This window comes from Mesorhizobium sp. WSM4821 (genome assembly GCF_055901555.1).
Genome location: NZ_CM148371.1, coordinates 3,137,946 through 3,192,828 on the forward strand (window position 1 = coordinate 3,137,946; position 54,883 = coordinate 3,192,828).

Genomic DNA, 54,883 nt, shown 5'->3' on the forward strand with positions numbered 1-54,883 from the left:
CTGCGCTGGCTGGCCAGCCAGATATTGGCGAGCACCACCGCCACAACGCCGAACACGCCGGCGAGCACGATCATGATGACAGTATTTGCGCGCATAGCCCCAAGCCCCATGCCCAGAATGCGGAAATTCGTCCGCTGCGATCGGATTCAGGCCCGGACCTGATGATCCGGGCCTGAGCGTGATCAGGCGATCAGCTTCCTGTGCCCGCAACCGCGTTGCAGGTGCCAACAGTCGTGCTGTCGAGCGCGGTACACAGACCTGCGAAACGACCCGTGACCCAGCCGCCGATCGCGATGACCGTCAGGACGACGGCGACCGCGATGATGCCGAGAAGGATGGAATATTCGACCATGGCAGCGCCGTTTTCGTCGTCGCGGAACTGCCGGGTCATCGTCATGAGCTTCTTCATGCCAATTTCTCCCTTTTGGAGGTTTGAACCCGACGAGACGAGCCAAGGATGAAATCCATACCCAAGCATCCCCCGTCATCTCGATCTAAATCCCGAAGAAAACCAGAGTCAAATGGGTTTAACGGTTCTTTAACTTTCCTATACCTGATTCGGCAAGAATATTTCCGTTCCTTCACTAACCCAAGACATTGATTCAGTTGATTTTTGTGCGCCCCTTAACCATTCGTTCACAATTTGGCCGCGATCTGGCGAAAGTGGGGCCGCATTAGCAATAAGGCATATGGTTGAATATCTAAGGGATTAGATCCGTTCCATGACGCCTTTGTGGCAAAAAAGGCACTTTCACCGAAAAGCGAGTCCCGTGTTCCATTTAGGACAGCGCCGCTGACCAAATAAACGTCACGTTTTCCGACACATGATCTTAACTATGTCTGAAGTATTAATCGCATGGGTGCGCGGTCGGCGCTTGTGCCTTCCGTGGTTAACGATTAGTTTCAGCGCGGGGATTAAACGGGGACGAAGCGTCATGTTGGGCCGATTCACCAAGGGGCTAGGCGAACCGCGGATCGAGCCAAAGCTTGAGCCGATTGCGGTATTGCCTGTTGCGCCGGCGCTTTCCCCCGCTGCCGACATCGAAGCGCATGGCGACGATTTCCTGACGCTCAAGGTCGAGCTCCACCGCCATCTGATCGACCGGTTCAATCTTGCCGCGCTTGAAACCGCGTCGAAGGATGAGATCCTGAATGAGATCCGGCCAATCGTTCGCGAGTTCGTGCGCGGCCGCAACGTGCCGCTGAACGCCCGCGAGCTTGACCGGCTGACCAGTGAAACCGCCGATGAGATGCTGGGGCTGGGGCCGATCGAGCCACTGCTCAAGGATGACTCGATCACCGACATATTGATCAACACACACAAGCGCGTCTTCATCGAGCGGCGCGGCATGATCGAGGAGACGGCGATCCGCTTCCGCGACGAGGCGCATCTTCTGCGCGTCATCAACAAGATCGTCTCGGCCATCGGCAGGCGCGTCGACGAATCGGCGCCGATGGTCGATGCACGGCTGGATGACGGTTCGCGCGTCAACATCGCGGTGCGGCCGATCTCGGTGGATGGGCCGCTGGTGTCGATCCGCAAATTCTCCAAGAATCCCTATTCGCTCGAACGCCTGATGGCGTTTAATTCGATCCGCCAGCCGATGATCGACCTGCTGCGTATCGCCGTGCAGGCGCGCAAGTCGATCCTGGTTTCGGGCGGCACAGGCAGCGGCAAGACGACCTTGCTCAACGCGCTGTCAAGTTACATCCCGGCCAGGGAGCGTTTGATCACCATCGAGGACGCGGCGGAACTGCAACTGCAGCAGCCGCATGTCGGCCGGCTGGAGACGCGGCCGCCCAATGTCGAGGGTAAGGGCGAGGTTCGTCAGCGCGAACTGCTCAAGAACGCGCTTCGCATGCGGCCCGACCGCATCATCGTCGGCGAGGTGCGCGGCGAGGAGGCCTTCGACATGCTGCAGGCGATGAACACCGGCCATGAAGGTTCGATGACCACCATCCATGCCAACACGCCGCGCGACGCGATATCACGGCTTGAGCAAATGGTCGGCATGGCCGGCATGCCGATGACCCACGAGTCAATCCGGGCGCAGATCGCGTCGGCCATCGACATCATCGTGCAGACGCAGCGTCTTGCGGACGGAGGCAGGCGGGTCGTCTCCATATCGGAACTGACCGGCATGGAAGGAAATGTCGTCCAGCTCCAGGAGATCTACAACTTCGTCCGTCGCGAGGTGACGCCGGAAGGCAAGATCATCGGTGATTTTCGCGCCACCGGCATCCGCCCGCGCTTTGCCCCGGAGGCGGCGACGCTTGGCCATAATTTTGCCAAGGATGCCTTCAATCCGCAGGTTGCGCTCTGATGCCCACCGGTCAGACTTTGCTCTACTTCATTTATGTGCTCGCGGCGGCATCGGTTATTCTCGCCGGCGAGGCCATGTATCTTTCCTTTGCCAAAAGCCGGGCACGGATTGGCGCCGTCAACCGCCGGCTGAAACGGCTGTCCGACGACGTTCCGGCCGAACGGACCCTGCAAGGGTTGCTGCGCGAACGCGGGCTGACGGACTCGGGCGACTTTCTCTTTGGTCTGATCGGACTGAACAGGCTCTATACCCAGTCCGGCATTACCGGAAACCCGGTGACTTTTGCCGCGAAATTCCTCCTGACGGGGTTGGCGCTGGCGTTGCTGCTGTCGTTCTTTTTGGGCTTTTCGACCCTGGTGTCGCTCGTTGTTTTTCTGGTGATTGGATTTGTGCTGCCGCTTCTCGTTCTCCGGCGCGCACGGAGCAGGCGAATTCAGAAATTCGCGAAACAACTCCCGGACGCACTCGACATGATCGTTCGTTCGCTGCGCGCCGGACATCCGGCTTCGGTAGCGGTTGGTCTGGTCGCCCGCGAAATGCCCGATCCGCTCGGCACCGAATTCGGCATTGTTTCCGACGAAATTACCTTTGGTCTCAGTATGGAACAAGCCGTGAAAAAATTGTCGCAGCGTGTAGGCTTCGAGGGCCTTCATCTGCTTTCGGTGTCGTTGTCGATTCAAGCAAAGACCGGCGGCAATCTGACCGGGATCCTGTCCAATCTTTCATCGGTGCTGCGCGAAAGGCAGAAACTCAGGATGAAGATCAGGGCGCTTTCGGCCGAGGGCCGTGTATCGGCATGGATCATCTCGCTGTTCCCGATAGTGATGTTCCTGATACTCCAGCTTGTTGCCCCGGCTTACTACGGCACCGTCTGGGGCGATCCGATCATCCTTCCTGTGTTCCTGATTTTCGGGACATGGGCGCTGTTGGGTGATTTCATCATGTATCGAATGGTCAATTTCGACTTCTGACAGGGCGAGACATAATCTTGTTTTCGACTATTCAGGATCTCAGCGTTCTGGTCTCCATTGCCGTCTTCGTGGCGGCGGTGGCACTGTTCCTGTTCGGTTCCCTCGTCTTTTTGCCGGCGCTGCAGACGCGAAAGCTGGTCGCACAAAGCCTGATGGCCGAAGGTATTGCCGATCGCCGTTCGCTCGTTGGACAGGAACAGCTTGCCAGGATCTCGGCGCAGCGGCCAGTGGACGCATATTTTCGATCGATCGAAAAGGAGCGGGACCAGCCCAGCGCCTTGGACGCGAAGCTGTTCCGCGCCGGCTTCTATCAGCCAAGCGCTCCGCTCATCTATACGTTGTCGCGGCTTGGCGCGGTCTGTGCCGGGTTTCTGGCTGTCTATGCGCTCCTGACCCGGGTGCTCCCGCCTTCCTTGCCCGGTTTCATGAGCTTTGCCGGAGCTGGCTTGTTCGGGCTCGCCTGCCTCGTGGTTCCAAGCGTCATGCTCGATCGCTTCGAGAAAGGACAAAAGCAGGTCTACCGCCGCGGTTTTCCCGATTTCATGGACATGATGATAACCTGTGCCGACGCCGGTATGAGCCTGGAGGCTGCGGTCGAGCGCGTGAGCCAGGAACTGGCCGGCACCCACAAATGGCTAGGCATTCAACTGTCAATCATGACGCTGCAATTGCGGGCCGGCAAGCCGTTGCGCGAAGCACTGCGCGAACTCGCTGACCGCGTCGGTCTTGACGAGGCGCGGGCTTTGGCAGTGCTGTTTCGGCAATCGGAAGAACTCGGTACTAGCCTGACCGACGCTTTGCGCGTCTATAGTGACGAGATGCGCAGCCAGAGAATTCTGAGTGCCGAAGAGCGTGCCAATTCTTTGCCGGTCAAAATGATGATCCCATTGGGCCTTTGCATTTTCCCGGTGGTGATGATGGTGCTCATGTTACCGGTGATCATTCGCATGAGGGGCGTTTTCTTCTAGACGATCATGTGCTTTGGTCGAAATAGAGAGTCGGAGGACTCTTGGGGGACAAAATAATGCGGCCAATGCGCCTTGCAGCCATAGCCAGTCTGCTGCTTATAGTGCTTTCCGGCTGTCAGACGGCAGGTAGCGACGGCGTCGTCCGTACCAATGAGCCATCGAAAGGCGACGTGACAGCCTTTGGCGATGCCTTCGACGGGCTGAAGACGGTCAGCGACGTCGAATACTATGCTTCGGACCAGGCTGTTGCCGAAGCCAAGAACCAGTTCCGAGCGGAAAACTACGGCAATGCCGGCGCTCTGTTCTACAAGGCGACGCAACTGGCGCCCAATGATGGTGTGGCCTGGTTGGGTCTGGCCGCCTGCAGCGATCGCATCCGCCGCTTCGACCTCTCCGACCGGGCCTACGCACGAGCCTTCAAGCTGGTCGGCGGGACGCCCGAATATTACAACAATGTCGGCTATTCCTATCTGCTGCGCGGCAAGCTGCAGGACGCGCGCAGCAATTTCCTCAAAGCCTATGAACTGGCGCCCAACGACCCGACCGTGGCCAACAATCTGAAGCTGCTGTCGTCCAGCGTGAAGAATCTCGAGCGGTAGAGCGCCGGCATGCTGCTCGCCGCTTCGCTGCTGCTGAAGGCGCTTGCCATCCCTCTGCTCGCAAGGATCGCCTGGCTCGACTTCACCACCCAGAAGATATCCAACCAGAATGTGCTGCTGCTGCTTTGCCTGGGTTTGGGCTCGCTGCAGCTCCTGTCGGTTCAATCCGGGTCGTGGTGGGACATGGGCTTGAGCGCGCTTGCCGGCCTTTTGTTGTTTGTTGCGCTGTTCCCGTTCTGGGCGCTGCGCAAGGTCGGGGCCGGCGATGTCAAGCTGATGGCGGTGGTGCCGCTTCTGATCGGCGGCAGCGGCCTCCTTGTGCTTTCCGTGCTGCTGCTGGTCTTCGCGCTGGCCACGGCGTTGATCGTGAAAAATCCGTTCATGCTGCCGGCGGGCGCCTTCCGCCTCTATGTCCAGCACCTGGACCGCAAGGGTGTTGTGCCGTTTGGCGTGCCGATCTCGCTCGCGGCGATCTGCACGATAGCGTTTCAGATTTACGTCGTCTTATTGTCCCAGCCCGGCCCGGCGATCTGACCAGACCGAAATTGCCGCAACGGCTTTGGCTATAGGCTTCGCAGGCCGCAGATATCGTTTTTACGTTAGCAGTTCGAAAACGATGATCGTGTAGAGAGACGGGTCGGTGGTTAAATGAACCTTCCCAGGAGGGCATAGATTTGGCACTTCATCTTTCAGCGGATGCTCCGGCCGCCGTGGCGGCGGCGCCACAAAAATATCTTTTTGGCCCGATCGCCGACTTTCTCCTGCTTGGCGGGAGCGCGTTTTTGATTTTGCCGATCTTGTTTTTGGTGCCTCTCGAGTACGAAGGTCTTGTGGCGGCAACAATGCTCTTGGTGGCGCATCTGATAAACCATCCGCACTTTGCCCACTCGTATCAAATTTTCTATCGTAATTTTGGGCGGAAGGTGCGCGGCGACGGATATGACAAGAATCTCCAGGTCCGTTACATCTTCGCGGGCATTGTCGTCCCGCTGATCATGGGCGGTTTCTTTGCCTACGGTTCAATAGCGGAGAATGCCCGCCTGCTGGGATATGCAAGCAATGCGATGGCGTTTTTCGTGGGCTGGCACTATGTCAAGCAAGGCTACGGCATGCTGATGGTGGACGCCGTGCTGAAGCGCAAGTTCTTCAACGAACAAGACAAGAAAGTGCTGCTGTTCAACGGCTATGCCGTATGGCTGTTCGCATGGCTCCAGACAAACGCGGTGATCACCGAAAGGCGTTTCTGGGGCTTGGACTACTACACATTTGCCGCCCCTTCATGGGTCACCAATATTGCTGCATTGGCCGCCGCTGCTTCTACGGCGGCCACGGTTGTGATGTTCATCAATCGCTGGCGCAAGCATGGTGGCACGCTACCGTACAACGGGATCGTCGCGTATGTCGTGAGCCTGTATGCCTGGATTCTGTTTGTGAAAATAAACCCGCTCTGGCTGCTTGTGGTGCCGGCGCTCCATTCCTTGCAGTACCTGGCGGTGGTCTGGCGTTATCAGACCAATGTCGAGCGCGACCGTTCAGATGCTGTTTTAGCCCCCGAGTTCAAGATCCTCTCCATTGTCGGCCCGATGTATAGGCTGCGGGTGCTGGGATTCATCATCATTGGTGGAATTCTTGGAATTCTCGGTTTCTGGTTGGTCCCGATCGCGTTGTCTGCTTTGGTTCCCTATAACAAAGAGGTGCTCGGCTCGTCGCTGTTCCTCTTCATCGCGTGGATATTCATCAACGTGCACCACTATTTTCTGGACAACGTCATGTGGCGACGAGGCAATCCAGAGGTGTCAAAATACCTGTTCCGCTAAATTAAAAATCGACGCGGGGCGTGTCCGGTATCTGGTGCTCGAACTGCAGCCAGAAGGGCGATCCCCGGGTTTCGGCATACCAGTGCTCGAAACCGGCCAGGGCCTTGGGAACGTTGTTGGCGGATTCCTCCTCGTCCGGAGCCCGGAACATCGCCAGCACCACCTGACCGAAACGCGCAATCACCTCCGAACGCGCCTCGCTGTCGGAATTCCAGCCCAGTCGCGTGCGCAGCGTGGCGAAGGCGCTAGCGACGGCTATCTCCTCGCTTTCGGCCGATGCCATGGCCGCGGCGATCGCCTGCATGAGATTGAGCCGCCTGAAGGCGAAGGCGCGCTCTTGTTCGAGCGCCGCGATCCGGGCCGCAGCGTCGCGCCGGAAGCGGCTTTCGGCGACCTTGGCGGCCTCGGCCGCTGTCTTGAGTTCAACGAGAAAGCGGGTTGTCACCGTCATCGCGCCTTTGCGAGAGTGGCGGAAGAGAGTGGGAGTCGAACCCACCAAGGACCGGCTCGCGGCCCCTCCCGGATTTGAAGTCCGGACGCCCCACCGGGGACGATGCTCCTCCAGAAGCTTCCGCTATTGCCGGCTCGCTATCGGCCGGTGAGCGAAACAGATCCCGTCTATGCCTGTTGACGAGCCGCAGGTCGCCGCGTCGCAGCGTGACGCCATGCCTATCGAGAAATTCAAGGATCTGGATGGCAAGTTTGCGTCCGCTGCCAGCACGATCGCGAAATTGGGCGGCGTTAAACCGCCCGCCCGGTTCGGCCGCCGTCAGCTGATCGACGATTTCGACAATCTCGGCCAATGCCGCGTGCAGGAAGAAACGATCATGGGCAACTTCGTACACCTTCCCGATACGGCCGGCCAGTTTCAGGATCCGGCGGATTTCCGTTTCCGGCTTCGCCAACGTACCGGCGATATCGCGGACCCTCGGCGGATGATTTCGCGTCGAGCCGCCGATGAGCGGCTCGATTTGCAGCCACATCGCTTCGTCCTGCGGTGTCAGACGGACTTCATGGCCGGGCAGCCGCACCCAGGCGCCGTCAAGGGCAAGCTTGCCCGCACGCGACAGGATTCGCAGAGCGGCTGCAAACATCGGCGCTGGAAGTCGCGGATCGAGCTGAAGGCGCAATCTCTCCATGCCGATGCCCGGCAGATCCGGATTGTCCGCGTGAAAGGTCTTCAAATTCGCGGCCAGGCCGAGTCTGAATTGCATCCAGTGCGCCTGCGAAAGAACGAACTGCGTTTTTCCGGGGGGGATGCGGACCAGTTCGAGGCTGTCGACCAGTCTCTGCGTCTCGTCGCTGCCGAGCGCCCGGTCGCGCGCGAAAGCGCCAAGGTCAAGGTAATGGGGCAACGCGTCGAGCAGTGCGGCGACAGCCGCCTCGGGGTCCGGGACGGCATATGCTTCAAGCTGGACAAGCCGTTCCGGCGTGCGGCGCCTCCGGCTGGGCGCCCTCAGATCGATCAGGCGTCCGCCGCCGATGGTCCGCTGCGCCGAGGTGTCGCGCACCACATAGGCGTCGCCCGCGGCAGCCGCGATGGGATTGTCCAGCACCAATTGAACCTTGGCGATGCCGCCGGGCCTGACCGGTTGGTCACCGAGAAGCACGATCCTTGCGCCAACCTCGGCCGCGGCGTGGTGGAGGCGTACCGGGAACCACTGGCCGATCGGCCTGGGCTCTCCTGGCAAGACGCGCAGCCTTGCGTCGATCCGGTCTGTCGGCGCGTGAAGTTCAGGGTCGAGTATGACGTCGCCGCGCCGGATTGCCTCCTTGCCGATGCCTTCACCGGCCAGGTTGAGCGCGCAGCGGTCTCCCGCCCGTCCACGCTCAGCCGGCCGGTTCTGGGCGTGGACCGAGCGGACGCGCGCCGCCAGGCCCGTCGGGCTGACGACAATTTGGTCGCCGATGCCGACCGATCCTGAGAGGACCGTGCCGGTCACGACAGTGCCGGTGCCGTGCAGCGTGAAGCATCGGTCGACCGCCAATCTGAAGCGCCCAGAGGACGCGCGGCCGGCAAAGCGAGACGCCTCCCCGAACAAGAAATCCCGCAGATCGTCGATACCGTCACCGCTGACGACCGAGGTGGGGATTATGTCTGCTTCGGCGAGTGCCGTATCGGCAAGCGCGGCGCGGATATCCGTCTGAACGGCGGCGGACCGTGCGGGGGCCATCAAGTCGGATTTGGTGAGCACGACGGCGCCGCGCCTGATACCGAGCAGATCGATGATCGCCAGATGCTCGCGCGTCTGCGGCATCACGCCGTCGTCGGCGGCAATGACCAGCAGCACGAAATCGATGCCGCTGGCGCCGGCGAGCATCGTATGCACGAACCGTTCGTGCCCCGGGACATCGATGAAACCGATGACGTCCCCGCTCGGCGCCGGCAGGTAGGCAAAGCCGAGGTCGATCGTCATGCCCCGCGTCTTTTCCTCCTGCAGGCGGTCGGTGTCGACGCCGGTCAGCGCGCGCACCAGCGCGGTCTTGCCGTGATCGACATGACCCGCCGTGCCGACGATCATGATCCGCCCCCCGTCAATGAAGTCGCTGCACGACGTTCGGCCTCGGCGGTCTCGTCAGGGGCGAGGCGGGCACGCGCGGCCGGCAGATACCGTTCGGCGAGCGCGCTGCCTGCTGCGCTCGCACGCAGGAGCCAGGCATATGCCTCGACCGCGTCGGCCGCCACACCCGCTCCCAGATGGCAGGCGGCGCCGAGCATGGCCTGTCCGTCCGCATCGCCGCGCAAGGCGGCACGGCGCCACCAGCGAACCGCCTCAGTGGGATCGCGGGGCACGCCGAGCGCATTGTGATGGAGCATGCCGATCCGCGTCATGGCCGACGCTATTCCCTGCTCGGCGGCGGCAGTCGCCCAGCGCCGCGCCTCGGCGGGGTCGGGCTCGACCACATCGCCTTCGAGCAGCATCCAGCTCAGCATGTCCTGCGCCGGTCCGTCGCCCTGTTCCGCGGCCGCTCGGTAGATCTCGGCTGCGCGGCCGTAGTCCTGCGCGACGCCCTCGCCGCGGAAATAGAGCGACGCCAGGTTCCGCTGCCCGACGGCGTCACCGGTCTCGGCGGAGAGCGCCAGCCAGCGGAAGGCGAGGTCGCGGTCCCGCTCGACGCCAAGCCCTTCCGCAAAGCAGGCGCCGATATTGTTTTGCGCTCGCGCGACGCCAGCATGAGCCAGCGGCTCCCATATGCCCAGGGCCGCCGCATAGTCACCGCGCCTGGCCGCTTCCAAGGCCCTTGCCAGGCGTTCGGCGACCGGCACGTCGTCCGGCCGGGGCACGTCGGCCGGCCGCCGTGCGAGGCTCTCAAACCAGCGCATCGGCCCCTCCCGGATAGAAGCCGGCGAGGTTTGCACAAAAGCCCGCTTCGTCTTCGAGGCAGCGCAGGTCAAGCACAAGCGCCCGGTTCTCGATGCGCCCGATCACCGGAATGCGCAGTCCGCGCAATGCCGCCGCAAGCGCTCCCAGCGCGTTGCCGCCGCCGGACTTTACCCGCACGACGAGACCGGCGCTGGGTATCGTCTCAAGCGGCAGGGCGCCCGATCCGACCTGACTGCGGCATTCCACTGTCTTCACGGCGAAAGCCTCACCCAGGGTATCGGCAATCACGGGCGCTAGGCGCTCTGCCTGGGCTGCGATCTCGGCCGAGGGACGCGCCAGCAGCCTCAGCGTCGGCAATCTCTCCGCCAGGCGATCAGGGTCGCGGTAGAGCCTCAACGTCGCCTCCAGCGCGGCGAGCCGAAGCTTGTCGACTCGGAGCGCCCGCTTCATCGGGTTGCGGCCGATCGCGGCGAGCAGCGCTTTGCTGCCGACGATGAAGCCGGCCTGGGGCCCGCCGAGCAGCTTGTCGCCGGAAAAGGTGACCAGATCCGCGCCGTCGGCAATCGCCTCGCGAACGGTCGGCTCATGCTTGAGGCCATAAGCGGCAAGATCGAAAAGCGTGCCGGAGCCGAGGTCGTGGACAACGGGCACGCCCTGCGCCCTGGCAATGGAAGCCAGCTCGCGCGCGCCCACCTCAGCCGTGAACCCCTCGACGCGGTAGTTCGAGGTGTGCACCTTGAGGATCAGTCCGGTCTCCTGGCTGATCGCCGCGACATAGTCCTTCGGATGGGTGCGGTTGGTGGTTCCGACCTCGACAACCTTGGCGCCGGCGCGGGCCATGATCTCGGGCATCCGGAACGAGCCGCCGATCTCGATCAACTCGCCGCGCGAGACGATCGCCTCGCGGCCGAGAGCCAGCGTGTTGAGGGCAAGAAGGACAGCCGCCGCGTTGTTGTTGACCACGGTTGCGTCTTCCGCACCCGTCAGTTCGCAAACGAGCGAACGCAGATGATCGTCCCTCTCGCCGCGCTTTCCCGTATCGAGATCGAATTCGAGGGCGACCGCTTCACGCATCGCAGCGCGTACTGCCTCGATCGCCTCCTCGGCGAGTGGCGCCCGGCCGAGATTGGTGTGCAGCACGGTGCCTGTCAGGTTGAAGACCGGGCGCAGGGAAGGGCGCTCGGCCGCCTTGAGCTGGGCCACGGCGTCGGCGGCGACATCGCTGGCCTGCGGCACTGCGGCTCCGCCGCGGCAGGCCTCCCGCGCCGCGGCAAGTGCCGTGCGGACAGCCGCCGTCGCGACTTGCCGGCCAAAGCGCTGGATCGACGTGGACCCGAGCGGCGTCTTCAGTACCTGATCGACCGATGGAAGCTCGCGCAGGCGACGTGCAGGCAAAGCGGTCATCGCGTCCTCAGTGGCCGACAAGGAATGGGTTGAACGATCCGCGGCGGTAGCCGCTCTCGCGGACGAGCAGGTCCAAGCCGAGCGTCGCCACGTCGTCGGCAACCGGGTCGAGGGCAGGGTCCTTGTGCTGATGCAGGATTTTCACATAGCAGCCGCATGAATCGCAGGTCTCGGCCTTTACGGTGCCGGGTCCCCCTTCGATTTCCAGATAGCCTATCCCCTTGGTCGAGCCGCACAGGGTGCATTTGATGCGCACATAGTTCCAGAGTGTCCCGCAGAGCGAGCATGCACAGAACCTTGCCCCGTGGGAGCCATGCCAGCCGACGATCATCGAGGACACCGGCGGCCCGCCGCAGACGGGACAGGCGCCGTTCCCCACCGGAACCAGCGTCGAGGCGTCGAGGCAAGCGGCGAGACGCGCGAAATGAAGCTGCAGCGCCGCCGCGACGTAAACATGCTCGGCTAATGCGTCAGCCGCGATCGCATCGGCGAGCACGTTGCGCATCATGAAACCGCGTTCCGGAGGCGCGGCCAGCTTCAGCCGGTCGAGCGCATCCGCCGCGGCCCGAGGCTTCTCGATGGCCGAAGCCGCCAGTATCAGGCGGTCGAGCGTCTCGACGAGCGCCTCGGAGGCGAACCTGTCACGAGCGAGCGGAGGCATTCCGAAAGCGTGCGCCCGTTCGCGCGCCTCCGTTTCCGGCAGATCCGGATCGGATAGGCCGTCCTGTATGCCGTGCTGGACATCGGCGAGAGCAGCGAGGAAGCGGAGATACGGACCGAGCTCATGGGTTTCGGCCAGTGCATTCAGTCTCTGGGTCCGCCGAACGAACAGACGCGCCGGGTCGGGCAGGCGGACGAAAGGCGGCGCCGAGACTTCACCGATGGCGGTGGGATCGATATCTGACGGAGCGATCTGCCTTGGCATATTCACCTCACGAACCACACGGGCCACGTGGTTGGCTGATTGACCCCGCTCATTCGGCGGGCTTCGATCCCGATCTTCCGCCCGGTTTCGTAACAAGTTCCCGCAACCATTTGCGATGATGCCGCCAGGCCCAGCCGCCCGTCACCGAACCGCGTATCATGGCGGGAATCGTGCCTCGAACCCATAGGGCCGAATAGAAGTGGATGATCCAGACGCCGATTATCGCGACCGCCGCGATTGCATGAATGAGGAGCGCCACCCGCTGTTGACCGACCGTCGTGTAGGCGGAGAAATACTGATCCCAGACGACCAGACCACTCGATATCAGGATAACGATCAGGATCGACATTGCCCAGAACACGAATTTCTGGCCGGCATTATACTTGCCGACTTCCGGCACGTTCTCCTCGTGATTGGCCAGCACGTCGCGAAAGCGTGCGAGCCAGGTCCCATCTTCGCGCTTCCACAGGTTCGCTTTCCAGAACCGGATGAAAAGCCCGAAGAAGCTGAAGAACAGAACGACGCCGATCCACGGATGTATGAAGCGCGTGAACTGGCCGCCACCGAACAGACCTGACAGAAAGAAAAGGCTCGGGTGAAACAGCGCGAGGCCGGAGAGGGCAAGCAGGATCAAGCTCGCCGCCGTAATCCAGTGATTGATCCGCGCGCCCACCGTGTACCGGTCCACCGTGACGGGCTTGCCCGGATGGACTATCTTGTCGGGTTCGACATCATGCGCTGTCATGGCGCTCATTCCGCACTAGCCGCTCGGCGTTCTCCTCATCCGTGTCCGAAACCCTGTTCGGCCCCATGACGAGATGGTGGAGCAGGCCGACGCCGGCCGCGACGCCAAGCACGGTCAGGCCGGCATATTTGGTGATGCCCTTCCACGCTTCCACGAGAGGACTGATCCTCGGCTCCTTCGGCAGGCCGGAATAGAGTTCCGGCTGATCGGCATGGTGCAGCACGTACATCACGTGCGTTCCGCCGACACCTGGCGGATCGTAGAGGCCGGCATTGGCATAGCCGCGCGCCTTGAGGTCGGTGATGCGGCCCTCGGCATGCTGCTTCATCTCTTCCTTGGTGCCGAAGACGATCGCCTGGGTCGGACAGGCCTTGGCGCAGGCTGGGCCCTGGCCGACGGCGACGCGGTCCGAGCAGAGCGTGCATTTGTAGGCCGTATGGTCGACGAGGGAAATGCGCGGGATGTCGAAGGGGCACCCCTTGATACAGTAGCCGCAGCCGATGCAGTTCTCATGGACGAAATCGACGATGCCGTTGGAATATTGAACGATAGCGCCGGGTGCCGGACAGGCCTTGAGGCAGCCCGGGTCTTCGCAGTGCATGCAGCCATCCTTGCGGATCAGCCATTCGAGGTTTTTCGTCTCCGGGTTCTCCCACTCGCTGAAGCGCATCAGCGTGAACATGTCCGGCGTCAGGTCGGGCGGATTCTCGTAGACGCCGGCGTTGACGCCGACCGCCGGATGCGTGTCGTTCCACTCGATGCAGGCCGTCTGGCAGGCCTTGCAGCCGATGCATTTCGAGACGTCGATGAGCTTGGCGACCTCCGTGAGGCGCTCGGCCGGCGCGGGCACCGTCGAGGCGGAACGGCGGACGAGGTCCTTCTCCGAAAAGCGTGGCGTCACGTCCGTTACCGAAGGATTGGCAATTGGAGGAAACATTTGCCGACTCCCTATGCCACCGGCCCGGAAACGGGCTCGATATTGACCAGAAACGCCTTGTATTCGGGCGTCTCGATGTTGGCGTCGCCGACATAGGGCGTCAGCATGTTCGGGCCGAAGCCCTTCTTTGCCGCTCCGGTGAAGCCCCAGTGCAGTGGAATGCCGACGATGTGGACGGTCTTGCCGTCACAGGTCAGCGGCTTGATCCGCTTGGTTACCACCGCCTTCGCCGTGACCGAGCCGCGCTTTGACCAAACGCGCACCCAACCGCCTTTGGCGATACCCTTTTCGGCCGCCAGCTGGTCCGATATCTCCACGAAGAACTCCGGCTGCATCACGGCGTTGACGACGACGTGCTTGGTCCAGAAGTGGAAATGCTCGGTCAGGCGGTAGGAGGTCGCCGCATAGGGGAACTCCGCCGAGGCCGGCTCGGCGAACTGCCTGAAATCCCCTTCGAATACCCGAGCTGCCGGGTTGCCCCGAACGTTGGGCGCGACCGGATTGACGATGGGTGATTCGAACGGCTCGTAATGCGCCGGGAACGGTCCGTCTCGCATCATGCCCCTGGTGAACAGGCGCGACACGCCTTCCGGATTCATGATGAAGGGGCCGACCTCGCCGGGCTTCGCTGTCGGCGCGATGTCCGGGACGTCATAACCCGACCATTTCGCGCCGTCCCATTCGATCACCTTGCGGTCGGGATCCCAAGCCTTCCCGTTCAGATCGGCCGAAGCTCTGTTGTAGAGGATGCGGCGATTGGCAGGCCATGAGAACGCCCATTTCAGGTAGGCGCCCGTCTCGTCGGGATCGTCAGTGTCCCGGCGGGCCATGTTGTTGCCCTTCTCGTTGAAGCAGCCGGAATAGATCCAGCAGCCGCAGGATGTGGAGCCGTCGTCGCGCAGCGCGGCGAAGCCCGGCAAGAGTTTTCCGGCCTCGGCAAGCACCTTGGTCGGATCGACCGAGTCCGTCACCGTCGCGAGCGCCCGGCCGTTGATCTCCTGGGCTATTTCCTCGGCCGTCGGATCGCCCGGATCGGCATAGGGCCAATGGAGATTGACGATCGGATCGGGAAAGGCACCGCCTTCCTTGCGATAGAGTTCCTTCAGGCGAAGATGTATCTGCGCCATGATCCAGGTGTCGCGCTTGGCCTCGCCCGGCGGTGTGCCGCCGGCCCAGTGCCACTGCAGCCAGCGCCCCGAATTGGTGAGCGAGCCATCGTCTTCGGCAAAGCACGTCGACGGCAGTTCGATCACTTCGGTCTGAATTGTCGACGGATCGACGTCGTTGTGCGCGCCGTGGTTCTCCCAGAACCGCGCCGTCTCGGTAGCCAATGGATCCATGACGACCAGGAGCTTTAGCTTGGAGAGCGCGGCCGTGATCTTCTGCTTGTTGGGGAACGACTGCAGCGGGTTGAAGCCCTGGCAGAGATACAGGTTCATCTTGCCCTGGTGCATCATCTCGAAGGCGCGCAGTACGTCGTAACCCGGCACGTCCAGCTTCGGCAGGTAGTCGTAGGCGAAGTCGTTTTCCGCCGTTGCCGCCGAGCCGTACATGGCCTTCTGGAAACTGACGAAGAATTTCCTGTAGTTCTGCCAGTAGCTCATCTGGTTCGGCCTGAGCGGCTTGAAGCCGCGCGTCGACATATAGGCGGTGAAGTCCGGTTCCTTCTCGTTGGGCAGCGTCAGATAGCCGGGGATCAGGTTCGACATCAGCCCGATATCGGTCAGCCCCTGGATGTTGGAATGGCCGCGCAGCGCGTTCATGCCGCCGCCGCGAATGCCGATATTGCCGAGAATGAGCTGCAGCATCGCCATGGCGCGGATATTTTGCGAGCCCTTGGAGTGCTGCGTCCAGCCGAGCGCGTACATCGAGGTCATCGCCTTGGTCGGCGACGAGCACTCCGCCACCATCTCGGCCACTTTCAGGAACTTGTCCTTCGGCGTGCCGCAGATGCGCTCGACCATTTCCGGCGTGTAGACCGCGACATGGTTCTTCAGCAGGTTCCAGACGCAGCGAGGATTTGCCAGCGTGTCATCGACGACGGCGAAACCGTCCTCGCCGATCTCGTAGTCCCAGCTTGACTTGTCGTAGTCGCGCTTCGCCTCGTCGTAGCCGGAAAACAGGCCATCCTGGTAGGTGAAGCCCGCCTTGACGACATAGGCGGCGTTGGTGAACGCCTTCACATACTCCCGCTGCACCTTGTCGTTTTCGATGCAATAGTTGATCAGCCCGAGCAGGAACGCGATGTCCGTGCCTTGACGGATCGGTGCATAGAGATCCGACACCGAGGCCGAGCGCGTGTAGCGCGGGTCAACCACGATGAGCTTGGCGCCACGGTTGGCCTTCGCCTCGGTGACCCATTTGAAGCCGCAAGGGTGCGCCTCGGCGGCATTGCCGCCCATGATCACGACAAGATCGGTATTCCTGATGTCGGTCCAGGAATTCGTCATTGCTCCGCGGCCGAATGTTGGGGCGAGACTCGCCACCGTCGGGCCGTGTCAGACACGCGCCTGATTGTCGAACACCAGCATGCCCGTGCTGCGGACCACCTTGTAGGTCTCGAACGCGGTTTCATTGGTCGTGGCCGAAGCGGCGAGGAAGCCGGTGGTTATCCATCGGTTGACCGTCACGCCGTCATTGTTCGTCGCGACGAAGTTCTGGTCGCGATCGTCCTTCATCAGGCGGGCGATGCGGTCGAGCGCGTCTTCCCACGTTGTCGGCTCGAACTTGTCCGTCCCGGGCTTGCGGATCATCGGCTGTTGCAAGCGGGTTGGGGCCTTGACGAAGCCGAGCAGGGCAGAGCCCTTGGGGCACAAGGTGCCGCGGTTGGTCGGATGATCGGTATCGCCCTCGATATGGGTGATTTCGGCCTGTTCGCCCTTTCTGAGATCGCCCTTTGAATAGAGGATAACACCGCACGCAACCGAGCAATATGGGCAGGTGTTGCGTGTCTCGGTGGTGTTGGCGAGCTTGAAGGATCGTATCGCCGCAGCATGTGCGGCTTCTATATCGCCGAAGCCGAGGGCTCCAAGCGTAGTACCGGCGAGACCCGCGCCTGCCGTCTGCAGGAACGCGCGCCGTGAAAGTTCGATGGTCATTTGAACGTCCTCCCGAAGCGGATGCTCCGAAGGGCATCCCGAACCAAGGGTACGAATGCATTTTGAGCCAAAACGAGACAATGTCAAACAAAGCGAAGTGTGCGTTGCACCATGGTCGTCCGACTGCTCCTGCATTTCATACCGAATATAGTTGATATCAACACTCATGTTTTAAGATGAGAGGGTGCGATTGACGCTTGTCTAGAGATAATCTTACAGTGCCGCGTGGTATTGGAAACGGCTCCCGCGTGCCGGGGCGCTTTTCGGACGACGGCCGACGGCGGCGTAAGCGCGCGCTCCGAGGTCGGACATTTGTCCCGCTTTTTCGCCTTCCGCCAGGCGTCTTCGGAGCGCTCTCACCGTTTCCGCGTCCGATCTCTCCGTTCCGTCCAATCGATCCCCGAACGATCGCCAGCGTGCGGCCAAGGCCAATTCCGGTCGGTGTCTCGCTCGGTGCCAATCCAAGGAGGCTTGCCATGGCAATCGCCGTCTCGCCTGAAATCGCCGACGCTCCTGTGCTTCGCCTGACCAGCCTCGCCCACGGCGGCGGCTGCGGCTGCAAGCTGGCGCCGTCCGTCCTTCAGCAGCTTCTCGCTGACCAGGTCGAGGCCAACTCCTTTCGCCGGCTTCTTGTCGGCACCGAGACCGGAGACGACGCCGCCGTCTGGCAGCTCGACAACGACACTTGTGTCATAGCCACCACCGATTTCTTCATGCCCATGGTCGACGATCCGTATGATTTCGGCCGGATCGCGGCGACCAACGCGATCTCCGACGTCTATGCGATGGGCGGCCGGCCAATCATGGCGCTGGCCATTCTCGGCATGCCGCTCGACAAGCTGCCGACGCATATGGTCCGAGACATTCTGAGGGGCGGCCAGGCAGTTTGCGCCACGGCCGGAATCCCGGTCGCCGGCGGCCACTCGATCGACTCGCCGGAGCCGATCTATGGCCTTGCCGTGATCGGCACATGCCGGCCCGAAGACATCAGGCGCAATTCGGGTGCGAGGCCAGGAGACGCCTTGATCCTGACGAAGGCGCTCGGCGTCGGCATCTACTGCGCCGCCATCAAGAAGCAGGCGCTGCCGCCCGGCGGCTATGCCGAGATGATCGCCTCGACCACCTTGCTCAACCGGATCGGATCGGAACTCTCGCAGGATGAGAGCGTCCATGCGATCACCGACGTGACCGGTTTCGGCCTGCTTGGGCATGCGCTCGAGATGGCGCGCGGCTCAGGCTGCGCGCTCGTCATCCGTGACCGCGACGTTCCGCTCTTTTCCGACGCCGCGCTGCTGGCGGAGCAAGGTTTCGTCACCGGCGCGTCGCGGCGCAACTGGGCAAGCTATGGCGATGCGGTGCTCTTGCCTGCCGACATGCCGGAGTGGCGGCGCCATCTTCTAACCGATCCACAGACTTCGGGCGGACTGCTCGTCGCCTGCGCGCGCGATAAAGCGGCGGCCCTGGTCGAAAAGATTGTCGCGGACGGTTACGTGTCGGCCCGCGTGATCGGCCATGCCGAGCCCGGCGCGCCCGCCATAACGGTCCAGGCATGAAGCCGTCAAAGCGCGCGTCACGGCCCTTTCAGCCTAGCCACATCTCCTTTGGACCCCGTTGAACCCTTGTGCGTGAAACTTGGGAAGAGGCAGAGAGGTCGCCCCTGCCTCCTCACCCGCACCTCTCCTCCGCGACGACGAGGCGCAAATCGGCTGGCCTCCGCGCCGCTTCAGTCAAAGTCGATACTGATCAGGAAATCGTTCGGATAGGGGCTGCCCTTGCCGTTTTCGAGCTGTGCCTTGAGGCTGAACAAGAAGCTGGCCCATTTGGTGCTGCAGTGGTGCATGAAGTCCACAGGCTCCCGCCAGCCCTGCTGCTTGAAGCGGATGGTCGTTCCCGCGCCTTCCGGCGAGAGGTTCCAGATGACCTTGGTGCCGATCCACTCCTTCGGCCCGTCCACCACTTCCCACATCACGTGCTTTTCCGGCTCGAGCTCGAGCACCTTCATGTCGAAGAAGCCGCGGTCGCCGAACCTGAATTTGATCACGCCCCCGGTCTCGGGCCGCCCCTGGGTATCGCTTGTCCACCAACTGGAAAGCCCGTCGAGGGTGGTGAGGGCGTTATAGACATCGCGAGGCGAAGCATTGATGCCCACTCGGTGCAGAATGTCGACCATTTCAGTACTCCTTGGGTTGGCGCCGGCGTGGGACCGGTGGTCTCCACCGGGGTATGAACGGGCGCGGCCTAGGTCCGTCTTGCTCACATTCCGCTCTTCGGACCGACCGAGCGGGTGTAGGGCGATCTTTCGGGTCGGCGGCGGCTGGCAGCCGTCACGCTTCCGGGAATGGCCCGAAAAACTGATCGCTCAGTTTGGTTTGATGGCTGCGGCAGACAGTCCCGTGGTCACAAAAGTCAGGCCTGCACCGATATTGATCCCGGCCACCACCAGCGGACGGCGAAGCAGCCAATTGCTCAGGGCCGAAGCGAAGCCGCCGATGATGGAGAGACCGACGACCGCGATGACTGCGAGCCACGCGCCGTAGGTCATCATCTGAACCTCGACCGGGCCGCGTTCGGCGCTGACGAACTGCGGGATGAACGCCAGGACAAACAAGCCGATCTTGGGGTTCAGTACGTTGGACATGAGGCCGGCCAGATAGATCGCATGCAGCGGACGCCTGGTGACCGGCGCAAAGGTGACGAGGTTGCGGTAGAGCAGAGCCCTGGTACCCAGCCAGATCAGATAGGCCGCTCCCACCAGCTTGATCGCCAGGAAAGCCATGGCAGAAGTCTGGATGATCAGAGCAAGGCCGTAGGCGGCGGCGACCGTGTGGAACAGGATGCCGGTGCCGGCTCCCGATCCGGAAAGCATTGCCGCGAGGCGGCCCTGGCTCAGACCACGCGCGATCGAGAGAACGATGTCGGGCCCAGGCGCCAGGACAATGAGGACGCTCGCAAGGGTGTAGGCCAACCAGATGTCGAGCGGAAACATGGTCTTTTCCTTTGCTTGAGTTTGGGGCGGGCACCGACGTCAACCGACGACCGCGCCCTAGGGGCACGTGATCCGTTTCCAGGAGCCGGAATTGCCGCGGTGCGCGTCCGCTATGACGCCGGGCCGGTTAGCCTGACGGCATCTTCTCGAACGTCTTCAACCTGGTTTCCATCGTGTCCCAGGGGAGGGCCCGGATGCCGTACGTCACGACGGTCGGATTGAACCGGCCCGGATCGTCAAGGCTTGCGGCATGGACCGCGATCGAGTCCGGCATGGCGGCGAACGTCACGTAGACCGGCGTGCCGCAGACCGGGCAGAAGGAATGGATTTTCTCGTTCCCGCTGTCCGCCACGACGCGCCAGTCCGTCGCCGTGCCGGTGATCTTCACGTCCGCTCGCGACGGAAACGTCAGATAGGATTCGTGACCGGTGCCGCTTCTTTTCTGGCAATCGCGGCATTGGCAGTGGTTCTCGAAGACGGGGGCTGCCTTTGCCTCGTAGCGGACCGCGCCGCACGCGCATCCGCCGGTATAGGAAGTGCTCATGTGCTCGGCTCCTTGCTGCGGTGTCAGGCCGCCAGTTCCGACGCGCGCGGCTTCGCGAAGACATTGATCGCCTGGCCCGTTTCGAGGAAGGATTTCAGGCTGGAGAGAACGATCGGCCAACCGCGTCTGATGCCGTTCGCCATTCCGCTGCCGGCTTCGAGATCGTCATGGGTGACGGTCAGCCGGACCATGGCCTCGTATTCCTCGAACTCGAAGGTCACCCGGCTGTGGCTCGCCGGATCAGACGCCTGCGAAGCGTTTGCCCAGGTGATGACGAGACGGGTCGGCGGGGAGACCTCGATGACCTCGCCGACGAGTTCGACGGTCCGTTCATCATTGGTGCGGATATGCTCCCATCTCGAGCCGGGCTTCCAGTCAGAGACGTTCTCGTGGCCCCAGTAGCGCCGTGCGAGGTCTGGTTTCGTTATGGCCTCGAGCACCCTTCCCGGCGTCGAGACGATATAGGTCGTATAAGTAAAGCTGGTCACTTCGTTGGTCATTGCTACGCTCCTTTTGTTTCACGAGTACAGGTAGATGGCGGAACGGGACTCGTGTGAGTGACAATCCTGTCGCGATTGATCGCTCCGATCGCACGCTCGGCTGCTTGCCGGACATGGATGAACGATAAATCCCCACCCGTGGCGCCCACAGTCACAGTGACCAGGCATCTGATATGGTACAGTGTTGTGTCTGGACGAACTGTACCATCCGAGAAGGCAGCCATCTGTATCAGTCGGCGTCGGTGGATTCGCGGTAGGTAAGGAGCATGCTGGATCAAGAACCCGTCGAGATTCTGTATCTGCAGGTGGCAGAATCGCTCGCAACACCGATCCGCGCCGGAACGCTCGTTCGCGGCGAACGCATCCCCTCGGTGCGCGAACTGGCGCGCAGCCGCGACGTCTCTATCGGCACTGTCCTGCAGGCCTACCGTATACTCGAGGACGCACACCTGATCGAGGCGAGGCCGCGCTCGGGTTATTTCGTCGCCGCGCGGCCGCCGCGCCTCCCCGAACCCGAAACCTCGACTCCCCCGGCGGATTCCATGGCAGTGGACGTCAGTTCGCTCGCGGCGCGCGTGATGCACCTGGCGCACGATCCCCGTTACGCATCGTTCGGCGCTGCCTGTCCGGGCGCGGCGCTGTTCGCCGAGGAACGGGTGCGCCGTGCGGTCAGCCGTGCCGTGCAACGCCATCGCGCGACGTTATGTCAGTACACGACCGGTTACGGCGACGAGAGCCTGCGCCGGGCAATTGCACGCCATGCGCTGCGCATGGGGTGCCAGATCGACCCGCGCGACGTCGTGGTGACAAACAGCTGCCTCGAGTCGATTACGCTGTGTCTGCGCGCGGTGACGCGACCGGGCGACATCGTCGCGCTCGAATCGCCGACCCTCTTCGCTTTTCTGGAGATCCTCGAGAACCTGCACCTGCGCGCACTTGAGATTCCGACGCATCCGCGCACCGGGTTCTCGCTCGATGCCCTGCAGCTCGCCTTTGACACACAGCCGATCAAGGCCGTGCTTGCGGTGCCCACGCTCTCCAATCCGATCGGATCGAGCATACCCCTGGCCGATCGGCGGCGCCTCGCGCAAATGGTCGCCGAACGCGGTATCCCGCTGATCGAAGATGTCCTCTACAACGACCTTGCCGAACACGAAGACCAGCGCCAGGCGGTGCGCTCGTTCGACACGACGGGGCACGTGATGATTTGCGGCTCGTTCTCCAAGACGATCGCGCCAGGGCTTCGGCTCGGCTGGGTCGACGCCGGGCGCTGGGGCGCGAAGCTTGTGCGCATGAAGGAATCGACCAGCGGCAGCCAGACGGCGATAATCGAGCGGGCCTTGGCCGATCTGCTGGCGCAGCCCGGCATCGAGGCTGGGTACCGTCAGATCCGCGCAACGATTTCGGCGCGGGTCGACGAAGCGCGTGGGCTGATCGCGCGGCACTTTCCGGAAGGCACGCGCGTCACCGATCCGCAGGGCGGTTTCATTCTGTGGGTCGAACTGCCGCACGGCATCGATTCACTCGACCTGTTCCAGGCCTCCCTGGCCGAGAGCATCGTGATCGCCCCGGGCAAGATGTTCAGCGCGACGAACCATTTCCGCCACTGCATTCGGCTCGGGCTCGGCGGACGCTGGGACGACGCCCATCGCCACGCCCTGCGGCGCGTGGGAGAACTGGCGGAAACTATGGCACTGAGCAGAGTTGCCCGCGGGTGACCGCCGACATGCCTGCGCCGAACAGCGATACAGAAACGACAGCCGCGCCGAGCCGAATGGCTTCCAACACGACAGAAGGTTGATGCATGACGCGCTGGCAACTTGCCCATGGACGGCATCTCGATCTTGGCGCGAAATCGCAGCTGATGGGGATTTTGAACGTCACGCCGGACAGTTTTTCCGACGGGGGAGAATTCGACCGGCCGGAACGGGCGCTCCAGCAGGCGCGACGCATGACCGGTGAGGGCGCGGCGATCATCGATGTCGGTGGCGAGTCCACCCGGCCCGGCGCCGGCGTCGTATCGGCGCTGGAGGAACAATCGCGCATTCTCCCGGTCATCGAGGCGCTGTCGTCCGATGGCGGCCTCGTTTCGGTCGACACCTACCGGGCCGAGACGGCGCGCCTGGCAGTCGCGGCGGGCGCGCATATCGTCAACGACGTGCATGGCCTGCAGCGCGAACCCGACATCGCGCATGTCGCGGCGGAAACCGGCGCCGGCCTAGTCATCATGCATACCGGGCGCGGCCGCGAAAAACTGGCGGATGTGATCGCCGACCAGTTCAGGTTCCTGAACAGATCGCTGGAGATCGCGCGCGACGCCGGCGTTGCGGACGACCGGATCGTGCTGGACCCGGGTTTCGCCTTCGCCAAGGACGGAGAAGAAAACCTCGCGCTCATGGCTCGCTTCGAAGAATTGCGCGCTCTCGGTTTTCCATTGCTCGTCGGCACCTCACGCAAGCGTCTTGCCCGTCACCTGGTCGGCGAAAGCGATGAGGCGCGCGACGTCGGCACGGCGGCAACCAGCGTCATCCTGCGGTTGAAGGGCGCTTCGATCTTTCGCGTGCACAATGTCGCGGTCAATCGCGACGCACTGGCTTTCGCCGACGCGGTGCGCGAGCGCATGCAATAGAAGATTGCGTCAGGCGGGCTCGGTCACGAAGCCGATCCGCCGGTAGACGAATGGTTCTTCCGTCGAGGGAACTGCCGCGGCACGCTGGGCCTCGTCGATCAGCATTGCCATGCGCGCATGGATCGGCGATTTCGCGCAAGCCGGGTCCGTCGCGGCGGCATCGCCGGCGATCGCCATCGCCTGGCAGCGGCAGCCGCCCCAGTCGATTTCACGCCGTTCGCAGCTGCGGCAGGGCTGCTGCATCCAGTCCGTGCCGCGGAAAGCATTGAAGGCCGGTGAACCGGTCCATATCTCGGCCAGGCTGCGGGGTCCAAAACGCTCGAAGCTGAGCGACGGGATGGTCTGCGCCGCATGGCACGGCAGCACGGTGCCGTCGGGCGTCACCATGAAGGCGTCGCGCGCCCAGCCGCCCATGCACGGCTTGGGATAGATGGCGAAATAATCCGGCGGTACGAAATCGATGTTCATGATGCCGGTAAGCCGTTCGCGCGCCGCCGCGACGATCTCCGCCTGCCGTTCGACTGCATCACGCTCGGGCATCAGTTGATCGCGATTGGTCAGCGCCCAGCCGGCATACTGCACGTTGGCGATCTCGAGCCGTTCGGCGCCCAGCGCAAGCGCCAGATCGATGAACTCCGGCACCTCCTCGATGTTGTGGCGATGGATCGGCGCGTTGATGGTCAGCGGCAGGCCGGCCGCGCGAGCGCGGCGTGCCGTCTCCAGCTTCTTTTCGTGGCCGCCCTTGTGGTTGCCGATGCGGTCGGTGGTCGCCGGCCTTGCGCCTTGAAAGCTCAGTTGCAGATGGTCGAGCCCGGCTTCGGCAAACGCCTCGATGCGGCCTTCGGCAATACCGACGCCAGCGGTGATCAGGTTGGTGTAGACGCCGCGCGCCGAAAGCCCGGCGATCAGTTGCTCGAGGTCGCGGCGCAGCGTAGGCTCACCGCCGGACAGATGCACCTGGAGAACGCCGAGATCGGCGGCCTGCGAGAACAGGTCGAGCCAGGTCTGCGTATCAAGTTCGCGATTGGCCTTCAGCAATTCGAGCGGATTGGAGCAATAAGGGCATTGCAGCGGGCAGCGATGCGTCAGTTCCGCCAGCATGCCGATCGGAGGGAGAAGGGGCTCGCTCATAGCTTGACCAGCAGCTTGTCCGACCATTCCTGCAGGAAGGCGATGACGTCGGCCGCCACGACCTCCTGTTCGGCGTCATAATCCACGGCAAGATCGGCAATGATGTGGCCGACCGTGGAGCGTCCATCGCAGCGGCGCAATATATCGAGACTGATCTCGTTCGGCCAGAACACCTTCTCCGGCGAAAGCACGGCAAATGCCTGCCGCACCGGGTCGTACTGTATGCGCACGTGCTTCGGCAGCGATGGCACCGATCGCGGCGACACCAAGGCTCTTTCGCGCAGCGTCATCACTGGGCTGCCTCCGGGCGGAAGGCGCCGGGCGGGATGTTTCCGGGCTCGCCATAGGCGTGTTGAAGCGCGTCGAGCATGGCCCAGAGCATATCACATTTGAACACCAGCGCATCGATCGCCTGCTGCTGGCGTTCGGCCGTGTCGGCATGGCCAAGCACATAGGCGAGGGCGAAGTCGGCGTCGCGCGAGGCCTGCTCCGGCCGTCGCTTGAAATAAGCCAGTGTATCCTCGGTGATGTAATCGTATTTGGCCAGCATCGCCGGCACCCGCTCGCCAATGATGACCGGCGAGAACATCTCGGTCAGCGACGACGCGACCGCCTCGAACAGCGTCCTATTCGTACAGAAGGAGAGGTAGGCGCCGACCGCGAAACGCGTCGCCGGCAGGGCCAGCCTTTCGCTCTTCACCGCATCGGCATCTAGACCGAGCGAGGTCGCCAGATGCAGCCAGCGCGCGATACCGCCGCTCCAGCCGTCCTCGCCGTCATGGTCCTCGATGCGTTTGCGCCAGGCGGCACGAAACGCCGGATCCTCAGCTCGTGCCAGGATCATGGCATCCTTGCGCGGAATGACAGCCTGGTAGCAATAGCGATTCAGCGCCCAGGCCTGCATCTCGATCTTCGACAGCGCGCCGCTGGTCATCCTGTGATGGAAAGGATGGCGGTTGTGATAGCGCTCGGCACCGACCCGGCGCAGCACGGCTTCGAGCTCGCTGGAGGACAGGCCGTTTTTGGCCGCGTCGTGAAAATCCCTCAAAATTCCATCTCCATGCCATCGCGGGCGACTTCCCAGCCAGCCGCCTTGACCGCTGCGTGTTCGGCGGAATTCTCATCCAGAACAGGATTGGTGTTGTTGATGTGGACGAAGACACGGCGGCCGATCTTCACATCGGCCAGGCCGGCGATCGAACCCGCATCTCCCGACATCGCCAGATGCCCCATGCGCGCACCGGTTTTCTGGCCGACGCCGGCAGTAACCATCTCGTCGTCGGTGTAGACCGTGCCGTCGAACAGGAGGCAGGCGGCATCGGCCAGGCGCGTGCGCAGGGTCGCATCGATGCGCGCGCAGCCCGGGATATAGAAGACGGAGCCGCGACTGCCGGCGCCGGTGATACGGACGCCGATCGTGTCACCGGAATCGGAGCTGAAACTGGCGTCCGGCTGGCTCCTTTCCTCGAGATAGAGCGCTATCTTCCCGGGCACGGAAAAGCTCTCGACAGTCACGCCGGTGTCATGGCCGTCCGCATCGCGGATCATCAGTTCCTTCGCCGGCGGCAGGATGCGTCGCGCCACGAGCGCCGGATCGAGAACATTGAAAATCGAATTCGCCTCCAGCGTCGCCAGAACCTGTGTCGTTGCATAGATGGCGAAAGGCTGCCGCTCACGCAGGCTGAGCAGGCCGGCGACATGATCGACATCGGCATTGGTCAGCACCACCGCGCGAATGGGCGTCGAACGCAGCGGCGCATCGTGCGCGGGCTGCAATTCAGGCGTTTGCGCAATCTGCTGGCGAATATCGGGCGAGGTGTTGAAAAGAACCCAGCCGGTCCCATCCGCTGACGCGGCGATGCTCGATTGGGTTCGCGAATGCACGCCAGCCATCCCGGTGCGAGCCGCGCGGCTCAGGCGATAATTGCAATTCCATTGCGGAAAGCCGCCGCCTGCCGCAGAACCGATAATCTTCAAGCGCATGGCAACGCCCGCTCCGCGGCTTCTCTAGCCAGTTGGATATCTGCAGCCGCAAAAAACTTACCGCCCGCAAAGCGTGCGTCAAAGTCCTTCACGAGAATCCCATGCGGCAAGGCGGTGCGTGTCCCCGTTGCCAGGGACACGCACCTCTGCGGGCTACTTCTTGGGAGGAATTTCAGCAGGCAGATACCGCGAAATTTCGAAGCCCGCAGCAACTTGGCACATGGTCGGTTTCGTCCAGCTCTTCTTCATGGCATTTCTCCTCTTCTACCAGCCCGAAGGGGCCGATCTTTTTTTCAGTCAACCATTGCTGGGCACCATTGCAATGGCTCGTCCATCACGTCTCAAATGGACAAATGAAACGGTAGCTTCTGAAAAGTCGAAAAATATGACGATCGAAATAACAATGCGTATGCTCAATTGCTGATCACGTAAGGCTTCTTCTCCTCCAGCGGAAGGTTTGCACGTTCCCATCCATCGGCGCCGGGCGGATACCAGATCACCGAGCTGTAGCCCCATTCGATAGCCCGTTTCGCGGCATTCCAGGACATCCAGCAATTCGTCATGCAGTAGAACACGATTGCACGCGACTTGTCGGCACCGGCTTCGGCCGCGAGGCCCTGGCGAAAATAGCTGGCGGTCTCCTCGGAGATAGCGCCGTAACCGACATTGGCCAGCCAGATGCTGCCCGGGATGTCCTTTCGGGCCGTCTCTCGCCAAATCGTTCCTGCCGGCAGATTGGCCGGCTTCGGGGTGTTCGGCATGACGTCGAAGAACACGGCCTTCTTTTCCCGCCACAGCGCCTCCGCTTCCGCCGTCGTCACCACCCTGGCGCCTTGCAGCGTCAGCGGCACCGGCGCCCGGTATTCGTCCATCCGGTAGCCGCCCGGTTCGGCGATATCGCCGGCCCACATCGGTTCGGCCAGACCCAGAAGGCTCGCAGCGACCAGCAAAATCGTCTCCTTTCCCTTCATACCGGTTTCGTCATTGCGTGATCGGATTGTCGTGTTCGTCGATCAGCGGCACATTGTAGTCGAGCAGGATCCTGTTGATCTCCGCCTGGTTTTCCCTGATCACCCGATTGAGCGTCCGCTTCCATTCCTGGTCGGATGGACGCACGCCCATCGTGATGCGGTAAGACATGCGCGAGCCGGTCTTTTCCTTCACCAGCGGAACGATCGTGAGATCGGCGCCGAGTTGCCTGGCATAATAGCCCGCCATCGGTCCCCAAATGACCGCCGCGTCGATCTTGCCGGCGAGCATGTCCTTGATCATGACCTCCCCCATGGAAGGGGTGAGGCGCGTATCCACCGCCAGCGGATAGATTTTTGCCGTTCGCAAGAGCTTGTTGGCGGCCATGTTGGCCGTCGGCGGCGTGCTTTCGACGACGCCGATCCTCTTGCCGGCGAGTCTCGGATCCTCGATCGTCTCGACGCCTTCCATGCCGTTGCCCTTCGGGTGCACCAGCACGTAGGAGGAGCGATAGTAGGCGTTGGTGTTCTGCACCAGTTCATCGCCCTGGGCATAGCCCATGACGATGTCGCAGCGGTTGGCCGCCAGCGTGTTGCGCACGAAGCCGGCGACAATGGGAAACCATGTGTAGGCGACGGACTTCCGACCGGTTTTCGCGGCAACCAGCTCGGCCAGCTTGTTTTCGAAGCCTTCGCCGCTCTGGTCGGTGAAAGGCATGTTGGAAGGATCGGCGCAGACGCGCAGAATGTCGGGGTCGACCAGTTCTCCCGCGGCGCCAAGGCCGGCGCCCTGCGCCTGGGCGTTCGAAGGCAGCAAGGCGAATGCGCCGAGGATCGGCAGGACAAAGCGCAGCTTCGATGCATCGCGGCTAATCATGTCATCCACCCATGCAGGATGCCTCGGCATCCTTCGCTGCCTGCGGCTTGTCTGCTTTCTTCGGCGGCCTGCCGCGGGGCGCCGCACCGTCGGCGCGGGCACGCAGATAGACATAGAGATCGTCCATGTAGCAATAGACGTTCTTGTTGTCGCCAAAGGCGGGCATGACGTTCTCCTTGCCGCCACCGACATTCTTGCGGCCTTCGGCGACGATCGACAGGAACGTGGCGTAATCCATGGTTTTCAGGCTGTTGACCAGGCCCGGCGCATAGGTCGAACCTGTGCCGTCCTGTCCGTGACAGACATGGCAATCGGAGTGATAGCGGCGGTAACCGCTGAACGTGTACCAATCCACGGTGCCGTTTTCGATCTTGAAGGTCGGATTTCCGTCCGCGTCGAAGTATTTGCCGTTTTCTTCCGTCACCGCCTTGGCTTTTTCCGCGCTGTCCTCGGCCTGCGCGAGACTTGAACTTGCCAGAGGCAGCAGTGCCAGAGCGAGAGCGGAAATTACAATGCGTACGGACATTCAGACTCTTCCTTCATTTCGCCTGGACACGGTTTTGCTATCGTGAAGCGGCATTGATCGATGTTTTGGGTGCGCGGCGAAATCGAGAGCCCGGTCCCGGCTTCCCGGTGATCCGGGCTCTCGTTTTTCAAGCCTCGGTCTTTTACAAGACCCGCGGCGTGCCTAAGGTTCCCGTATCAGTCCGGGAGACCGAAGACGGTGAGCTGGCCGCCCAGCGTCGTATAGTCGGCAAGTGCTGCGTAGCCACCGACCGCACCCAGACCAGCGGTCCCAACGACCGCGGCCTCGTCGCCTTGCGCACGGCCCTGATCGACGGCGCCATGCCAGGCAGCGGCGTTATCGGGCGAAAGCAGTCCGCCTGCCAGGCCGATACCGGCCCATCCGCCGACGCCGGACAGAACGGCGATGTACTGCTTGCCGCCATGCTCGTAGGCCGTGATGTTGCCGATGATGCCGGACGGAGTCTTGAACTTGTAGAGCTCGTTGCCGTCATGATCGACCGCCTTGATGTAGCCTTCGAGCGTGCCGTAGAAGACGACGTCGCCGTCGGTTGCCAGCGCGCCAGACCACACCGAGAACTGCTCGGGCTTCGACCAGACGATCTCGCCCTTGGCAGCATCCCAGGCAATGAAGTTGCCCATGTTGCCGTCGCCTCCGGGTGGAGGATACATCGACACGGTTGCGCCCACGTAAGGCTGGCCGGCAGTGTAGCTCACCTTGTAGGGCTCATAGTCCATGCAGACATGGTTTGTCGGCACGTAGAACAGGCCGGTCTTCGGCGAATAGGCGGCCGGCTGCTGGTCCTTGGTTCCAAGCGCCGCCGGGCAGATGCCCGTCGTGTTGGTGTCTTCACCATTCTGCTGGGTCGAGTATTTCGCCACGACCTGCGGGCGGCCATACTGGTCGCTGTTGGGGTCCATGTTGACTTCCGTCGCCCAGTTCACCGCCGGATCGTATTTCTTGGCGACGAGAAGTTCGCCAGTGGCGCGATCCATGGTGTAGGCAAAGCCATTGCGGTCGAAATGCACCAGCACGTCGCGCTTGGCGCCGCCGACCTCCATGCCGTCGACGAGAATCATCTCGTTGATGCCGTCAAAATCCCACTCGTCATGCGGGGTCATCTGGTAGAGCCATTTGGCAACACCGGTGTCCGCATCGCGGGCCATGATCGTCATCGACCAGCGATTGTCGCCGGGGCGCTGGACCGGGTTCCACGTCGAGGGATTGCCGGTGCCATAGTAAACCAGGTTCAGCTTGGGATCATAGGAATACCATCCCCATGTCGTGCCGCCGCCTGTCTTCCACTGCTCGCCTTCCCAGGTGTTCGTGCCGGAATCCTTTCCGACAGGCTTGCCGAGATGGGTGGTCTTTTCGGGATCGATCAGGGTGTCTGCGTCCGGACCTTCCGAATAGGCTTTCCAGGCGAGCTTGCCGTCCGACAGATTGTAGGCGGCCAACCAGCCGCGAACGCCGAACTCTGCGCCGGAGACGCCGACGAGCACCTTGTCCTTGACGACTACGGGAGCCGACGTACCGGATTCACCCTTTCCGCCATCGGTTTGCTCGCCGTTCTTGACTGACCAGACGACCTTGCCGGTCTTGGCATCGAGCGCGACGACGGTGGTGTCGGCCTGGTTTAGAATGATCTTGCCGTCACCATAGGCGACGCCACGATTGACCGTGTCGCAGCACATGATCCCGATGACATTCGGGTCTTGCTTGGGTTCGTATTTCCAGAGGATCTTTCCATCATTGTTGAGATCGAGAGCGTAGACGGTGTTCGGGAACGGCGCGTGGACATACATCACGTCGCCGATGATCAGCGGCCCGCCTTCATGGCCGCGCAGCACGCCGGTGGAGAAGCTCCACTTGACCTGCAGGTTCTTCACATTGTCCTTGGTGATCTGGTTAAGCTTGGAAAAGCGGGTGTTGGCGTAGTCACCCGTCTGCATCACCCAGTCCTTGGGGTTTTCGGCCATTTTCATCAGCTCTTCATTGGCCGATGTCATGTGGACCGCGCCGAACGACATGAGCGCCGCGGTCGTTAGTAGGTAGGCAGTTTTCGCAAATACACGCATCAAAGTCCTCCCAGGGTTCACAATGACGAATCGTCCGTTGAGCCCACGAGGGCTTGCCCAAGCGATTCATGTGGGGGAAGTATTTCCGGCAGCGTGTCACGACCTAAGCCAGATGAGCAGAGGGCACCGTTACTGCCCATCCCACTTGACCTACGAAAGACTGTCGCCGCTCCCTAATGACGGTGACGCCCTTGAAGCCGGAAACAGGATGAAGCTATGTCATCCCCAGGCGGATGGCAAGAAAAATCACTTCCGCTCATGTTGCACTGCAATATAGAGAAATAAATATGAAAAAACTCATACGGAAAGCTATTTATCGACTGTGATGGAAGCCAGATTTATATAAGTTGCCCAATTTTGCGTATTTTTTTGACAGAATGTATTCATTTTTATTTGCCAATATTCATTGGATCATGCGACCTAAAGTATGCGCCCGTCGCTCCGGGTGCCGATAGTGAGGGCGGCATGAAATGAAGGCCAACACCAGGATTCGGAGCGGAGGATCGTGCCGTCGGGGAGGCCTTATGCCGGCTCGGTACGGCACTGCTCCTTTGGTACTATACCGTGAGCATGAGAGCTTGACTGGTCCGGTGGCAGGAGGCCAACTGATACCGTGATCCTTCTCGATCCGTCGGGCTCGATCCATCACGTCCAGGCCCACCGGAGGTTCCCATGATCAGATATGCCGGCTTGTCGACCTTGCCGCTGTTGCTCACATCGGCCCTGGCCTTCGCCAATCCGGCCGGCGCCGCCGGAGACTACCCGACAACCACCGTCGTCGACTATGTGCTCGGCTGCATGCAGACGAACGGCCGGACACGCCAGGCGCTGGAGAGCTGTTCCTGTTCGATCGACGTCATCGCCTCGATCCTTCCCTTCGACCACTATGAAAAGGCCGAGACCTTCAAGAGCATGTCCCTGACGACGGGGGAGCGTTCGGGACTGTTTCGTGAAAGCGCGCCGGCGAGAGCCGCCAGCACGGAACTAAAGCGCGCGCAGGCGGAAGCCGACGTGCGCTGCTTTTAGAGCGCCCTGCTACGCGGCGACGGCTTCAGAGCCCTGTAGCCTCCAGTGGCCATTGATCGCGAAATACCTTGCCGTCCGTATCGACCGCTTCGACCTGGATTTCGCCGTTGCCTTGCGCCTTGAAGTCGAACCGGAAATTGGGGTCTTCCGAAATCGATATTCCGCCTTCCATCGAGAGGATCGGCCGGTCCGCCTGCGAGATCGACAGTTTCTGAACAAAATGCGCTGGGATGAAATACTGGGTCAGCGGATTCCGCTGCAGGCCCGAATTGTTCGGGTGCCGGATCATCAACTGCAATTCCTGTGCCTTCGTCATAGTCTCTTGAGGCGGAAATTGGCGCAGCTTCATCTGCCCCATTGTCGCCATCGCCTCGTCCTGGTTCTTGACCGCCGGGGCGGAGCATCCGCCTGACGCCTTGACGAAGGTCTGAGCCATGTGAAGTTCCCCACCCTGCGTCTCCGCAATGGCACGCAAATAGGAATAGTCGTTGACGCGCACGCGCGTCGACAGATGCGTCACGCCGGCGTCCTTGCCGATCTGAAACGCCGCCGCCACCGGCGCCGGATTGACGTCGATGATCAAGGTGACGGACTTGACGCCGTCGGGCGCCTTGTCGGGGTCGATGTAGATGTCGACGGGGACGATGGCGGCATCCTGCGCCCGCTTCGGCGCCTCGATCCGGACGACGCCGGTATCGACCAGAATTGCCCGGTCGCCGAACACGTCGCCTTTCAAATCCTGCCAGATACTGTCCGAAGATGCGGTCGATTGCTGCGCGTCAGCGGCCCCGGAGGAGCCAAGGAACGTGCCGACGGCCAGGATGATCGCCGCGAAGATGGCTGCGAGCGGCAAAGCGGGCTGCCGGCTCCGGTAAGCGTGGTCTTGCATTTCGATGCCTCCACCAATGTCAGAGAGGTGGTGCCCAGGCTGGTGTTTAGGATAAGCCCTCGACGATGCGTTGGCAAATCTATCCATTTCACCACGTCCACAGCGGTGGGGTGCCGCCGCTCTATCTTTTTTGTTTGAGCGTCGGATTTTCCCAACTGGTATCCACTTTGGGTCCGATGCTCCAGCGCCTTTCGTTGCCGCCTATTCCCATTCTAGCTCGGCAAAAGCGGCCGTTGCGTTGCGCTCGTTATAGTCGTCGAACAGACGCCAATTGCCCCGCTCGCTTCGGCCGGCGGTCTTGACCGCCTCGCTGAGCGGCGTTCCGTCGGCGATCGCCTTGCGAATATCGCGCGCCAGAGCCTCGAAATAGCGCCGCTCCGCCGTCAGCGCCTGCGGCCAGTGGGCCGGCACCGGGCCATGACCCGGCACGACGCGCGCGGCGCCGATCGCGGCGAGCGCATCCATCTGGCGGAGCCAGCCGAGCAGCGATCCGTCGAGTGTCGGCAAGGATCCTATGAAAACGAGATCGCCGGCAAACAGCGTGCCGGTCGCGCCGTCGAAGACGGTCAGGTCGTTGTCGGTATGGGCCGCCTTCCACGCCTGCAATTCGAGTATGCGTCCACCGAGGTCGAGTTGCAGGTGATCGTCGACCAGCATCGTCGGCGGTACGATTTCGATCCCTTTCATGAGGGCTTCGCCGATCTGTTCACGAAAGCTCTGCAGGTAGAATGCGCCGCGCGCCTGGAGAGCGCGCGGCAGATTGTGATGGCCGACGATGGTCGCGCCGATCTCCCGGAACGCCGCGTTGCCGAAGATGTGGTCGGGGTGCATATGGGTGTTGATCAGGTAGCGAACCTGCTTGGCGCTTACTTTGCCGATCGCGGCGATGAGGGCGTTCGCCTCGACCAGGCTGCCGCCACTGTCGATGACGGCGACGGCGTCGGTCCCGACGACGACGCCGAGGTTCGAGATCGCGCCCTGGTTGGCGGCGCTCATCAATTCATCCACGCCCTGGAAGGCGAAGACGCCGTCGGCGACATTCCTGACCTTGAATTCAAGGCCGCCGGCAGCAGCGAGGGCGGCCCGCCCGAGGCAGCAAGGCAGTGCCGCGCCGCCGACCGCGGTGCAGGCGAAGCCGCTCACAAACTTGCGTCGTACCCTGTCGATCGGCATCGCTATCCCTCGATATGCATTGCTAGGCGATCAGGCGACGCCTGGGAATTTCTGGTGGAACGACCGCAAAAGGTCGCTCATCACCTGTGGATTGCGATAGCGCCGCGGCAGCCTTACGTCGAACATGCCGAGCACATGGCCCGGCCGCTGCGCCAGAACGATGATGCGATCCGACAGCATCAGTGCCTCGCGCAGATTGTGCGTTACCATCAAGGCGGTCGTAGGCCGCGCCGACCACACGGTCAAAAGCAGGTGCCGAAGCCGCTCGGCGGTCCGTTCGTCGAGCGAGGCAAAGGGTTCGTCCAGAAAAAGCACCGCCGGTTCGGTGGCGAAGGCCCTGGCAAGTGCTGCCCTGCGCGCAAGGCCGAGCGAAAGCTCGGCCGGATAGAGCGAGCGCATGCCGGCGAGGCCGAGCGTGTCGAACAGTCCGTCGAGGTTCTTCGTTCTCAGGCCTTTCGGCAGCGCCAGCCTGACATTCTGCTCCACCGTCCGCCACGGCAGCAAGGTCGGTTCCTGGAATACGGCGGCGATCCGGTTGGAGCCGCCTTCAGGCAGTTGGAAGGATCCGGAAAAGTCCTTGTCCAGTCCAAGCAGGATGCGCAGCGTCGTGGTCTTGCCGCAACCCGACGGTCCGAGCAGGCAGGCGAATTCGCCTTGCCGGACTTCGAAGGAAAGGTCCTGGAGCGCCGTGACCGAGACGCCTTGCGCGGACCTGAAGATCTTTTCGGCGATGTCGACCCTAAGCGGGACGACGGCGCCAACGGGTTGCATGTCGTTCAACGGGCTGCACCAGAAGGAGTTCGATGACAAGCATCACCGCCACGAAAGCCAGCGTGTAGGCAAGAATGGCGGCGACGTCGAAGAGCTGGAAATAAAGATAGATCTGGAAGCCGACTCCATTGGAGCGGCCGAGCAGTTCGACCACCAGGACGATCTTCCAGATGAGGGCGATGCCGGATCGCGATGCGGCGGCAAGATAGGGCTGCAGTTGCGGCAGCAAGACGTGGCGGATGCGGTCGAGGGGACCGAAGCGGTAGACGGCGGCCATTTCGGCGTAACCCGGGTCAATCGCCCTGGCGCCCTCGCGCATGGTCACCACGACATTCGGGATCTTGTTCACGGCAACCGCGCCGATCGCCGCCGCCTCGTTGAGGCCGAACCAGATGTAGGCGAGCACGATGACCACCAGCGCGGGGATGTTGAGGAACAGGATCACCCAGGGGCTGAAGAAACGGTCCGCGCCGCGGTAGCTGCCGAGAAGAACGCCGATGACCGAGCCGACGACCATCGCGATGACATATGCCGCGGCAACCCGGGCGAGAGTCGCGCCGAGATGATAGAAGAGGTCGCCGCTCGCCGCCTCCGCGAGCAGCACCTGCCAGACCTGTCCCGGTCCTGGAAAGGCACGGCTCGGCCAGGCATTTGCCGCAAAGCCCCACAGCAGGCAAAGCCCTAGCAGGGAGACCGCGATCGTCAGCACGGGTGCCACCGCCGTCGCGAAGCCGGATTGGCTGGAACTGTCGGCCGCGGCGCCAGGCGCGCGATCGCCGGCGTCAGGCGCGGTCATTTCGGAAGTTCCTGCCAGAACGTGCCCGGCGCCATCTCGGGCGCGCTGCCGACCAGCTTTTCGCCGCCGATCTCGGCCAGAACGCGGTAGAGCCTGTCCGCGTCGGCCGCATCCTCGGCGATGGGGCGCCTGGGAATGCCCTCGCGATAGCGGTCACGCAGTTTGGCCAATTCCTCGCCTTGCGCGCGGACGATCGGCGCAAGGCGCAGCCATTCATCGTCGGATCTGGCCAGCAACTCCTTGGCCTGCGCGGAAGCCTTGATGAAGCCCCTGACGGCGTCCGGATTTTCGTTCGCCCATTCATCATGGAAGACGTAGCCGAGCGCCGACACGGCGCCCGATGCCCCGAGCGCTTTCGCCGCATCGCTTGCGCCGACCAGCCGACGAAAGGCGTTGGCCTCGAGCCGGGCGCAAAAATGCCAGAAATTGAGCACCGCATCGAGTTCGCCCTGCATCGCCTTTTCCGAAATCAGCGGCGGCGCGCCAAAGACGATATCGCTGGTTGCGGGCAGGTCGAGGCCGTGATCGCGCCGGGCCAGCGCCTGGATCAGCAGCCAGCTCTTGTCGAGCGGCCCGCCGGCGACGCCGATCTTTTTTCCCTTCAGATCGGCGATGGTCCGGATCGGCGATTCCTCCCTCACCATGATCGCCCCGACGGCGGTCGAATAGGGGACCAGTGTGAGGTCGACGCCTTCCGAGCGCTGGCGCGAGACCCAGAGCCAGTCGGTCACGATCATGTCGATCGCTCCGGCCAGCAGCGCGACGTTGGTTGCATCCTCACCGGCGAAATCGATGACCTCCAGATCGATGCCGTTGGCTGTGTCGAATTTGTATTGTTTCATGGTGTCGAGCGCCCAGCTCACGGTACCGAATTTCAGCACGCCAATGCGAACCTTGGCCATGGCGGAGGAGGGGGCCATGGCGGAGGAGGGGGCAGTGGCGGAGGAGGGGGCAGTGGCGGAGGAAGGCCTTGCGGCAAGAGCCGCGGCTGTTCCAAGGGCTGCCAGACGGAGCGTTTGTCGACGCGAAATCATCATGATGTCTCCTCCTGGGCGTACTGAACCAGGCGCGATCAGATCGCACGGCCCTTGTTCGGGAAAGCGCATGTCCAGCGCTTGACCTTGAGGGTCGGGTGTTCCTGCGACCATTTCGCGATTTCGCTGGGCGCCAGCACCATACACTGGACTAGAGAGCCGCGGCTCTCGAAATAGAGATGTTCGTCTCGGCAGTTGTCCGGATTGGCAATCAGGCAAACCGTCAATATGAGGTCGACCATATCCATTCAGCACCTCTTGCGCGCTTAAAGACGCCCGCTTCGGCGAGATCCGGCCCGATCAGCGAGCCTGGACAAAATCGCCACTTGCCGGAGTCCCGAGGTGCCCATGGAAAACCGGAATGGGTCGAGGCTACGCGTTCGCCCGATGGCCGTCAACAAAGGCGAGTGGACAGGCGGCGTTCCACCGGAAACGCCAATTCGCAGCCCTGCAAAGACGGCGCGGAAACCTGAAACAAAAACCCGCCTCGGCGGCGGGTCCTCACGGGCGCAATTGGCGCAAATCAGCACCATGAATAAATTCCTAGCATAGCTGCCGTTGTGTGTCAAGTTGAAACCACATTTGAAAACTATCCACGGTTGCCAGAAGGGGGGCGGCGCCGACCTCGACAACTGGAAGCGATCGCTTGTGCTCCGCGTTCTCTAGATCTTTGCGTGGTTGACATCCCTCATCTGCCGGCTAGCTTTCAAGATGCAGGCGCCGCAGCTTCATAAGGGAGAGGCGGGTTCGCTCTGCCATAAACGACGCGTGCCGATGATCAAACAACGGCATGCGCAATCGTCCAGGGCACCTTGACGATCAATGAGGAAATGCCATGCGTGCAATCGCGTTTTTCGCCGTCGTGTCCGTTGCGACGTTCATCACGAACCACTCCCAGGCGCAGGACGCCGCCGCTGGTGAGAAGGTCTTCGCCAAATGCAAGGCCTGCCACGTCGCCGACGAGGATAAGAACAAGATCGGTCCGTCGTTGAACGGCGTCATCGGCCGGACGGCCGGCACGCATCCGGGGTTCAAATATTCCAAACCGATGACCGAGGCGGGTGCATCCGGCGTCAAATGGGACGAAGCCACGCTGACGGAGTACCTTAAAGATCCGAAGGCCAAGATCAAAGGGACGAAGATGGCGTTTGCCGGCCTTAAGAAGGACGAGGACCTCGCCAACGTCATCGCCTACCTGAAGCAATTCTCCAAATGACCCGGTTTTTCCCTAGGAAATAACCCGGTTTCCGCAGGAAGTGATCCGGTCCTTCCGCCGGAAGTAGCCCCGTTTTGCCGGCCGCTCGAACGTTCGGCCGGCGCCCAGCCCTAGCGGTGGGCGCCGCGGTCAAGCCGCGTCCTGCAGCCTCTGCATCGCGGACGGCAGATCGAGGAGGCTGTCGCAAACGAGGTCGGCGCCAAGCTCTTCGACGGGAATCTGGGTGTAGCCGCCCCGCAGCAGGATGACCGGCATGCCGGCGGCGCGTGCGGCGACGACGTCGGCGCTGCTGTCTCCGACCATCAGCGTATCACGCGGTTCGACCTGAAGCTGGTCGAGCGCCAGCAGCAGAGCGTCGGGCGCCGGTTTCATGTATGTCACGGCGTCTCCGCCGACGATCGCGCCGAGATACTCCGTCAGCCCAAAATGCAGCAGGATTTCGCGAGCCGCCAACTGCGGCTTGTTGGTCACCACGCCCATGGCTATTCCGCTCAGGTGGAAGTGCGTGAGAGCCTCCCTGACACCAGGCATCAGCCTGGTCAGGCCGGTCAGATGCCGGCGGTAGATCTGCATCATGACGCGGTTGGCCTCATCGAGCGCGCCGCCGAGGAGCGGCGTTCCGGAAGCCGTAAAGGCCCGTTCGACCAGTTTCCTGATGCCTCCGCCGATCATCGCCTTGACCTGTTCCAGGCGCAGCGGCGGCAGATCGCGGCCGGCCAGCAATTCGTTGACCGCGGCGGCTATATCAGGCGCCGAATCGACCAGCGTGCCGTCGAGATCGAACAGGATCGCCTTTGGCGATCGAAACGGCCTGGCCGCGCCGACGTTCATGCTGCGTCCTTCCATTTGATCGAGCAGCCGATCGAGGCGATCTGGTCCAGCGGTCCATCGCCGGTTCGGGCAATCTGCTTCATCGCTTCGAACAGGTCGCGCCTCAGCCCGGGCGGTCCGGCGTCTCGTCGCGACGCGTCAAGCCGGCCGCGATATTGCAGCGTCAACTCGCTGTTGAGCCCAAAGAAGTCCGGCGTGCAAACGGCGCCATAGGCGCGCGCTACCGTCTGGCGCTCGTCGTGGAGGTAGGGGAAGGTGAAGTCGTTCGCCCCGGCGAAGAGTTTCATGTTGTCGAAGGAATCATCCGGATAGGCGTCGGCATCGTTGGCGTTGATCGCGACAAAGCCGATGCCTTCGGCCTCGAGGTCGTTGGCATCGCGCACGATGCGTGAAATCACCGCCTTAACATACGGGCAGTGGTTGCAGATAAAGGCAACCACCAGCCCGTTCGGGCCGGCGTGGCTGAAGATCGAATGGGATTTGCCGTCGACGCCGGGCAAGACGGCATCGACGGCTTGCCAGCCGAAATCGCAGACAGGTGGGATTGCCGCCATATTTGCCCTCCGATGAAATTTGCCCTCCGATGGATGGTTTACGCGGCCTTCCGGATCGCCCCGTCGGCCGCCTGCCTGATGGCGCCTATATTGGCGCGGTAGGCGGCCTCGGTGCCGCCCTTGAAGATGGCCGAGCCGGCGACCAGCACATTGGCGCCGGCCGCGGTGACCAGCGGCGCGGTTTCGGGCGTGACGCCGCCGTCGATCTCGATGTCGATCGGGCGGTTGCCGATCATTGCCTTGACCCGCCTGACCTTGTCGACGACCGCCGCAATGAAGGCCTGGCCGCCGAAGCCCGGATTGACCGTCATCAGGAGCACCAGATCGAGCCGGTCGAGCACATATTCGATGACGCTTTCCGGCGTCGACGGGTTCAGCGACACGCCGGCCTTCTTGCCGAGATTCCTGATCGCCTGCAGCGAACGGTCGAGATGCGGCCCGGCCTCGGCATGCACCGTGATGATGTCGCAGCCGGCATCGGCGAAGGCGGCGAGGTAGGGGTCGGCCGGGGCGATCATCAGATGGCAGTCGAAGACCTTGTCCGTTCGGTCACGGATCGCCTTGATCACCGGCGGACCGAAGGTGATGTTGGGCACGAAATGGCCGTCCATCACATCGAGATGAATCCAGTCGGCGCCAGCCCGGACGACCGTTTCGACCTCGTCGCCGAGCCGCGAGAAGTCCGCAGAAAGCACCGAGGGCCCAATGATTGTCTTAGTACCCATGGTCGTCGGCTCCCATTCTATCTCCCGTTTCCGGTCGGTGCACCAACCGGCGTCATCTTGTCAGCGCGCCTTCGTCTGTCGGTTCGCCTTCGAGCTTACCTTCCGCGAACACGCGGCTGCCGCGAATATCGGATTCTTCAATGGTGACAAGGTCGGTTTTCGTCAACGCCCGCTCGCGCGACGCGAAAAGCCGGTTGGCCTGGCGAAGCCGCGCCCGGTCGAGCCCATTGCGGACCGAGCGGGCGTTGGAGAAATGCGGCAGCCGCATGCGGATCGGGAGATACTCTTCGAGCGCCTTGGCCGCCGCCTCGCTGAGACGGTAATTCTGCTCCGCCAGCATGATCTCGGCGATCGATTTGAGTTCGCTGACGCCGTAGTCTGGAAAATCGAGGTGGTGGGCGATGCGCGAGCGCATGCCGGGATTGCTGTCGAAGAAGCGGTCCATCTTGTTCTTGTAGCCGGCAAGAATCACAACCAGATCATCTCGGTTGTTTTCCATGCATTGCAGCAGGATTTCGATCGATTCCTGGCCGTAGTCGCGTTCGTTCTCGGGCTTGTAGAGGTAGTAGGCCTCGTCGATGAAAAGCACGCCGCCCATGGCGCGCTTGATCACTTCGCGCGTCTTGGGCGCGGTGTGGCCCACATACTGACCGACGAGATCGTCTCGCGTCACCGCGACCATATGGCCTTCGCGGACATAGCCGAGGCGATGCAGGATTTCGGCCATCCGCAGCGCCACGGTGGTCTTTCCGGTGCCGGGATTTCCCGTAAAGTTCATGTGCAGCGTCGGTGCGCCCGAGGTCAGCCCGAACTTGCGGCGAAGCCGGTCGACCAGGAGGAGAGCCGCGATCTCGCGGATGCGGTTCTTGATCGGCTTCAGGCCGACGAGTTCGCGGTCGAGCTTGTCCATCACCTCATCGATGTTGGACGCCTCGAACTCGGCCTGCAGATCAACCGATTCGTCTTGCCCGGCAGCGCCCTTTGCTATCGCGTCCAGCATGGCTTCGGCTAGCTCCGCTCGCCTTCGGGCCTGTCGGTCGCATAAGGCACGATCGAATAGCCCTGGCTGCGGCCATCGCGCTCTTGGCGCAGCAGCCGGAATCCGGGTTCGTTGGGCGGCCGGTTGACGATGAACGACATGCGCGGCGCTTCCCAGCCCTTGCTCGAATCGAAGGCGGTGACCCGGACATACATGTTGGGCATGGCTTTCCGGCAATTGTCGACTTCAAGCAGGATGCCCGCCGGGTCCTTCAGGTCGAACATCGGGTTGCCGTACATTTCCCAATAGGTATTTCGCGGATGCGGATCGTCCGTGTACTCGACGCTGACCGCCCAGTGGTTTTTCAGCGCGTATTTGATCTGCGCCGAAATCTGCTCATCGGTCAGTTCGGGCAGGAACGAAAACTGTCCCTGCGTGACCTTGTTTCCAGGATTGGTCATCATGGCGGTTCCTTTCGTCTAGAAGCTGGGCGTTGCGGTTGGCACGAAGTCGGCCGTGTCGGTCGATTCGTAGTTGAAGGTGACGTCCTTCCAGGTCTCCAGGGCCGCCCTCAGCGGCGTGCACCATCTGGCCGCCTGTTCGAGGATCTTGGTCCCTTCGCGCAAATAGTCGCGTCCCTCGTTGCGGGCGAGGATCATCGCCTCCAACGCGACGCGATTGGCCGTCGCGCCGGCCTGGATGCCGTCCGGATGGCCGATCGTGCCGCCGCCGAACTGCAGGACGACGTCCTCGCCGAGGTAATGGATCAACTGGTGCATCTGGCCGGCATGGATGCCGCCCGAGGCGACGGGCATCACCTTGTTGAGCGAGGCCCAGTCCTGATCGAAGAACAGCCCGGTTTCGAGGTTCTGCGGCGTGCGCTCCTCGCGCAGCGTGTCGTAAAATCCCTTGATCATCAGCGGGTCGCCTTCCAGCTTGCCGACCACCGTGCCGGCATGGATGTGATCGACGCCGGCCATCCGCATCCATTTGCAGATCACGCGAAAATTCATGCCGTGGTTCTTCTGGCGCGAATAGGTCGAGTTGCCGGCGCGGTGCAGGTGCAGGATCATGTCGTTGCGGCGTGCCCACTTGGCCATCGACTGGATCGCCGTGTAGCCGATGACCAGGTCGATCATGACGATGCAGGAGCCAAGCTGTTTTGCGAATTCGGCGCGCTCGTACATCTCCTCCATCGTGCCGGCGGTGACGTTGAGATAATGGCCCTTGACTTCGCCGGTCGCGGCCGACGCCTTGTTCACGGCCTCCATGCAGTAGAGGAAGCGGTCGCGCCAGTGCATGAAGGGCTGCGAGTTGATGTTCTCGTCGTCCTTGACGAAGTCGAGGCCACCCTTCAGCGCCTCGTAGACGACGCGGCCGTAGTTGCGGCCCGACAGGCCAAGCTTCGGCTTCGTCGTCGCGCCGAGCAGCGGCCGGCCGAACTTGTCGAGCCGCTCGCGTTCCACCACGATGCCGGTCGCCGGGCCCTGGAAGGTTTTGAGGTAGGCCACCGGGATGCGCATGTCCTCGAGCCGCAAGGCCTTGACTGCCTTGAAGCCGAACACGTTGCCGATGATCGATGCAGTCAGGTTGGCGATTGAGCCCGGCTCGAACAGGTCGAGGTCGTAGGCAATGTAGGCGAAGTACTGCTGCTCGGTCTTGGTGTCGGGACCTGTGTTCGGCACCGGCTCGGATCTGAACGCCTTGGCGCGATAGAGCTCGCAGGCGGTCAGCCTGTCGGTCCACACCACCGTCCATGTCGCGGTAGAGGATTCGCCGGCGATGGCGGCCGCCGCCTCCTCGTGGTCGACGCCGGGCTGCGGCGTGATCCGAAACATGGCGATCAGGTCGGTCTCCTTGGGCCGGTAGTCCGGTTCCCAGTAGCCCATCTTCTTGTAGGGGATGACGCCTGACTTGTAGCGTTCCTTGCCTTCCTTGAGCGTGCCTGCTGATGGCATGTCGATCTTGTTCATGACAGGTCTCCTGTTTGCCGCTCAGGCGGCTTTCGCGGTTGCGATGTGCGGGTCGAGTTTTCCCGCGGCGTAACGTTTCGCCATCTCGTCCATGGCTATGACCCTGATCTTCGAGGCGTTGCCCGCGGTGCCGAAGCGCTCGAAGCGATCGCGGCACAGGTCGCGCAAGGCGTCCATGGCGGGTTTCAGGAATTTGCGCGGATCGAATTCGCGCGGGTCCTCCGTCGCGACGCGGCGGAACTGCCCGGCCATGGCCATGCGGCAATCGGTGTCGATGTTGACCTTGCGCACGCCGTAGCGGATGCCGCGCTCGATCTCCTCGACCGGAACGCCGAAAGTCTGGGGCATCTCGCCGCCATATTTGTTGATGATGTCCTGCAGTTCCTGCGGCACCGAGGACGAGCCATGCATGACCAGATGCGTGTCGGGTAGCTTTTCGTGGATCGCCTCGATCACCTGCATGGCCAGGATGCCGCCGTCCGGCTTGCGGCTGAACTTGTAGGCGCCGTGCGAGGTGCCGCAGGCGATCGCCAGCGCGTCGACCCGGGTGGCGGTCACGAAGTCGACCGCCTGATCGGGATCGGTCAACAGCTGGTCGTGGGAAAGTGTACCTTCGGCGCCGTGCCCGTCCTCGGCTTCGCCCTGGCCGGTTTCCAGCGAGCCGAGCACGCCGAGCTCGCCTTCGACGGAAGCGCCGACCCAATGCGCCATGCGCGCGACGCGTTCGGTGATGGCGACGTTGTAGTCGTAGCTGGCCGGCGTCTTGGCGTCCGCCATCAACGAGCCGTCCATCATCACCGAGGTGAAGCCGTGGCGGATCGCCGAAAGGCAGGTGGCTTCGTTGTTGCCGTGATCCTGGTGGATGCATAGCGGAATGGCCGGATGCATTTCGGTCAAAGCCTCCATCATCTTGGCCAGCATGATGTCGTTGGCATAGGAGCGGGCGCCGCGCGAGGCCTGGATGATGACCGGCGCGTCGCAGGCCTTGGCCGCCTCCATGATGGCGAGGCCCTGTTCCATGTTGTTGATGTTGAATGCCGGAACGCCGTAGCCGTGCTCGGCGGCGTGGTCGAGAAGCTGGCGAAGGGTGATGCGGGCCATTGTCGAGTTTCTCCTAGATGATGAGCTTCAGCGCCGCCGCGGCTACGGCCTCGGGCGTGATGTCGAAATGCCGGTAGAGATCCGGGGCAGGGGCGCTGGCGCCGAAACCGGCCATGCCGACGAAAGCGCCGGTGTCGCCGATCCAGCGGTCCCAGCCGAGCCGCGCCGCGGCTTCGATGGCGATGCGCGGCGCCGAGCCGAGGACGGCCTTGCGGGTGCCGGCGTCCTGTTCCTCGAAGAGCTCCCAGCACGGCATCGAGACGACCGCGGCGGCGATGCCGTGCTCGGTCTCCAGCCGTTCGGCCGCGGCAACGGCGATCTCGACCTCCGAGCCGGTGGCGATCAGCGTCACGGCGCGGTGCCCGGCTGGCTCGCGCAGGATGTAGGCGCCCTGGCTCGACCGGTTCTCGCCGCTGTGTGTCTCGTCGCTGTGTGCTTGGCGCAGCATCGGCAGGTTCTGGCGCGACAGCACCAGCACGCTCGGCCGGTTCTCGCTCTTCAGCGCCAGTTCCCAGCATTCCGCCGTTTCGATGATGTCGGCCGGACGGAAGACGTTGAGGTTCGGCGTGGCCCGCAGCATCGCCAAGTGCTCGACCGGCTGGTGGGTCGGGCCGTCCTCGCCGAGACCGATGGAATCGTGCGTCATCACATAGACGACGCGCTGGCCCATGAGCGCCGAGAGCCGCATCGCGCCGCGCGCATAGTCGGCGAAACACAGGAACGTGCCGCCATAAGGCACGAAGCCACCATGCAGCGCGATGCCGTTCATAGCCGCGGCCATGCCGTGCTCGCGGATGCCGTAGTGGATGTAGCGGCCGGCAAAGTCGCCCGGCGCTATGCAGTCCATGCCCTTGGTGATCGTCAGGTTCGAATGCGTCAGGTCTGCGGAGCCGCCGACGGTCAGCTCGGTTGCGGCATTGATCGCGCCCAGCGCCAATTCGGAGGCTTTTCGCGTTGCAACCTTGGTCGCCTTCTCGACATGCTCCTTGCGGAACGCGCCGAGCGCTTCGAAAACCGCCTCGGGCAGCTTGCCGGCGACCGCGCTCTCGAAGGCCTGGCGCCGCGGCGAGGCGCCAAGCCGCTGCTCCCAGGCATGCCGTGCCGCTTGCCCGCGCTCGGCAATTTCGCGCCAGGCAAAGAGGATGTCGTCCGGCACTTCGAACGGCGCGTGGGCCCAGCCGATGTTTTCGCGGGTCGCGGCGATTTCCGCATCGCCCAGCGGCGCGCCGTGCGTCTTTTCCGAACCGCCCAGGTTGGGCGCCCCCTTGCCGATCACCGTGCGGCAGGCGATCAAACACGGCCGATCCGACTGCTGCGCCGCTTCGATTGCCGCGGCGACGGCTTTCGTGTCGTGGCCATCTACCGATTGGACATGCCAACCGGCGGCCTTGAACCGGGCCGGCTGGTCCATCGATGTCGACAGCGACGTCGGCCCGTCGATCGAGATCGCATTGTCGTCCCAGAAGACGATCAGCCGGGAGAGCTTCAGGTGGCCGGCAAGGTCGATCGCCTCGTGGCTGATGCCTTCCTGCAGGCAGCCGTCGCCGGCGATCACATAGGTGAAATGGTCGACGAGATCGGCGCCGTGGCGGGCGGCAAGCATGCGCTCGGCCAGCGCCATGCCGACGGCGGTCGAAATGCCCTGTCCAAGCGGACCGGTCGTCGTCTCGATGCCAAGCGCATGGCCATATTCGGGATGTCCGGCGGTGCGGCTGCCCAACTGGCGAAACCGTTGCAATTCCTCGATCGGCATGTCCTCGTAGCCGAGCAGGTAATGCAGCGCATATTGCAGCATCGAGCCGTGCCCGGCCGAAAGCACGAAGCGGTCGCGATCGGGCCAGTCCGGCGTGGACGGATCGATGGTGATGAAGCGGCTGAACAACACCGTCGCGACATCGGCCATGCCCATCGGCATGCCCGGATGACCGGAATTGGCCTTCTGGACGCTGTCCATCGCCAATGCGCGGATGGCATTCGCCATGTCGCGCTCCGAGGCGGCGGCGGCGACAGACTTCAGGGCTGCTTGGCTGGTCATGGCGTCCTCCTCACGACACGCGTTTCTTGCGTTCGATCAATTGCAGGATGAGCGGCGTCAGGATCAGCTGCATGGCAAGGTCGAGCTTGTTGCCTGGCACCACTATGGAATTCGGCCGCGACATGAACGAGTCGTGGATCATCGAAAGCAGGTATGGGAAATCGATGCCGCGGGGATTGGCGAAGCGGATGACCAGCATCGACTCGTCGGGCGTCGGAATCCAGCGCGCGATGAACGGGTTGGACGTGTCGACGATCGGCACGCGCTGGAAATTGATGGCGGTCTGCGAGAATTGCGGGACGATGTAGCGGACATAGTCCGGCATGCGGCGCAGGATCACGTCCATCACCGCTTCGGTGGAATAGCCGCGCGTTGCGCGGTCGCGATGGATCTTCTGGATCCATTCGAGATTTATGACCGGCACCACGCCGATCTTGAGGTCCGCGTGCCTGGCAAGGTCGATCTTGTCGGTGACGACGCAGCCATGCAGGCCCTCGTAGAAGAGCAGGTCGCTCGGAGGGAATTCGCGCCATTCGGTAAAATGTCCCGGCGGCGTGCCGTACTGCTTCTCCTCGTCCTCATCATGGATGTAGGTGCGGGTCTTTCCGGTGCCCCGGCGGCCATATTCCTCAAACACCTCTTCGAGGATCGCGAGTTCGTTGGCCTCGGCATTGAAATGGGTGAAGTTCGGGTTGCCCGTCTTCTCCTCCTCGGCCACTTTCGCCTTCATCGTGGCGCGGTCGTAGCGGTGGAAAGCGTCGCCCTCGATGAAGGCGGCCTCGATATTCTCGCGCCGGAAGATCAGATCGAAGACGCGCTTGACCGAGGTGGTGCCTGCGCCCGACGACCCGGTGATGGTGATGATGGGGTGCTTTGCCGACATGATGCTCAGGCCCTGAAAAGGCCGCGGCGGCTGAACAGCGGCGCACGCTCGCCGATCGCGCTGGGCTCGGTGTGGTAGCGGGTGATGCGGGCGACTTCCCGCGCCGATCCGAACACCACGGGCACGCGCTGGTGTAGGCTCTCGGGTTCGATCTCAAGGATGCGGGTGATGGTATCGGTGGCGGCGCCGGCCGCCTGTTCGACGAGATAGGCGATCGGGTTGGCCTCGTAGACGAGGCGCAGCCGCCCCTGGCGGTAACCCTTGCGCTGGTCGCCTGGATACAGGAACACACCGCCGCGCATCAATATCCGATAGCAGTCCGCAACCAGGGATGCGATCCAGCGCATGTTGAAATCCTTTCCGCGTGGGCCTTCGGTGCCTTCGAGGCAGTCGTCGATGTAGAGGCGCACCGCCTCGTCCCAATGCCGGTAGTTGGCGGCGTTGATGGCGAACTCCTGGGTGCGAGCCGGGATGATCCGGCTCTCGTAGGCCTGGACGAAAGTGCCGAGCCTGGTCGAGAGAACGAAGACATGCGTGCCGCTGCCGAGCGACAGAACGAGCGCCAACTGCGGCCCATAGATGAAGAATCCGGCCCCCAACAGGTTCACGCCTGCCTGCAAAAAAGAGGCGGCCGGATTTCCATCCGGCGCGCCAGTTGCAGGGAGGCCAGTTGCAGGGAGGAGCGAGAAGATCGTTCCGATCGACACGTTGGTGTCGATGTTGGAAGAGCCGTCGAGCGGGTCGATGGCGATGGCGAGAGGCGCCTGCCTGTCGAGCAGGACCGGCTGCTCCAGTTCCTCGGAGGCGTAGAGCGCCACCGGAGCGTGGCGCATGGCGTCGAGGAAGATATCGTCGGCGAGGATGTCGAGATCCTTCTGGATGTCGCCGTCGGCGTTGGCGCCGCGGGTCCCGGCAAAGGCGGCGCCGAGCACCCCTTGATTGATGGTGTTGCGGATCTTGGTGGCGGCCTGCGTCAGCTGACGGATTGTGGCGACGACCGCGGAGCGCAGTTCGTCGGGCGGGCCGAGATAGGAATTTAGAAAAGCGTCGAGCGTCGCCGCTGGCATCGTAACCTCCCGATCCAGCCGCATCTCCTCGGAGGCCGGATTGGGAAATGAAAACAAACGATGCCTGATAAGTAAAATTCAATAACTTTACTTCCGTACTAAAAAAATTTTAGTATGCGCCATGAGAAACCTCACGCTCAAGCAATTCAAGACCGTCCAGGCGATCATCAGCCATGGGAAAATCGTCAGTGCGGCCAAGGTGTTAGGCCTGTCTCCTCCAGCGGTGACGATCCAGTTGCGGCAGGTGGAGGAGGAGTTCCAATTGGCCCTGTTCGACCGGACTTCAGACGGCATGCGTCCCACTGCCGCAGGTCTGGCCTTCGTCGAGACGGCGCAGGCCATCGAGGAGCGGCTTCGTCTGCTCGAAGACAGGATGGACGCGATCAAGGGCGTACGCACCGGCAGCTTGAGGCTCGGCGTCGTTTCCACCGCCAAATATTTCGCGCCGCGGCTGATGGCCGGCTTCATGAAGGAGCATCCCGACATCGACATGCGGCTCGCCATCGGCAACCGCGCCGAAACGATCGACAGTCTGAAAAACCACGACATCGACATCGCGCTGATGGGACGCCCGGCGAAGGAAGTCCCGGTGCATGCCTCGGTCTTCGGCGATCACCCGCTGGTCATCATCGCGCCGCCCGACCACCCGCTGGCGTCGGCACGCGACATTTCCAAGGAGCGGATCGCCGAAGAGCATTTCATCATTCGCGAGCCCGGCTCCGGCACGCGCATCTCATTGGAAATATTCCTGAGCGACGTGCCCGGCCGCATCGACGATCTCGGCGTCGAGATGGGCTCGAACGAGACGATCAAGCAGGCGGTGATGGCCGGTCTCGGCATCGCCTTCATCTCCGCCCACACCATCGCCGCCGAAACCGAGGCCGGCCGGCTGGTCATCCTCGACGTTGTCGGCATGCCGATCCGCCGGCAATGGTTTTCGGTGATGCGCACCGATCACGCGGTCTCGCCGGCCATGGCGACGTTCCACGATTTCCTGATGCGCAGGGGCGCGATGTACCTGCCCCTATTCGGCAAGCTCTATCCGCACGCCAAAGAGCGGGATGACGTTGGACAGGGAAGTCGACCTTAATGACCGACATATCCGAGAAGGAGAACGCTCCGGCGACCGTTGGCGTTAGATAAGCAGTGTGTTATGTTGCACTGCGAAAAGAACGGGGGCCACGTCCTTTCACGCCTGTCGATCTGTATGTGCGACCCCTGCAGACTGGTCGGTATCTCGGAAACCTCCCGGGCATGGGGTTCGGGAATTCGATGGGGACAAGGGGTAATGCTTTACACACTCGTTATGATGGTCTGCCTGACCGATGTGCCGCAGACCTGTGAACAGCGCGAACAAATGGTGGACGGACTGGCGATGAATCCCGGGACCGCCTTCATGCAGGCGCAGCCGCTGGTGGCCCGGTGGGTCGAGACACATCCCGGCTATTTCGTGCAGCGCTGGCGCGTGCTGCCCGGCCGGGGGATATGAGATCCGCCGCGAAGATCGGGTAAGGTCTATTTTTTCGCGGCGAGCGTCTCCGAGACAGTCTTGGACAATTGATAGAGCCGCTGCTCGATGATCGTCGGCACGTCACAGACGTAAGTCAGCGACTGGACGCGCTCATTGAAAATTCGAGTTGCGAATTTCAGCTGTTCGGTTCGCCGTTCGACCTCTTCGGGATCCGCATCGGGCTTTGCCTGCAATGCGTCGACGCCAGAGGCTTCCTTGCGCAATTCGGCGGCCATCTGGAGCTGCTTGTGGGCGTAGCGGGAAATGCCCGACATCACGTTCGAACGCTCGGCGTCCATGTGGTCGAACATGCCTTGCACCAGCATCGCCATTTTCGGTGCAAGCTGCTCAGCCGGCATGGCGGCGGCGAAATCCCTGATCTTCTTCTGGGCTTCCGCAATCGGCACCCGTCGGGCCGCCACCTCCTCGACCAGCGCGGAAATGGCGGGGTCCTTCGACCAGTCCTTCGCCGTCGGGGGAAGCTCCGGCCCGTTCCAGATCTGGCCGAGCGAGAGTTGCGGCACCTTGCGCTGTATGCAGGGCCAATCCGGATCGGCGTTCGCCGCGTTGGCTTTCACGCCAGGCGCGAGCAGGGCAAGCGCAACCAGGCTGCGAACAAGGCTCATTCGTGCCATCAGGCATTTCCTCCCGTGTCCTGTTTGCGGGTTATCAGGCCGCGCGAAGGGTCGTAGGCGATGATGGCGGCGGCAAGGAACAGCAGCGTGCAGCCGGCAACGACGCCCAGCGACAGCCAGTCGACCTGGCCGTAGAAGGCGAAGCGGATCAGTTCGACGGCGTAGGTGAACGGATTGGCGAGGCAGATCTTGTAGAGCAGCGGGCTCGCCTCCTGGATGCGCCACAACGGATAGAGTGCCGGAGAGGCGAAATAGCCGGGGAAGATGACGAAGTTCATGATGCCGGCGAAATTTTCGAGCTGCTTGATCATCGAGGACAAAAGCATGCCGAGCGCGCAAAGCATCATGCCCGACAGGAACAGTGCCGGCAGCACCATGAAATAGCCGAGCAGCGGCGCCTTGACGCCCCAGAACCAGGCAACGATCAGGAACGCATAGACCTGTGCGATCGATACGGCGACGCCGGCGAGCATCTTCGACACCAGCAGGAACCAGCGCGGGAAGGGGCTGACCAGCAGAGTGCGCATGTTGCCCATCTCGCGGTCGTAGACCATCGACAGCGAAGACTGCATGCCCGAGAACAGCAGGATCATGCCGCACAGGCCCGGCGTGATGTAGACCTCGTAGAGCACGTAAGTTTTGTAAGGCGGGATGATCGATACGCCGAGCACCTGCCGGAATCCGGCGGCAAAAATGAACAGCCAGATGAGCGGCCGGACCAGCGAGGATATGAAGCGCTCGCGCTGGTGCAGAAAGCGCAGGCATTCCCGCAGGACGACGCCCTTGAGGCAGATGAGATAGTGGGGCAGGCCGAACGCTTCGAACCTCGCCGGCGCGATGCCAGCGATTTTTTCAGGCGTTGCGGGAGCGCTCATGGCGATATCTCCGCGGTGCCGGCAGGTTCGATGCGGCTGAGCTTGGAAAAGGCGTCGCGGATCGAACCGGTACCGCTCGCCCTGACGACATCGGCCACCTTGCCCTTGGCGACCAGGTCGCCCTGCCGCAAGACGACGACATGGTCGCCGTCTTCAACCTCATCGATCAGATGCGTGGCCCACAGCACGCCGATGCCCTCGGTTTCGACGAGCTTGCGGATGGTGGCGAGAATGCCCGCGCGCGACTGGATGTCGAGGCCGACTGTCGCCTCGTCGAGCAGCAGCAGGGACGGGCGGTGGAGCAGCGCCCTGGCGATCTCGATGCGCCGCATCTGACCGCCGGAAAGACTGCGTGCCTTGTCATGCTGACGGCCCTGCATGTCCACTGTATCGAGCAGCGCGGCAATGCGCTGCCGGGCCTCGCGTCCCCCGATGCCATGCAGCGAGGCGTGGTAGGAGAGGTTCTGATGGATGCTGAGATCGAGGTCGAGCGTGCGTGCCTGGAACACGATGCCGACCCGCCTGAGCGCTTCGCCCGAGGCGCGGCTGACGTCATGGCCGAAGATGCGAATCGATCCGCGGCGCGTGTCGTAAAGATGGCTGATCAGCGAGAAGAGGGTTGTCTTGCCGGCGCCGTTGAGGCCGAGAAGAACGGTGAACGTCGCCGGCGCGATCGAGAACGAGACTTCGTTGAGCGCCCGCTTCGAACCATAGGAATGGCCGACGCCGGCGACGTCGAGCGCCGCCACCTCATCTCCTGGCCCGCTTGTCCTCACATGCTGCACGCTGGCTGGCTCCTTGTCGTCGACGATAGTCTAACGCCCCGGGGAGTCTAGCACACCGGCAGTCTGGTGCACCGGCAGTCTGGCGCGCAGGGCTCGATGGCGCAGGCCCTGCTTTCCGGTGACCCCACTTGCGGTGACCCTATTTGATCGTGATCGTGCCTTTCATGCCCTTGTCGGCGAGGTCGGGCACCGACCACGTGTAGATGCCGGGCCTCACGGTGGTGAACTGTACCTGGATGGTGCCGTCGGCGTCGAATTCGAGCCATGCGGGTGCGCCGTTCATGTGCACCTCGAGGTCGTTGATGACGATCTGGTTGTTCCACACATTGCGGAAGAGGTCGGTGTGGAATTTGTACTCCAGCCCGCCGGCCGCGGTGATCTTCCAGCGATAGCCTTGGCCGGCGATCAGCTGGAAGTCCTTCTGGTTGACGGTGAACTGGTCGTCCTTGGCGCCGAGGACAAGTTCCGGCACGTCCTTGCTGGCCCGGGTTGCCTTCTCGGTTTCGGGACTGGCTTCCGTCTTGGCGGCGGCACCGGCGGCACCGGCGGCCGCGTCATCGTCATCGTCGTCCTGCGCCCATACCTGGCCCTGCGTCAGTGCCATGCCGACCAATGCAACGAATGCGAATGCCCGAAAATTCCGCATGATTTCCTACCCTTCTGCTGTTTTCCTGCCTGTTTGATTCAATTGGGCGAGACGACGACGCCCCACGGCAGCGCGCCGACGGTCACCGACTGCACCGGCTCGTCGGTCGCCACGTCGATGAAGGTGATGTCGTTCGACACGCCGTTGGTCGAGATGATGGTCTTCTGGTCCGGGGTGAAGGCGAGCTGCCAGACGCGTTGGCCGACCAGCACGTATTTCTCGACCTCGTATGTCTCGGTGTTAATCACCGCGACGCGGTTGGCCGGTCCGAGCGCCACATAGGCTTTCTTGCCGTCGGCGGTGATGCGCACGCCGACCGGCTGGATGGATTCGGCCCTCAGGCCTGATATCTCGAAGGTGATCTTGTGGACGATCTCGCGCGTTGCATTGTCGATCACCGAAACCGTGCCGCCGATCTCGGCACTCACCCAGGCCTGCTTGCCGTCGGGCGTGAACTCGACGAAACGCGGACGCGTGTCCACCAGCACGTTATGGGTGATCTCGTGGGTCGTCGTATCGATAAAATGCGCCATGTTCGTCGTTTCCGACGTGTTGACCATGGTCTTTCCGTCCGGACTGACGCCCATGCCTTCCGGTTCGACGCCGACCGGGATCTCGGCCAGCACCTTCTTGCTCTCGATGTCGATGACGGTGACGAGATTGTCGTCCTCGTTGGCGACGTAGAGCGTCTTGCCGTCAGGCGAGAGCACGAAGAGTTCCGGGTCGGGACCGGAGGGCAAGGTATCGACGATCTCCAGGGTTGCCGTGTCGATCACCTCGATCGAATCATCGTCGCTGGCGCAGAGATAAACGTGCTTGCCGTCATGCGAGATGGTGATGCCGCGCGGACGCTGCCCGACATTGACGGTCTTCACCACCTGCATCGTCGCGGTGTCGACGACGCTCATCGTGTTGTCCTTCTCGTTGGAAACATAGGCCGTATAGGCGGCCGCCGGGCCGGCCATGAAGCCGGTCGCGAAAATGGCGAGCGCGTAAGCTGCTCTCTGCACTGAAATCCCTCCCAATTGGTTCTACTCAAGCACGCATTTCGTTTCCGGCTCATCGACCCCGAGCGTGTCGAGCTCGGAAACCTGGTGCAGAAAACCTTCCTGCGGCGAGGTCGAAACGACCGACCTGTTGTCGCCGAGGAAGATCGGCTGCCGCAACTGCTGGTTCCACTTGCGGAAGGTCAGCTTCTGCCCCTTGAAGGCGGCGATCGAGAAATCGTCGGAGCGGATGAAGTCGGCCATCTTGCGCGGATCGGCGCCCTGCGTGCGGGTCGCGGCCTCGCCGAGAATGCGCACCGCGGTCCACGCCGCCATGTCCTTCGAAATCATGCGGCGGCCGTTTGCCTTGGCGAAGCGGTTCTGGATCTGGGTGCCGCCCCATTGCTCGCTGGCCGGATGCCAGGCCGACGGGGTGAGGCCGGCGGTGCCGGCGACCGGTCGCGCAATCCAGGTGCGGAACGGAACGTAGGTGCCGAACACCTCGCTTTCGTCGGCGACCAGCAACACGTCGTGCTCCGGCAGGTCCTGGGTGAAGACCGGCATCTGCCGCTGGATCTGGACGACGCCGGAGTCGGTCCGCCGTGCCGTGCCGGTATCCTTGAACTCCTTTTCGCCGACGATCTCGCCGCCGAAGCGCGTCGCCGCCCGGCGCAGCGCCTCGGCGAAAAGCTGGTCGCGCTCGTGCGAGCCGTAGATCAGCACCCAGCGCCGCCATTGCTTCCAGATGAGATATTGCGCCAGCCCGTCGGCCAGCATGCTGCGCGTCGGTATGGTGTGGAAGATGTTGGCACGGCATTCCTCTTCGCGAAGACTGTCGTCGGTGGCGCCGGCATTGAAGATCAAGACACCATTGTCGCGGGCGAGATCGGCGATCGACAGCAATTGCCCGGCCGAGAGGTCCGCGACCACATAGCGGTCGCCTTTGGCGATCATTTCCTGGAAGGCCGGAACGACGTCCGCATCCGGCTTTACCTCGGTCACGTCGAGGCTGAATTTCTGGCCGAGGAAGCTGCCGGTCGTGTTGTTGTCGGCAATC

57 protein-coding genes, 1 tRNA gene and 1 pseudogene (2 of these 59 only partly in view) are annotated in these 54,883 nt (G+C 62.6%); 14 read left to right on the forward strand and 45 right to left on the reverse strand.

Features of this window, described 5'->3' with window-relative positions; genetic code table 11:
• Positions 1-95, reverse strand: the 5' end (the start) of a protein-coding gene (gene cpaB, locus AC0NID_RS15070; protein ID WP_473453996.1) for a Flp pilus assembly protein CpaB. The gene continues 943 nt to the left of window position 1, outside the view; 95 of the gene's 1,038 nt are visible here — the first part of the coding sequence; the start codon lies at positions 93-95; its stop codon lies beyond the left edge, outside the window.
• Between the two features lie 95 nt (positions 96-190).
• Positions 191-409, reverse strand: a complete 219-nt coding sequence (locus tag AC0NID_RS15075) for a Flp family type IVb pilin (RefSeq protein ID WP_473453994.1) — start codon at positions 407-409, stop codon at positions 191-193.
• A 526-nt stretch (positions 410-935) separates the two neighbouring features.
• Here AC0NID_RS15075 and AC0NID_RS15080 point away from each other — a divergent pair.
• From AC0NID_RS15080 to AC0NID_RS15105, 6 genes are all read left to right on the forward strand, one after another.
• Complete coding sequence (locus AC0NID_RS15080; RefSeq protein WP_473453992.1) at positions 936-2,324, forward strand: CpaF family protein; 1,389 nt, start codon at positions 936-938, stop codon at positions 2,322-2,324.
• A 35-nt stretch (positions 2,325-2,359) separates the two neighbouring features.
• Entirely contained in the window at positions 2,360-3,295 is a 936-nt protein-coding gene (locus tag AC0NID_RS15085) for a type II secretion system F family protein (RefSeq protein WP_473453990.1), read from the forward strand.
• 17 nt (positions 3,296-3,312) lie between these two features.
• Positions 3,313-4,263, forward strand: a complete 951-nt coding sequence (locus tag AC0NID_RS15090; protein ID WP_473453988.1) for a type II secretion system F family protein — start codon at positions 3,313-3,315, stop codon at positions 4,261-4,263.
• A 56-nt stretch (positions 4,264-4,319) separates the two neighbouring features.
• A complete protein-coding gene (locus AC0NID_RS15095; protein ID WP_473453986.1) occupies positions 4,320-4,862 on the forward strand; it encodes a tetratricopeptide repeat protein in 543 nt (180 codons plus the stop codon).
• A gap of 9 nt (positions 4,863-4,871) precedes the next feature.
• A complete protein-coding gene (locus AC0NID_RS15100; RefSeq protein ID WP_473453984.1) occupies positions 4,872-5,396 on the forward strand; it encodes a prepilin peptidase in 525 nt (174 codons plus the stop codon).
• A 140-nt stretch (positions 5,397-5,536) separates the two neighbouring features.
• Positions 5,537-6,679, forward strand: a complete 1,143-nt coding sequence (locus AC0NID_RS15105; RefSeq protein WP_473453982.1) for a hypothetical protein — start codon at positions 5,537-5,539, stop codon at positions 6,677-6,679.
• Position 6,680: 1 nt separating this feature from the next.
• Here the strand turns inward: AC0NID_RS15105 and AC0NID_RS15110 are convergent, their stop codons facing one another.
• The 9 genes and pseudogenes from AC0NID_RS15110 to fdnG form a co-directional block, all read right to left on the reverse strand.
• Positions 6,681-7,130: a hypothetical protein gene (locus tag AC0NID_RS15110; RefSeq protein ID WP_473453981.1), complete on the reverse strand. Its 450-nt coding sequence runs from the start codon at positions 7,128-7,130 to the stop codon at positions 6,681-6,683.
• Positions 7,131-7,146: 16 nt separating this feature from the next.
• Positions 7,147-7,242, reverse strand: a tRNA-Sec gene (locus AC0NID_RS15115).
• A 126-nt stretch (positions 7,243-7,368) separates the two neighbouring features.
• A pseudogene (gene selB, locus AC0NID_RS15120) lies at positions 7,369-9,201 on the reverse strand (selenocysteine-specific translation elongation factor); the annotation flags it as partial.
• Positions 9,198-10,004: a tetratricopeptide repeat protein gene (locus tag AC0NID_RS15125; protein WP_473453980.1), complete on the reverse strand. Its 807-nt coding sequence runs from the start codon at positions 10,002-10,004 to the stop codon at positions 9,198-9,200. The gene AC0NID_RS15125 and the pseudogene selB, both read right to left, overlap by 4 nt.
• Positions 9,991-11,409, reverse strand: a complete 1,419-nt coding sequence (gene selA, locus AC0NID_RS15130) for an L-seryl-tRNA(Sec) selenium transferase (protein ID WP_473453978.1) — start codon at positions 11,407-11,409, stop codon at positions 9,991-9,993. The genes AC0NID_RS15125 and selA overlap by 14 nt, the downstream gene beginning before the upstream one ends.
• 7 nt (positions 11,410-11,416) lie before the next feature.
• Positions 11,417-12,334 (reverse strand): formate dehydrogenase accessory protein FdhE, encoded by a 918-nt coding sequence (fdhE, locus tag AC0NID_RS15135; protein ID WP_473453976.1) that lies wholly within the window; start codon positions 12,332-12,334, stop codon positions 11,417-11,419.
• Positions 12,335-12,383: 49 nt separating this feature from the next.
• Entirely contained in the window at positions 12,384-13,088 is a 705-nt protein-coding gene (locus tag AC0NID_RS15140; protein WP_473453975.1) for a formate dehydrogenase subunit gamma, read from the reverse strand.
• On the reverse strand, positions 13,066-14,016 hold the full coding sequence (gene fdxH / locus AC0NID_RS15145) for a formate dehydrogenase subunit beta (protein ID WP_473453973.1): 951 nt from the start codon (positions 14,014-14,016) through the stop codon (positions 13,066-13,068). Before fdxH ends, AC0NID_RS15140 begins: the two co-directional genes overlap by 23 nt.
• Positions 14,017-14,027: 11 nt before the next feature.
• Positions 14,028-17,114: a formate dehydrogenase-N subunit alpha gene (fdnG, locus tag AC0NID_RS15150; RefSeq protein WP_473453971.1), complete on the reverse strand. Its 3,087-nt coding sequence runs from the start codon at positions 17,112-17,114 to the stop codon at positions 14,028-14,030.
• A gap of 476 nt (positions 17,115-17,590) precedes the next feature.
• On the opposite strand from fdnG, the gene selD reads away from it, so the two are divergent.
• Entirely contained in the window at positions 17,591-18,667 is a 1,077-nt protein-coding gene (selD, locus tag AC0NID_RS15155; protein ID WP_473453970.1) for a selenide, water dikinase SelD, read from the forward strand.
• Between the two features lie 170 nt (positions 18,668-18,837).
• Here selD and AC0NID_RS15160 read toward each other — a convergent pair whose 3' ends face one another.
• The 4 genes from AC0NID_RS15160 to AC0NID_RS15175 form a co-directional block, all read right to left on the reverse strand.
• The gene (locus tag AC0NID_RS15160; RefSeq protein WP_473453969.1) at positions 18,838-19,284 is read right to left on the reverse strand and encodes an SRPBCC family protein; all 447 of its coding nucleotides are present in this window, start codon (positions 19,282-19,284) and stop codon (positions 18,838-18,840) included.
• Positions 19,285-19,473: 189 nt separating this feature from the next.
• Positions 19,474-20,100 carry a LysE family translocator gene (locus AC0NID_RS15165; protein WP_473453968.1) on the reverse strand — a complete coding sequence of 209 codons (627 nt, stop codon included), beginning with the start codon at positions 20,098-20,100 and terminating at the stop codon, positions 19,474-19,476.
• Between the two features lie 127 nt (positions 20,101-20,227).
• On the reverse strand, positions 20,228-20,644 hold the full coding sequence (locus AC0NID_RS15170; RefSeq protein ID WP_473453967.1) for a GFA family protein: 417 nt from the start codon (positions 20,642-20,644) through the stop codon (positions 20,228-20,230).
• Between the two features lie 23 nt (positions 20,645-20,667).
• The gene (locus AC0NID_RS15175; protein WP_473453966.1) at positions 20,668-21,144 is read right to left on the reverse strand and encodes an SRPBCC family protein; all 477 of its coding nucleotides are present in this window, start codon (positions 21,142-21,144) and stop codon (positions 20,668-20,670) included.
• Positions 21,145-21,410: 266 nt separating this feature from the next.
• Here AC0NID_RS15175 and AC0NID_RS15180 point away from each other — a divergent pair, with 266 nt between their 5' ends.
• Positions 21,411-22,862: an aminotransferase-like domain-containing protein gene (locus tag AC0NID_RS15180; RefSeq protein ID WP_473453965.1), complete on the forward strand. Its 1,452-nt coding sequence runs from the start codon at positions 21,411-21,413 to the stop codon at positions 22,860-22,862.
• 86 nt (positions 22,863-22,948) lie between these two features.
• Positions 22,949-23,773 (forward strand): dihydropteroate synthase, encoded by an 825-nt coding sequence (gene folP, locus AC0NID_RS15185; protein ID WP_473453964.1) that lies wholly within the window; start codon positions 22,949-22,951, stop codon positions 23,771-23,773.
• Positions 23,774-23,782: 9 nt separating this feature from the next.
• Here the strand turns inward: folP and pqqE are convergent, their stop codons facing one another.
• Genes pqqE through pqqB form a run of 4 tightly spaced genes read right to left on the reverse strand, consistent with a single transcriptional unit; the run spans position 23,783 to position 26,887 of the window.
• Entirely contained in the window at positions 23,783-24,904 is a 1,122-nt protein-coding gene (gene pqqE, locus AC0NID_RS15190) for a pyrroloquinoline quinone biosynthesis protein PqqE (RefSeq protein ID WP_473453963.1), read from the reverse strand.
• A complete protein-coding gene (gene pqqD, locus AC0NID_RS15195; protein WP_473454053.1) occupies positions 24,901-25,194 on the reverse strand; it encodes a pyrroloquinoline quinone biosynthesis peptide chaperone PqqD in 294 nt (97 codons plus the stop codon). The genes pqqE and pqqD overlap by 4 nt, the downstream gene beginning before the upstream one ends.
• Positions 25,194-25,952, reverse strand: a complete 759-nt coding sequence (gene pqqC / locus AC0NID_RS15200; RefSeq protein ID WP_473453962.1) for a pyrroloquinoline-quinone synthase PqqC — start codon at positions 25,950-25,952, stop codon at positions 25,194-25,196. The genes pqqD and pqqC overlap by 1 nt, the downstream gene beginning before the upstream one ends.
• Complete coding sequence (gene pqqB, locus AC0NID_RS15205; protein ID WP_473453961.1) at positions 25,949-26,887, reverse strand: pyrroloquinoline quinone biosynthesis protein PqqB; 939 nt, start codon at positions 26,885-26,887, stop codon at positions 25,949-25,951. Before pqqB ends, pqqC begins: the two co-directional genes overlap by 4 nt.
• A gap of 220 nt (positions 26,888-27,107) precedes the next feature.
• Between pqqB and AC0NID_RS15210 the strand changes: the two genes are divergently transcribed.
• Positions 27,108-27,311: a hypothetical protein gene (locus AC0NID_RS15210; protein ID WP_473453960.1), complete on the forward strand. Its 204-nt coding sequence runs from the start codon at positions 27,108-27,110 to the stop codon at positions 27,309-27,311.
• Here the strand turns inward: AC0NID_RS15210 and AC0NID_RS15215 are convergent.
• The 4 genes from AC0NID_RS15215 to AC0NID_RS15230 form a co-directional block, all read right to left on the reverse strand.
• Positions 27,301-27,858 (reverse strand): PQQ-dependent catabolism-associated CXXCW motif protein, encoded by a 558-nt coding sequence (locus AC0NID_RS15215; protein ID WP_473453959.1) that lies wholly within the window; start codon positions 27,856-27,858, stop codon positions 27,301-27,303. The genes AC0NID_RS15210 and AC0NID_RS15215 overlap by 11 nt on opposite strands.
• 10 nt (positions 27,859-27,868) lie before the next feature.
• Positions 27,869-28,732 (reverse strand): substrate-binding domain-containing protein, encoded by an 864-nt coding sequence (locus tag AC0NID_RS15220; protein ID WP_473453958.1) that lies wholly within the window; start codon positions 28,730-28,732, stop codon positions 27,869-27,871.
• 1 nt (position 28,733) lies between these two features.
• Positions 28,734-29,258, reverse strand: coding sequence for a c-type cytochrome, methanol metabolism-related (locus AC0NID_RS15225; RefSeq protein WP_473453957.1), 525 nt, complete (start codon positions 29,256-29,258; stop codon positions 28,734-28,736).
• A 176-nt stretch (positions 29,259-29,434) separates the two neighbouring features.
• Positions 29,435-31,336, reverse strand: coding sequence for a methanol/ethanol family PQQ-dependent dehydrogenase (locus tag AC0NID_RS15230; protein WP_473453956.1), 1,902 nt, complete (start codon positions 31,334-31,336; stop codon positions 29,435-29,437).
• 672 nt (positions 31,337-32,008) lie between these two features.
• Here AC0NID_RS15230 and AC0NID_RS15235 point away from each other — a divergent pair.
• Positions 32,009-32,362, forward strand: a complete 354-nt coding sequence (locus tag AC0NID_RS15235) for a hypothetical protein (RefSeq protein ID WP_473453955.1) — start codon at positions 32,009-32,011, stop codon at positions 32,360-32,362.
• 25 nt (positions 32,363-32,387) lie between these two features.
• Here AC0NID_RS15235 and AC0NID_RS15240 read toward each other — a convergent pair whose 3' ends face one another.
• The 6 genes from AC0NID_RS15240 to AC0NID_RS15265 form a co-directional block, all read right to left on the reverse strand.
• A complete protein-coding gene (locus AC0NID_RS15240; protein ID WP_473453954.1) occupies positions 32,388-33,251 on the reverse strand; it encodes a quinoprotein dehydrogenase-associated SoxYZ-like carrier in 864 nt (287 codons plus the stop codon).
• A 201-nt stretch (positions 33,252-33,452) separates the two neighbouring features.
• The gene (locus tag AC0NID_RS15245) at positions 33,453-34,424 is read right to left on the reverse strand and encodes a quinoprotein relay system zinc metallohydrolase 2 (RefSeq protein ID WP_473453953.1); all 972 of its coding nucleotides are present in this window, start codon (positions 34,422-34,424) and stop codon (positions 33,453-33,455) included.
• Positions 34,425-34,454: 30 nt separating this feature from the next.
• Positions 34,455-35,195 (reverse strand): ABC transporter ATP-binding protein, encoded by a 741-nt coding sequence (locus AC0NID_RS15250; RefSeq protein WP_473454052.1) that lies wholly within the window; start codon positions 35,193-35,195, stop codon positions 34,455-34,457.
• Positions 35,164-35,991 (reverse strand): ABC transporter permease, encoded by an 828-nt coding sequence (locus AC0NID_RS15255; protein WP_473453952.1) that lies wholly within the window; start codon positions 35,989-35,991, stop codon positions 35,164-35,166. The genes AC0NID_RS15250 and AC0NID_RS15255 overlap by 32 nt, the downstream gene beginning before the upstream one ends.
• Positions 35,988-37,028, reverse strand: coding sequence for an ABC transporter substrate-binding protein (locus tag AC0NID_RS15260; protein WP_473453951.1), 1,041 nt, complete (start codon positions 37,026-37,028; stop codon positions 35,988-35,990). Before AC0NID_RS15260 ends, AC0NID_RS15255 begins: the two co-directional genes overlap by 4 nt.
• A 35-nt stretch (positions 37,029-37,063) precedes the next feature.
• A complete protein-coding gene (locus AC0NID_RS15265; protein ID WP_473453950.1) occupies positions 37,064-37,273 on the reverse strand; it encodes a hypothetical protein in 210 nt (69 codons plus the stop codon).
• A gap of 587 nt (positions 37,274-37,860) precedes the next feature.
• Between AC0NID_RS15265 and AC0NID_RS15270 the strand changes: the two genes are divergently transcribed.
• Complete coding sequence (locus tag AC0NID_RS15270) at positions 37,861-38,241, forward strand: c-type cytochrome (RefSeq protein WP_473453949.1); 381 nt, start codon at positions 37,861-37,863, stop codon at positions 38,239-38,241.
• A 129-nt stretch (positions 38,242-38,370) separates the two neighbouring features.
• On the opposite strand, the gene gph is transcribed toward AC0NID_RS15270, so the two are convergent.
• The 10 genes from gph to AC0NID_RS15320 are packed head-to-tail and all read right to left on the reverse strand — an operon-like array spanning position 38,371 to position 48,389.
• Positions 38,371-39,072 carry a phosphoglycolate phosphatase gene (gene gph / locus AC0NID_RS15275; RefSeq protein ID WP_473453948.1) on the reverse strand — a complete coding sequence of 234 codons (702 nt, stop codon included), beginning with the start codon at positions 39,070-39,072 and terminating at the stop codon, positions 38,371-38,373.
• Entirely contained in the window at positions 39,069-39,626 is a 558-nt protein-coding gene (locus AC0NID_RS15280; protein WP_473453947.1) for a thioredoxin family protein, read from the reverse strand. The genes gph and AC0NID_RS15280 overlap by 4 nt, the downstream gene beginning before the upstream one ends.
• Positions 39,627-39,664: 38 nt before the next feature.
• Positions 39,665-40,351, reverse strand: a complete 687-nt coding sequence (rpe, locus tag AC0NID_RS15285; RefSeq protein WP_473453946.1) for a ribulose-phosphate 3-epimerase — start codon at positions 40,349-40,351, stop codon at positions 39,665-39,667.
• Between the two features lie 52 nt (positions 40,352-40,403).
• Entirely contained in the window at positions 40,404-41,351 is a 948-nt protein-coding gene (gene cbbX / locus AC0NID_RS15290; protein ID WP_473453945.1) for a CbbX protein, read from the reverse strand.
• Between the two features lie 8 nt (positions 41,352-41,359).
• Entirely contained in the window at positions 41,360-41,794 is a 435-nt protein-coding gene (locus AC0NID_RS15295; protein WP_473453943.1) for a ribulose bisphosphate carboxylase small subunit, read from the reverse strand.
• 15 nt (positions 41,795-41,809) lie between these two features.
• Positions 41,810-43,288 (reverse strand): ribulose-bisphosphate carboxylase large subunit, encoded by a 1,479-nt coding sequence (locus AC0NID_RS15300; RefSeq protein WP_473454050.1) that lies wholly within the window; start codon positions 43,286-43,288, stop codon positions 41,810-41,812.
• A gap of 36 nt (positions 43,289-43,324) precedes the next feature.
• Positions 43,325-44,404, reverse strand: a complete 1,080-nt coding sequence (fba, locus tag AC0NID_RS15305) for a class II fructose-bisphosphate aldolase (RefSeq protein ID WP_473453942.1) — start codon at positions 44,402-44,404, stop codon at positions 43,325-43,327.
• 13 nt (positions 44,405-44,417) lie between these two features.
• Positions 44,418-46,439 carry a transketolase gene (tkt, locus tag AC0NID_RS15310; protein WP_473453941.1) on the reverse strand — a complete coding sequence of 674 codons (2,022 nt, stop codon included), beginning with the start codon at positions 46,437-46,439 and terminating at the stop codon, positions 44,418-44,420.
• 10 nt (positions 46,440-46,449) lie between these two features.
• Positions 46,450-47,322: a phosphoribulokinase gene (locus tag AC0NID_RS15315; RefSeq protein ID WP_473453940.1), complete on the reverse strand. Its 873-nt coding sequence runs from the start codon at positions 47,320-47,322 to the stop codon at positions 46,450-46,452.
• A gap of 5 nt (positions 47,323-47,327) precedes the next feature.
• Positions 47,328-48,389: a class 1 fructose-bisphosphatase gene (locus tag AC0NID_RS15320; protein WP_473453939.1), complete on the reverse strand. Its 1,062-nt coding sequence runs from the start codon at positions 48,387-48,389 to the stop codon at positions 47,328-47,330.
• Positions 48,390-48,510: 121 nt separating this feature from the next.
• Between AC0NID_RS15320 and AC0NID_RS15325 the strand changes: the two genes are divergently transcribed.
• On the forward strand, positions 48,511-49,479 hold the full coding sequence (locus AC0NID_RS15325; protein ID WP_473453938.1) for a LysR family transcriptional regulator: 969 nt from the start codon (positions 48,511-48,513) through the stop codon (positions 49,477-49,479).
• Between the two features lie 198 nt (positions 49,480-49,677).
• Complete coding sequence (locus AC0NID_RS15330) at positions 49,678-49,878, forward strand: hypothetical protein (RefSeq protein ID WP_145722022.1); 201 nt, start codon at positions 49,678-49,680, stop codon at positions 49,876-49,878.
• Positions 49,879-49,904: 26 nt separating this feature from the next.
• Here the strand turns inward: AC0NID_RS15330 and AC0NID_RS15335 are convergent, their stop codons facing one another.
• The 6 genes from AC0NID_RS15335 to AC0NID_RS15360 all read right to left on the reverse strand — a co-directional run.
• Entirely contained in the window at positions 49,905-50,534 is a 630-nt protein-coding gene (locus AC0NID_RS15335; RefSeq protein WP_473453937.1) for a hypothetical protein, read from the reverse strand.
• The gene (locus tag AC0NID_RS15340) at positions 50,534-51,409 is read right to left on the reverse strand and encodes an ABC transporter permease (protein WP_473453936.1); all 876 of its coding nucleotides are present in this window, start codon (positions 51,407-51,409) and stop codon (positions 50,534-50,536) included. Before AC0NID_RS15340 ends, AC0NID_RS15335 begins: the two co-directional genes overlap by 1 nt.
• Complete coding sequence (locus AC0NID_RS15345; protein ID WP_473453935.1) at positions 51,406-52,194, reverse strand: ATP-binding cassette domain-containing protein; 789 nt, start codon at positions 52,192-52,194, stop codon at positions 51,406-51,408. Before AC0NID_RS15345 ends, AC0NID_RS15340 begins: the two co-directional genes overlap by 4 nt.
• A gap of 139 nt (positions 52,195-52,333) precedes the next feature.
• A complete protein-coding gene (locus tag AC0NID_RS15350; protein ID WP_473453934.1) occupies positions 52,334-52,840 on the reverse strand; it encodes a cupredoxin domain-containing protein in 507 nt (168 codons plus the stop codon).
• A gap of 38 nt (positions 52,841-52,878) precedes the next feature.
• Positions 52,879-53,805 carry a YVTN family beta-propeller repeat protein gene (locus tag AC0NID_RS15355; protein WP_473454048.1) on the reverse strand — a complete coding sequence of 309 codons (927 nt, stop codon included), beginning with the start codon at positions 53,803-53,805 and terminating at the stop codon, positions 52,879-52,881.
• A gap of 66 nt (positions 53,806-53,871) precedes the next feature.
• On the reverse strand, positions 53,872-54,883 hold the 3' portion of the coding sequence (locus AC0NID_RS15360; protein ID WP_473453933.1) for an ABC transporter substrate-binding protein. It continues 230 nt past the right edge of the window; 1,012 of the gene's 1,242 nt are visible here — the last part of the coding sequence; the start codon falls outside the window, past its right edge — the gene reads right to left on this strand; its stop codon occupies positions 53,872-53,874.

What these genes read in the sequence shown, in the direction of transcription:
- AC0NID_RS15075 (WP_473453994.1), bottom strand. Translation starts at nt 409, where the DNA reads ATGAAGAAGCTCATGACGATGACCCGGCAGTTCCGCGACGACGAAAAC.
- AC0NID_RS15080 (WP_473453992.1), top strand. Translation starts at nt 936, where the DNA reads ATGTTGGGCCGATTCACCAAGGGGCTAGGCGAACCGCGGATCGAGCCA.
- AC0NID_RS15095 (WP_473453986.1), top strand. Translation starts at nt 4,320, where the DNA reads ATGCGGCCAATGCGCCTTGCAGCCATAGCCAGTCTGCTGCTTATAGTG.
- AC0NID_RS15100 (WP_473453984.1), top strand. Translation starts at nt 4,872, where the DNA reads ATGCTGCTCGCCGCTTCGCTGCTGCTGAAGGCGCTTGCCATCCCTCTG.
- AC0NID_RS15110 (WP_473453981.1), bottom strand. Translation starts at nt 7,130, where the DNA reads ATGACGGTGACAACCCGCTTTCTCGTTGAACTCAAGACAGCGGCCGAG.
- AC0NID_RS15125 (WP_473453980.1), bottom strand. Translation starts at nt 10,004, where the DNA reads ATGCGCTGGTTTGAGAGCCTCGCACGGCGGCCGGCCGACGTGCCCCGG.
- selA (WP_473453978.1), bottom strand. Translation starts at nt 11,409, where the DNA reads ATGACCGCTTTGCCTGCACGTCGCCTGCGCGAGCTTCCATCGGTCGAT.
- fdhE (WP_473453976.1), bottom strand. Translation starts at nt 12,334, where the DNA reads ATGCCAAGGCAGATCGCTCCGTCAGATATCGATCCCACCGCCATCGGT.
- AC0NID_RS15140 (WP_473453975.1), bottom strand. Translation starts at nt 13,088, where the DNA reads ATGAGCGCCATGACAGCGCATGATGTCGAACCCGACAAGATAGTCCAT.
- fdxH (WP_473453973.1), bottom strand. Translation starts at nt 14,016, where the DNA reads ATGTTTCCTCCAATTGCCAATCCTTCGGTAACGGACGTGACGCCACGC.
- selD (WP_473453970.1), top strand. Translation starts at nt 17,591, where the DNA reads ATGGCAATCGCCGTCTCGCCTGAAATCGCCGACGCTCCTGTGCTTCGC.
- AC0NID_RS15160 (WP_473453969.1), bottom strand. Translation starts at nt 19,284, where the DNA reads ATGGTCGACATTCTGCACCGAGTGGGCATCAATGCTTCGCCTCGCGAT.
- AC0NID_RS15165 (WP_473453968.1), bottom strand. Translation starts at nt 20,100, where the DNA reads ATGTTTCCGCTCGACATCTGGTTGGCCTACACCCTTGCGAGCGTCCTC.
- AC0NID_RS15170 (WP_473453967.1), bottom strand. Translation starts at nt 20,644, where the DNA reads ATGAGCACTTCCTATACCGGCGGATGCGCGTGCGGCGCGGTCCGCTAC.
- AC0NID_RS15175 (WP_473453966.1), bottom strand. Translation starts at nt 21,144, where the DNA reads ATGACCAACGAAGTGACCAGCTTTACTTATACGACCTATATCGTCTCG.
- AC0NID_RS15180 (WP_473453965.1), top strand. Translation starts at nt 21,411, where the DNA reads ATGCTGGATCAAGAACCCGTCGAGATTCTGTATCTGCAGGTGGCAGAA.
- folP (WP_473453964.1), top strand. Translation starts at nt 22,949, where the DNA reads ATGACGCGCTGGCAACTTGCCCATGGACGGCATCTCGATCTTGGCGCG.
- pqqE (WP_473453963.1), bottom strand. Translation starts at nt 24,904, where the DNA reads ATGAGCGAGCCCCTTCTCCCTCCGATCGGCATGCTGGCGGAACTGACG.
- pqqD (WP_473454053.1), bottom strand. Translation starts at nt 25,194, where the DNA reads ATGACGCTGCGCGAAAGAGCCTTGGTGTCGCCGCGATCGGTGCCATCG.
- pqqB (WP_473453961.1), bottom strand. Translation starts at nt 26,887, where the DNA reads ATGCGCTTGAAGATTATCGGTTCTGCGGCAGGCGGCGGCTTTCCGCAA.
- AC0NID_RS15210 (WP_473453960.1), top strand. Translation starts at nt 27,108, where the DNA reads ATGGTCGGTTTCGTCCAGCTCTTCTTCATGGCATTTCTCCTCTTCTAC.
- AC0NID_RS15215 (WP_473453959.1), bottom strand. Translation starts at nt 27,858, where the DNA reads ATGAAGGGAAAGGAGACGATTTTGCTGGTCGCTGCGAGCCTTCTGGGT.
- AC0NID_RS15220 (WP_473453958.1), bottom strand. Translation starts at nt 28,732, where the DNA reads ATGATTAGCCGCGATGCATCGAAGCTGCGCTTTGTCCTGCCGATCCTC.
- AC0NID_RS15225 (WP_473453957.1), bottom strand. Translation starts at nt 29,258, where the DNA reads ATGTCCGTACGCATTGTAATTTCCGCTCTCGCTCTGGCACTGCTGCCT.
- AC0NID_RS15230 (WP_473453956.1), bottom strand. Translation starts at nt 31,336, where the DNA reads ATGCGTGTATTTGCGAAAACTGCCTACCTACTAACGACCGCGGCGCTC.
- AC0NID_RS15235 (WP_473453955.1), top strand. Translation starts at nt 32,009, where the DNA reads ATGATCAGATATGCCGGCTTGTCGACCTTGCCGCTGTTGCTCACATCG.
- AC0NID_RS15240 (WP_473453954.1), bottom strand. Translation starts at nt 33,251, where the DNA reads ATGCAAGACCACGCTTACCGGAGCCGGCAGCCCGCTTTGCCGCTCGCA.
- AC0NID_RS15245 (WP_473453953.1), bottom strand. Translation starts at nt 34,424, where the DNA reads ATGCCGATCGACAGGGTACGACGCAAGTTTGTGAGCGGCTTCGCCTGC.
- AC0NID_RS15250 (WP_473454052.1), bottom strand. Translation starts at nt 35,195, where the DNA reads ATGCAACCCGTTGGCGCCGTCGTCCCGCTTAGGGTCGACATCGCCGAA.
- AC0NID_RS15255 (WP_473453952.1), bottom strand. Translation starts at nt 35,991, where the DNA reads ATGACCGCGCCTGACGCCGGCGATCGCGCGCCTGGCGCCGCGGCCGAC.
- AC0NID_RS15260 (WP_473453951.1), bottom strand. Translation starts at nt 37,028, where the DNA reads ATGATGATTTCGCGTCGACAAACGCTCCGTCTGGCAGCCCTTGGAACA.
- AC0NID_RS15265 (WP_473453950.1), bottom strand. Translation starts at nt 37,273, where the DNA reads ATGGATATGGTCGACCTCATATTGACGGTTTGCCTGATTGCCAATCCG.
- AC0NID_RS15270 (WP_473453949.1), top strand. Translation starts at nt 37,861, where the DNA reads ATGCGTGCAATCGCGTTTTTCGCCGTCGTGTCCGTTGCGACGTTCATC.
- gph (WP_473453948.1), bottom strand. Translation starts at nt 39,072, where the DNA reads ATGAACGTCGGCGCGGCCAGGCCGTTTCGATCGCCAAAGGCGATCCTG.
- AC0NID_RS15280 (WP_473453947.1), bottom strand. Translation starts at nt 39,626, where the DNA reads ATGGCGGCAATCCCACCTGTCTGCGATTTCGGCTGGCAAGCCGTCGAT.
- rpe (WP_473453946.1), bottom strand. Translation starts at nt 40,351, where the DNA reads ATGGGTACTAAGACAATCATTGGGCCCTCGGTGCTTTCTGCGGACTTC.
- cbbX (WP_473453945.1), bottom strand. Translation starts at nt 41,351, where the DNA reads ATGCTGGACGCGATAGCAAAGGGCGCTGCCGGGCAAGACGAATCGGTT.
- AC0NID_RS15295 (WP_473453943.1), bottom strand. Translation starts at nt 41,794, where the DNA reads ATGATGACCAATCCTGGAAACAAGGTCACGCAGGGACAGTTTTCGTTC.
- AC0NID_RS15300 (WP_473454050.1), bottom strand. Translation starts at nt 43,288, where the DNA reads ATGCCATCAGCAGGCACGCTCAAGGAAGGCAAGGAACGCTACAAGTCA.
- fba (WP_473453942.1), bottom strand. Translation starts at nt 44,404, where the DNA reads ATGGCCCGCATCACCCTTCGCCAGCTTCTCGACCACGCCGCCGAGCAC.
- tkt (WP_473453941.1), bottom strand. Translation starts at nt 46,439, where the DNA reads ATGACCAGCCAAGCAGCCCTGAAGTCTGTCGCCGCCGCCGCCTCGGAG.
- AC0NID_RS15315 (WP_473453940.1), bottom strand. Translation starts at nt 47,322, where the DNA reads ATGTCGGCAAAGCACCCCATCATCACCATCACCGGGTCGTCGGGCGCA.
- AC0NID_RS15320 (WP_473453939.1), bottom strand. Translation starts at nt 48,389, where the DNA reads ATGCCAGCGGCGACGCTCGACGCTTTTCTAAATTCCTATCTCGGCCCG.
- AC0NID_RS15325 (WP_473453938.1), top strand. Translation starts at nt 48,511, where the DNA reads ATGAGAAACCTCACGCTCAAGCAATTCAAGACCGTCCAGGCGATCATC.
- AC0NID_RS15330 (WP_145722022.1), top strand. Translation starts at nt 49,678, where the DNA reads ATGCTTTACACACTCGTTATGATGGTCTGCCTGACCGATGTGCCGCAG.
- AC0NID_RS15335 (WP_473453937.1), bottom strand. Translation starts at nt 50,534, where the DNA reads ATGGCACGAATGAGCCTTGTTCGCAGCCTGGTTGCGCTTGCCCTGCTC.
- AC0NID_RS15340 (WP_473453936.1), bottom strand. Translation starts at nt 51,409, where the DNA reads ATGAGCGCTCCCGCAACGCCTGAAAAAATCGCTGGCATCGCGCCGGCG.
- AC0NID_RS15350 (WP_473453934.1), bottom strand. Translation starts at nt 52,840, where the DNA reads ATGCGGAATTTTCGGGCATTCGCATTCGTTGCATTGGTCGGCATGGCA.
- AC0NID_RS15355 (WP_473454048.1), bottom strand. Translation starts at nt 53,805, where the DNA reads ATGGCCGGCCCGGCGGCCGCCTATACGGCCTATGTTTCCAACGAGAAG.